Source organism: Paracoccus sp. MBLB3053 (assembly GCF_031822435.1).
Taxonomy (GTDB): Bacteria; Pseudomonadota; Alphaproteobacteria; order Rhodobacterales; family Rhodobacteraceae; genus Paracoccus; species Paracoccus aurantius.
Genome location: NZ_JAVQLW010000001.1, coordinates 1,723,262 through 1,780,018, shown reverse-complemented (window position 1 = coordinate 1,780,018; position 56,757 = coordinate 1,723,262). Strand labels below are relative to the sequence as shown.

General features: G+C 62.0%; 50 protein-coding genes, 2 tRNA genes and 3 pseudogenes (2 of these 55 only partly in view). 25 read left to right on the top strand and 30 right to left on the bottom strand.

What is annotated here, in order from left to right; translation table 11 throughout:
* Nucleotides 1-50 carry the end of a carboxylating nicotinate-nucleotide diphosphorylase gene (gene nadC / locus RGQ15_RS08960; protein ID WP_311159868.1) on the top strand. The gene continues 802 nt to the left of window position 1, outside the view, so only the last 50 of its 852 coding nucleotides appear in the window; its start codon lies beyond the left edge, outside the window; it ends in the stop codon at nucleotides 48-50.
* Nucleotides 51-78: 28 nt separating this feature from the next.
* Here the strand turns inward: nadC and RGQ15_RS08955 are convergent, their stop codons facing one another.
* The 7 genes from RGQ15_RS08955 to RGQ15_RS08925 form a co-directional block, all read right to left on the bottom strand.
* Nucleotides 79-711 carry an aminotransferase class IV family protein gene (locus RGQ15_RS08955; RefSeq protein WP_311159867.1) on the bottom strand — a complete coding sequence of 211 codons (633 nt, stop codon included), beginning with the start codon at nucleotides 709-711 and terminating at the stop codon, nucleotides 79-81.
* Nucleotides 675-1,811, bottom strand: a complete 1,137-nt coding sequence (locus RGQ15_RS08950) for an aminodeoxychorismate synthase component I (RefSeq protein ID WP_311159866.1) — start codon at nucleotides 1,809-1,811, stop codon at nucleotides 675-677. The genes RGQ15_RS08955 and RGQ15_RS08950 overlap by 37 nt, the downstream gene beginning before the upstream one ends.
* A 147-nt stretch (nucleotides 1,812-1,958) precedes the next feature.
* The gene (locus RGQ15_RS08945) at nucleotides 1,959-2,381 is read right to left on the bottom strand and encodes a MarR family winged helix-turn-helix transcriptional regulator (RefSeq protein ID WP_311159865.1); all 423 of its coding nucleotides are present in this window, start codon (nucleotides 2,379-2,381) and stop codon (nucleotides 1,959-1,961) included.
* 146 nt (nucleotides 2,382-2,527) lie between these two features.
* Nucleotides 2,528-3,265, bottom strand: coding sequence for a phosphatase PAP2 family protein (locus tag RGQ15_RS08940; protein ID WP_311159864.1), 738 nt, complete (start codon nucleotides 3,263-3,265; stop codon nucleotides 2,528-2,530).
* Complete coding sequence (locus RGQ15_RS08935; protein WP_311159863.1) at nucleotides 3,262-4,773, bottom strand: glycosyltransferase family 39 protein; 1,512 nt, start codon at nucleotides 4,771-4,773, stop codon at nucleotides 3,262-3,264. The genes RGQ15_RS08940 and RGQ15_RS08935 overlap by 4 nt, the downstream gene beginning before the upstream one ends.
* Complete coding sequence (locus RGQ15_RS08930) at nucleotides 4,739-5,056, bottom strand: lipid-A-disaccharide synthase N-terminal domain-containing protein (RefSeq protein ID WP_311159862.1); 318 nt, start codon at nucleotides 5,054-5,056, stop codon at nucleotides 4,739-4,741. The genes RGQ15_RS08935 and RGQ15_RS08930 overlap by 35 nt, the downstream gene beginning before the upstream one ends.
* A 14-nt stretch (nucleotides 5,057-5,070) precedes the next feature.
* Nucleotides 5,071-5,913: a glycosyltransferase family 2 protein gene (locus RGQ15_RS08925; RefSeq protein WP_311159861.1), complete on the bottom strand. Its 843-nt coding sequence runs from the start codon at nucleotides 5,911-5,913 to the stop codon at nucleotides 5,071-5,073.
* Between the two features lie 307 nt (nucleotides 5,914-6,220).
* On the opposite strand from RGQ15_RS08925, the gene RGQ15_RS08920 reads away from it, so the two are divergent.
* Nucleotides 6,221-8,002 (top strand): SLC13 family permease, encoded by a 1,782-nt coding sequence (locus RGQ15_RS08920; protein ID WP_311159860.1) that lies wholly within the window; start codon nucleotides 6,221-6,223, stop codon nucleotides 8,000-8,002.
* Between the two features lie 116 nt (nucleotides 8,003-8,118).
* The gene (locus RGQ15_RS08915; protein WP_311159859.1) at nucleotides 8,119-8,388 is read left to right on the top strand and encodes a glycine zipper 2TM domain-containing protein; all 270 of its coding nucleotides are present in this window, start codon (nucleotides 8,119-8,121) and stop codon (nucleotides 8,386-8,388) included.
* A gap of 490 nt (nucleotides 8,389-8,878) precedes the next feature.
* Here RGQ15_RS08915 and RGQ15_RS08910 read toward each other — a convergent pair whose 3' ends face one another.
* Nucleotides 8,879-9,403, bottom strand: a complete 525-nt coding sequence (locus tag RGQ15_RS08910) for a hypothetical protein (protein ID WP_311159858.1) — start codon at nucleotides 9,401-9,403, stop codon at nucleotides 8,879-8,881.
* The gene (locus RGQ15_RS08905; protein ID WP_311159857.1) at nucleotides 9,400-9,846 is read right to left on the bottom strand and encodes a helix-turn-helix transcriptional regulator; all 447 of its coding nucleotides are present in this window, start codon (nucleotides 9,844-9,846) and stop codon (nucleotides 9,400-9,402) included. Before RGQ15_RS08905 ends, RGQ15_RS08910 begins: the two co-directional genes overlap by 4 nt.
* An 811-nt stretch (nucleotides 9,847-10,657) precedes the next feature.
* Here RGQ15_RS08905 and RGQ15_RS08900 point away from each other — a divergent pair.
* The 4 genes from RGQ15_RS08900 to RGQ15_RS08885 all read left to right on the top strand — a co-directional run bounded on the left by RGQ15_RS08900 (nucleotide 10,658) and on the right by RGQ15_RS08885 (nucleotide 17,948).
* Nucleotides 10,658-12,583: a hypothetical protein gene (locus tag RGQ15_RS08900; RefSeq protein ID WP_311159856.1), complete on the top strand. Its 1,926-nt coding sequence runs from the start codon at nucleotides 10,658-10,660 to the stop codon at nucleotides 12,581-12,583.
* A 168-nt stretch (nucleotides 12,584-12,751) separates the two neighbouring features.
* Entirely contained in the window at nucleotides 12,752-14,689 is a 1,938-nt protein-coding gene (locus RGQ15_RS08895) for a hypothetical protein (protein WP_311159855.1), read from the top strand.
* Nucleotides 14,686-16,620, top strand: coding sequence for a type I secretion system permease/ATPase (locus RGQ15_RS08890; protein ID WP_311159854.1), 1,935 nt, complete (start codon nucleotides 14,686-14,688; stop codon nucleotides 16,618-16,620). Before RGQ15_RS08895 ends, RGQ15_RS08890 begins: the two co-directional genes overlap by 4 nt.
* Entirely contained in the window at nucleotides 16,617-17,948 is a 1,332-nt protein-coding gene (locus RGQ15_RS08885) for an HlyD family type I secretion periplasmic adaptor subunit (RefSeq protein ID WP_311159852.1), read from the top strand. Before RGQ15_RS08890 ends, RGQ15_RS08885 begins: the two co-directional genes overlap by 4 nt.
* Before the next feature lie 86 nt (nucleotides 17,949-18,034).
* Here the strand turns inward: RGQ15_RS08885 and RGQ15_RS22380 are convergent.
* The 7 genes and pseudogenes from RGQ15_RS22380 to phaC all read right to left on the bottom strand — a co-directional run.
* Nucleotides 18,035-18,343 (bottom strand): annotated as a pseudogene (locus tag RGQ15_RS22380) (hypothetical protein); the annotation flags it as partial.
* Nucleotides 18,344-18,630: 287 nt separating this feature from the next.
* Nucleotides 18,631-19,740, bottom strand: a complete 1,110-nt coding sequence (locus tag RGQ15_RS08880) for a DNA cytosine methyltransferase (protein ID WP_311159851.1) — start codon at nucleotides 19,738-19,740, stop codon at nucleotides 18,631-18,633.
* Between the two features lie 79 nt (nucleotides 19,741-19,819).
* Nucleotides 19,820-20,002: a type II toxin-antitoxin system Phd/YefM family antitoxin gene (locus RGQ15_RS08875; RefSeq protein WP_263390395.1), complete on the bottom strand. Its 183-nt coding sequence runs from the start codon at nucleotides 20,000-20,002 to the stop codon at nucleotides 19,820-19,822.
* A gap of 392 nt (nucleotides 20,003-20,394) precedes the next feature.
* Nucleotides 20,395-20,484: transfer RNA gene (locus RGQ15_RS08870), tRNA-Ser, on the bottom strand.
* A gap of 42 nt (nucleotides 20,485-20,526) precedes the next feature.
* Nucleotides 20,527-21,117: a polyhydroxyalkanoate synthesis repressor PhaR gene (gene phaR, locus RGQ15_RS08865; RefSeq protein ID WP_311159850.1), complete on the bottom strand. Its 591-nt coding sequence runs from the start codon at nucleotides 21,115-21,117 to the stop codon at nucleotides 20,527-20,529.
* Nucleotides 21,118-21,283: 166 nt separating this feature from the next.
* On the bottom strand, nucleotides 21,284-21,742 hold the full coding sequence (locus tag RGQ15_RS08860; protein WP_311159849.1) for a phasin family protein: 459 nt from the start codon (nucleotides 21,740-21,742) through the stop codon (nucleotides 21,284-21,286).
* 116 nt (nucleotides 21,743-21,858) lie between these two features.
* A complete protein-coding gene (gene phaC, locus RGQ15_RS08855) occupies nucleotides 21,859-23,715 on the bottom strand; it encodes a class I poly(R)-hydroxyalkanoic acid synthase (protein ID WP_409201335.1) in 1,857 nt (618 codons plus the stop codon).
* Between the two features lie 561 nt (nucleotides 23,716-24,276).
* On the opposite strand from phaC, the gene phaZ reads away from it, so the two are divergent.
* A complete protein-coding gene (gene phaZ / locus RGQ15_RS08850) occupies nucleotides 24,277-25,623 on the top strand; it encodes a polyhydroxyalkanoate depolymerase (protein ID WP_311159847.1) in 1,347 nt (448 codons plus the stop codon).
* Nucleotides 25,624-25,676: 53 nt separating this feature from the next.
* Here the strand turns inward: phaZ and RGQ15_RS08845 are convergent, their stop codons facing one another.
* Complete coding sequence (locus tag RGQ15_RS08845) at nucleotides 25,677-26,420, bottom strand: alpha/beta fold hydrolase (RefSeq protein ID WP_311159846.1); 744 nt, start codon at nucleotides 26,418-26,420, stop codon at nucleotides 25,677-25,679.
* A gap of 165 nt (nucleotides 26,421-26,585) precedes the next feature.
* Between RGQ15_RS08845 and thrS the strand changes: the two genes are divergently transcribed.
* From thrS to RGQ15_RS08825, 4 genes are all read left to right on the top strand, one after another.
* Nucleotides 26,586-28,532, top strand: coding sequence for a threonine--tRNA ligase (gene thrS / locus RGQ15_RS08840; RefSeq protein WP_311159845.1), 1,947 nt, complete (start codon nucleotides 26,586-26,588; stop codon nucleotides 28,530-28,532).
* 234 nt (nucleotides 28,533-28,766) lie between these two features.
* A complete protein-coding gene (locus tag RGQ15_RS08835) occupies nucleotides 28,767-28,973 on the top strand; it encodes a cold-shock protein (protein WP_154491196.1) in 207 nt (68 codons plus the stop codon).
* A 129-nt stretch (nucleotides 28,974-29,102) separates the two neighbouring features.
* Nucleotides 29,103-29,975, top strand: a complete 873-nt coding sequence (locus tag RGQ15_RS08830) for an AMP-binding protein (RefSeq protein WP_311159844.1) — start codon at nucleotides 29,103-29,105, stop codon at nucleotides 29,973-29,975.
* A gap of 157 nt (nucleotides 29,976-30,132) precedes the next feature.
* On the top strand, nucleotides 30,133-30,771 hold the full coding sequence (locus RGQ15_RS08825; protein ID WP_311159843.1) for a DsbA family oxidoreductase: 639 nt from the start codon (nucleotides 30,133-30,135) through the stop codon (nucleotides 30,769-30,771).
* A gap of 132 nt (nucleotides 30,772-30,903) precedes the next feature.
* Here the strand turns inward: RGQ15_RS08825 and RGQ15_RS08820 are convergent.
* Nucleotides 30,904-30,987: transfer RNA gene (locus tag RGQ15_RS08820), tRNA-Tyr, on the bottom strand.
* A 165-nt stretch (nucleotides 30,988-31,152) separates the two neighbouring features.
* On the opposite strand from RGQ15_RS08820, the gene rlmB reads away from it, so the two are divergent.
* The 3 genes from rlmB to RGQ15_RS08805 all read left to right on the top strand — a co-directional run bounded on the left by rlmB (nucleotide 31,153) and on the right by RGQ15_RS08805 (nucleotide 33,108).
* Nucleotides 31,153-31,950: a 23S rRNA (guanosine(2251)-2'-O)-methyltransferase RlmB gene (rlmB, locus tag RGQ15_RS08815; protein WP_311159842.1), complete on the top strand. Its 798-nt coding sequence runs from the start codon at nucleotides 31,153-31,155 to the stop codon at nucleotides 31,948-31,950.
* A gap of 66 nt (nucleotides 31,951-32,016) precedes the next feature.
* The gene (locus RGQ15_RS08810) at nucleotides 32,017-32,472 is read left to right on the top strand and encodes a YHS domain-containing (seleno)protein (protein ID WP_311159841.1); all 456 of its coding nucleotides are present in this window, start codon (nucleotides 32,017-32,019) and stop codon (nucleotides 32,470-32,472) included.
* A 183-nt stretch (nucleotides 32,473-32,655) separates the two neighbouring features.
* Complete coding sequence (locus tag RGQ15_RS08805) at nucleotides 32,656-33,108, top strand: CoA-binding protein (protein ID WP_311159840.1); 453 nt, start codon at nucleotides 32,656-32,658, stop codon at nucleotides 33,106-33,108.
* Nucleotides 33,109-33,186: 78 nt separating this feature from the next.
* Here the strand turns inward: RGQ15_RS08805 and RGQ15_RS08800 are convergent, their stop codons facing one another.
* Nucleotides 33,187-34,206 (bottom strand): ribose-phosphate pyrophosphokinase, encoded by a 1,020-nt coding sequence (locus RGQ15_RS08800; RefSeq protein WP_311159839.1) that lies wholly within the window; start codon nucleotides 34,204-34,206, stop codon nucleotides 33,187-33,189.
* Between the two features lie 104 nt (nucleotides 34,207-34,310).
* Here RGQ15_RS08800 and RGQ15_RS08795 point away from each other — a divergent pair, with 104 nt between their 5' ends.
* Nucleotides 34,311-34,910 (top strand): 2-hydroxychromene-2-carboxylate isomerase, encoded by a 600-nt coding sequence (locus tag RGQ15_RS08795; protein ID WP_311159838.1) that lies wholly within the window; start codon nucleotides 34,311-34,313, stop codon nucleotides 34,908-34,910.
* A gap of 5 nt (nucleotides 34,911-34,915) precedes the next feature.
* Nucleotides 34,916-35,677, top strand: coding sequence for an alpha/beta fold hydrolase (locus tag RGQ15_RS08790; protein WP_311159837.1), 762 nt, complete (start codon nucleotides 34,916-34,918; stop codon nucleotides 35,675-35,677).
* 4 nt (nucleotides 35,678-35,681) lie between these two features.
* On the opposite strand, the gene RGQ15_RS08785 is transcribed toward RGQ15_RS08790, so the two are convergent.
* The 7 genes from RGQ15_RS08785 to RGQ15_RS08755 form a co-directional block, all read right to left on the bottom strand.
* Complete coding sequence (locus tag RGQ15_RS08785) at nucleotides 35,682-36,002, bottom strand: H-type lectin domain-containing protein (protein WP_311159836.1); 321 nt, start codon at nucleotides 36,000-36,002, stop codon at nucleotides 35,682-35,684.
* A 124-nt stretch (nucleotides 36,003-36,126) separates the two neighbouring features.
* Nucleotides 36,127-36,573 (bottom strand): F0F1 ATP synthase subunit epsilon, encoded by a 447-nt coding sequence (locus RGQ15_RS08780; protein WP_311159835.1) that lies wholly within the window; start codon nucleotides 36,571-36,573, stop codon nucleotides 36,127-36,129.
* Between the two features lie 9 nt (nucleotides 36,574-36,582).
* Nucleotides 36,583-38,007, bottom strand: coding sequence for a F0F1 ATP synthase subunit beta (gene atpD, locus RGQ15_RS08775; protein ID WP_311159834.1), 1,425 nt, complete (start codon nucleotides 38,005-38,007; stop codon nucleotides 36,583-36,585).
* A 17-nt stretch (nucleotides 38,008-38,024) separates the two neighbouring features.
* Nucleotides 38,025-38,900 (bottom strand): F0F1 ATP synthase subunit gamma, encoded by an 876-nt coding sequence (locus tag RGQ15_RS08770; protein ID WP_311159833.1) that lies wholly within the window; start codon nucleotides 38,898-38,900, stop codon nucleotides 38,025-38,027.
* Nucleotides 38,901-38,911: 11 nt separating this feature from the next.
* A complete protein-coding gene (gene atpA, locus RGQ15_RS08765) occupies nucleotides 38,912-40,447 on the bottom strand; it encodes a F0F1 ATP synthase subunit alpha (protein WP_311159832.1) in 1,536 nt (511 codons plus the stop codon).
* Entirely contained in the window at nucleotides 40,447-41,013 is a 567-nt protein-coding gene (locus RGQ15_RS08760) for a F0F1 ATP synthase subunit delta (protein WP_311159831.1), read from the bottom strand. The genes atpA and RGQ15_RS08760 overlap by 1 nt, the downstream gene beginning before the upstream one ends.
* A 294-nt stretch (nucleotides 41,014-41,307) precedes the next feature.
* A complete protein-coding gene (locus RGQ15_RS08755; RefSeq protein ID WP_311159830.1) occupies nucleotides 41,308-42,108 on the bottom strand; it encodes a class I SAM-dependent methyltransferase in 801 nt (266 codons plus the stop codon).
* 51 nt (nucleotides 42,109-42,159) lie between these two features.
* Between RGQ15_RS08755 and gloB the strand changes: the two genes are divergently transcribed.
* Nucleotides 42,160-42,906 carry a hydroxyacylglutathione hydrolase gene (gloB, locus tag RGQ15_RS08750; protein ID WP_311159829.1) on the top strand — a complete coding sequence of 249 codons (747 nt, stop codon included), beginning with the start codon at nucleotides 42,160-42,162 and terminating at the stop codon, nucleotides 42,904-42,906.
* A 259-nt stretch (nucleotides 42,907-43,165) separates the two neighbouring features.
* Nucleotides 43,166-45,487 (top strand): ATP-dependent Clp protease ATP-binding subunit ClpA, encoded by a 2,322-nt coding sequence (gene clpA / locus RGQ15_RS08745; protein ID WP_311159828.1) that lies wholly within the window; start codon nucleotides 43,166-43,168, stop codon nucleotides 45,485-45,487.
* A 66-nt stretch (nucleotides 45,488-45,553) separates the two neighbouring features.
* Here clpA and mfd read toward each other — a convergent pair whose 3' ends face one another.
* Nucleotides 45,554-49,009: a transcription-repair coupling factor gene (gene mfd / locus RGQ15_RS08740; protein ID WP_311159827.1), complete on the bottom strand. Its 3,456-nt coding sequence runs from the start codon at nucleotides 49,007-49,009 to the stop codon at nucleotides 45,554-45,556.
* Nucleotides 49,010-49,054: 45 nt separating this feature from the next.
* Nucleotides 49,055-49,624 (bottom strand): hypothetical protein, encoded by a 570-nt coding sequence (locus RGQ15_RS08735; protein WP_311159826.1) that lies wholly within the window; start codon nucleotides 49,622-49,624, stop codon nucleotides 49,055-49,057.
* A 171-nt stretch (nucleotides 49,625-49,795) separates the two neighbouring features.
* On the opposite strand from RGQ15_RS08735, the gene hemB reads away from it, so the two are divergent.
* Together hemB and RGQ15_RS08725 are read left to right on the top strand one after the other, a co-directional pair.
* Nucleotides 49,796-50,794: a porphobilinogen synthase gene (hemB, locus tag RGQ15_RS08730; protein WP_311159825.1), complete on the top strand. Its 999-nt coding sequence runs from the start codon at nucleotides 49,796-49,798 to the stop codon at nucleotides 50,792-50,794.
* A 69-nt stretch (nucleotides 50,795-50,863) separates the two neighbouring features.
* Nucleotides 50,864-51,436 (top strand): lipid-binding SYLF domain-containing protein, encoded by a 573-nt coding sequence (locus RGQ15_RS08725; RefSeq protein WP_311159824.1) that lies wholly within the window; start codon nucleotides 50,864-50,866, stop codon nucleotides 51,434-51,436.
* A gap of 68 nt (nucleotides 51,437-51,504) precedes the next feature.
* Here the strand turns inward: RGQ15_RS08725 and RGQ15_RS08720 are convergent, their stop codons facing one another.
* Nucleotides 51,505-52,149 (bottom strand): lytic transglycosylase domain-containing protein, encoded by a 645-nt coding sequence (locus RGQ15_RS08720; protein ID WP_311159823.1) that lies wholly within the window; start codon nucleotides 52,147-52,149, stop codon nucleotides 51,505-51,507.
* Nucleotides 52,150-52,381: 232 nt separating this feature from the next.
* Between RGQ15_RS08720 and ssb the strand changes: the two genes are divergently transcribed.
* On the top strand, nucleotides 52,382-52,909 hold the full coding sequence (gene ssb, locus RGQ15_RS08715) for a single-stranded DNA-binding protein (protein ID WP_311159822.1): 528 nt from the start codon (nucleotides 52,382-52,384) through the stop codon (nucleotides 52,907-52,909).
* 528 nt (nucleotides 52,910-53,437) lie between these two features.
* A pseudogene (locus tag RGQ15_RS08710) lies at nucleotides 53,438-53,899 on the top strand (site-specific integrase); the annotation flags it as partial.
* A gap of 289 nt (nucleotides 53,900-54,188) precedes the next feature.
* Here the strand turns inward: RGQ15_RS08710 and RGQ15_RS08705 are convergent.
* Nucleotides 54,189-54,360: pseudogene (locus RGQ15_RS08705) on the bottom strand (integrase core domain-containing protein); the annotation flags it as partial.
* A 378-nt stretch (nucleotides 54,361-54,738) separates the two neighbouring features.
* Here RGQ15_RS08705 and RGQ15_RS08700 point away from each other — a divergent pair.
* Entirely contained in the window at nucleotides 54,739-55,359 is a 621-nt protein-coding gene (locus tag RGQ15_RS08700; protein ID WP_311159821.1) for an ImuA family protein, read from the top strand.
* Nucleotides 55,277-56,757, top strand: the 5' portion of a protein-coding gene (locus tag RGQ15_RS08695) for a Y-family DNA polymerase (RefSeq protein WP_311159820.1). 31 nt of this gene lie beyond the right edge of the window; 1,481 of the gene's 1,512 nt are visible here — the first part of the coding sequence; the start codon lies at nucleotides 55,277-55,279; the stop codon falls past the right edge of the window. The genes RGQ15_RS08700 and RGQ15_RS08695 overlap by 83 nt, the downstream gene beginning before the upstream one ends.

Below are 56,757 nucleotides of genomic sequence, written 5' to 3'. Positions count from 1 at the left end.
GTGCGCTCACCCATTCGGCGGGAACGCTGGACCTCGGGCTCGACTTCTGAGCCAGGCGGGGTCCGGAAGCCCCAGCGCTTAGTCCGCCATTTCGGCCGGGATCAGTCCTCGCAGCGAATTCCCGACCCAAAGCCGGGCGCTTGCCAGTTCTGCCGCTGCAAATGGGCGCTCGATGCAGCCACCCGTTGCGAGCAATTCCTCGCGCAGCACGCCGGGCAAAAGGCCCGAGCGCAGCGGTGGTGTGCGCAGCCCCTCTCCCAGATCGTAGAAGATATTCGTGATCGTCCCTTCGCAGACCTCGTCGCGCTCATTCAAAAAGATGAGTTCCTCGATCGTCGCGGGCAATTCGTCGCGGCTCCGATCATAAAGGTGCCTGCGGCTGGACTTTACCGATAGCCAGGGATCGGACGATTCAAGCCGTACTCTGGCCAGGGCAAGCCGCCAGACCGGCCGCACCGGCGCCAACACCCCCGCCGTCACCCCGATTTCACCCTTGGCGTCCAGTGTCAGCCGCATCCGCGCCGGGCCCTGCGGCACGGCATTGTCAAGCGCGGCTTCGGCCGCCGCCAGTTCGCAATGCCAGCCCAGCGCCCGAGCCGAACGCGAAAGCCGTGCAAGATGGCGGGGTAACCGAACCAAGCTCTCGGCGTCCCACAGCAGCGTTTCGATCAGCTTCAGCCCCGGCTCAGATCCGCGAAGCGCGCCTTCCATAGCGCCTCCTCCCATTCTCCGGCGGCGGTGGAATCCTGCACAACTCCGCCGCCCACATTCATCAGCACCCGACCTTCGGGAAACAGCCGCAAGGTCCGGATCGCGACATTGAACGAGGCGCTGCCATCGGGCGCCATCCATCCCATTGACCCGCAATAGATGCCGCGTGCAAAGGGCTCGAGCTCGGCGATGATCTGCATGGCACGGATTTTTGGCGCACCGGTCACCGATCCGCAGGGAAACAGCGCCTGCATCAGCCGATCGAGCCGCGCGGGGCCATCCAGCCGACCGACCACGCGCGAGATCATCTGGTGCACGGTCTGCAAGGTATCGACGCGAAACAGTTCGGGCACGCGGACCGATCCGACTTCGGAAATGCGGGAAATGTCGTTGCGCAGAAGATCGACGATCATCAGGTTTTCGGCGCGGTTCTTTTCGCTTTCGCGCAGTTCCCTGGCGACCGCCTGGTCGCGTTCGGGATCGGGATCGCGGGGCGCCGTGCCCTTCATCGGACGGGTTTCGATCACCCCTTCCGCGTCAAGCTGGAAGAACAGTTCGGGCGAACGCGAAATGATGACCGGCCCGACACCGAGATCTGCAAAGGCGCCGTGTCCGACCGGCTGCCTTTGCCTCAGCGCCGCATAGAGCCCCGCACCGGTGCCAGCCGTCAATCGCGCCCCAAGCGGAAAGGTCAGGTTCACCTGATAACAGTCGCCCTGGCCGATATAGTCTGCGAGCCGCCGGAAACTCTTGCCGTAGCCCGCCTCGTCCAGCAGCGGGGCGAATGGCGATAGCCGCACCCCCTCGGCCTCTCCTTGCGCGGCGCGCAGGAACTCGTCGGGGGATTCCGGCCCATCGTGGATGCCGAAGACCAACAGCGGTTCATCTTGCGACAGGCGCAAGAGCGGTTTCAACCGAGCTTCCAGGGCCATCCCGGCTTCGTAACCGATCCAGCCGGCAACCCAGGCCCCGCGCTGGCGTTCCGCCTCGACCGTTTGCAGCGCGGGCAGAACTTCCTCCGGCGTCCAGGCGGTCACCTGACGCGAGGCATTGCGAAACAGCGCCGCATGCCCTCCGGGCCCGTCTTCGAAAACGATCATGCCACCCCTGACCTTTGCAGATATCACGAACGCCCCGCTGATGCCCGAGCAGCGACCGGCTGTCCAGCCAATCCGGGTCGCGCTGCATGACTGCGGCGCTGGCGGATCACGTCGAGCCGGAAGGCGGCGTCGGTTTGCAGATATTCGTCAGGAGGACTTGCTGGCCAGAAGATGGCTCAGCATCTCTTGCAGCTTGGCGACGTCCTTCGCCTCGAACTCGGCGCTAAGCTGATCCTCGTAGCGGCCCATCCGCCCGTTCGTTTCTTCGAGCAGCGCCTTGCCCTTATCCGAGGCGAGGATGACAACGACACGGCGATCCCTGGGATTGGGGATGCGGTAGACAAGCGCTTCGGCCACCATCCTGTCGATAAGCTTCGTCACGCTGGGGGCAGGCATTCCCATGCCCTCGCATATGCCGCCCATCGTCAGGCCGTCAGGATTGCCCCGCAGCAGCGACAGGACGCGCCATTGATCAACTGGCAGCCCGTCACCGGACAGTTGGCTGACCATCTGGCGGTTAAGCGCCATCAGCATGTGAACAAGACCGTCATCTTGAGTTCTGGCAGGCATTTCGCACATCGAATTATTTCGTCTGGAAATATAATAATTCCAATCTTGAAACGAGCAATTCGAAACCGACAGGAACAAGAGACCGGAAACAGAACTGTCCTGATTGATCTGAGCCGAATGCGGCAGGCATGCGCCTCAAAGGCCGCTCAGGTTGCTGGACGCATCCGAGCCAAGGACCATTTCGTTCCCTCGACACCGGGCCGCCTATCGCCCAGCAACAGCACCGGATAGAGGACGAGTGCGACCCCGCCGGAAATCAGGGTCGAGAAGATGACATCGCTGAGAAAGTGCCGCCCCAAAGCCAGCCTCAGCATGGATATCACCACGACCGACAGGCAGGCTGCGACCACGGCCCAGCCTCGTCCCAGTTTTGATAGCCGTTGCCAAAGCAGAACGACGACGCAGATGGAAACGCTTGCGACCAGACCGACATCGCCCGAGGTGAACGAACAGTTCCGCACGCATTGATCGGAGATCACCCAGGCGGGGGTAAAATGCGCGCCGCCGCCGAACTCGATCACATCGACGGGCCGCGCCCGCCCAAGATTGCTTTTCAATATCAGGTTGACGACGAGCCCCGGGGCGAGCAGCAGGTTAAGCGCAATGAACCCCCAGCACCGCAATGCCGCACCCTTCAGGCCGGGCCGGCGCCAGGCAAGAAGCGTGGCGACAAGGGCGGCAAAGGCGAACAGCTCCATCCCCAGACGCAGGCCATCGTTGAGATGCTTCAGCACTCTTGGAGCGATCGCGACGTGCTGTGCCGCGTCGATCAGCAGTCTCGAGACTGCCAGATCAAGCCCGGGATGATAGGCAAAGACCAGCAGCGCGGTGAGAACCGAAAGAAGATAGGCGGCCAGCAGGCGATGATAGACGAGATCGGTCATGACCCGCCCTCTTCCGCCGCCAGACATCCCCAACCTGCCAACGGGATCAGAACAACCGTGCTGCCTTGGCCAAATCCCGCGTCGAGATGCATCCGGTCAAGGATCGCGGCATCGCGACAACCATGCAGACGCTCTTCGCGAAGAACGAGCAGCGCTTTCTCGCCTCTCCGAAGTTCCTGCGCCTCGAACGGATGGGACAGCTGCCAATGGTTCGCCGGCGCGAATTTCGGGGGCACCGCCCGCACCTCATAGCCCCTGGGCGTGCCGAACCATGTCAGATCAGCCAGGATGTCGCGATCGGCCGCGACAAGGATGCGTGCGCCCACCCGGTCCGCCCCGTTCAGGACCCAGTCCGCAAGTGGCTCGTGCCCCAGATAGCGCGCCATCGCCAATCTGCCATCCAGCAGGCGCAGCCCGGTGGCAGCGACCTTCGCCAGGGGCAGGGCCAGAGAAATCGCCAGCCCGAAGGTCAGGGATACCAGCCAGAGCCTTGGCCTGTCAGCGAGCAGGCCTGCGGCAAGGATCGATCCGGGCACAATGTAAAGCACCGCCCAATTCGCCAGCGCCTTTCCGGCAAGCGCCTGGCACAGGACGATAAGGAGGGACGCGGCGGCAAGCATGGTCAGGGCAATGGTATCGCTGCCCCGCGTCGCACGGGACATCGCCAGAAGACAGGCGGGAAACAGGACCGGACCGATGACCATCAGCTGGTCAAGAATGAACTTCGCGGCTACGCCGTAGGACGGATGACCGCCCTCGATGCCGGATGAGCGGGCAAGATGGTGGAACGTGACGAAGCCATGCGATGCCAACCAGCCCAGATGCGGCAAAAGGACAATGATGGTCACCGTCACGGCCGTCAGCAGATCGCGGCCACGAATGCGCCAATTCGACGAAACCACGGCGGCGCCGATCATGCCGACGATGGCATAGGCCATCGCGTATTTCGCAAGAAGCCCGATGCCGACGGCGGCGCCCAACCCCACGGCCAGCCAGAAACCGGGGCGGCGATCCAGACGCGCGCGCCCCAGCTCATGCTGTGCGATCAGCGCAAGCGCCGAGGCGAGCAGAAGCGGTGTATCCGTCGTCATCAGCGCCGATCCCAGCGCCACGGCCGGCGCGGTCAGATAGGCAAGCGCGGCCATCGCCGCAATGCGCTGATCGACAATCCTGCGCGCCAGTGACAGGATCGCCAAGGCGGTTGCCGCGTGAATGATCGCGGCGGGCAGACGGACGGCCCAGACCGAATGGCCGAAAAGTTCGGTCGAGGCCCGGATGATCCATCCGATCAGCGGGGGCTTTGAATAGGCCCCAAAGGACGATTCCTGCCCCCAGGCCCAATATTGCGCTTCATCGGTAGAAAGCTCGGTCAGGTCGAGATAGCCAAGCGCCATTCGGTAAAGCGTCAGGGCACAGATCAGCGTGAATGTGACCCGTAGGCCCCGTTCCTCGGCCAAGGCGGCACCCTGCGCGTCAGCCCTGATAGGCACGTCCGTTGCGTTCTGCATGAATGAGCCAGAGATTGCGGATATAGATCACCAGGCCCATCGATTGGCCCAGAATGAAGACGGGGTCCCGGCGCCAGAGCGCATAGCTGAACAGCACGGCCCCGCCGCCAAGCGAGAAGTACCAGAAGGCGACAGGAATGACCGAACGCTTCTGCCGCTCGGAAACGATCCACTGGACGAGAAACCTCGCGGTGAAAAGCAACTGCCCCGCCAGCCCGACAAGGACCCAGATGAACTCGGTCCAACTTTCGACATGAAGTGCGGACCAGACGATTTCCCGCATTTTGGCCTCCCCTTCTATTGCGCTCGACCGGATTGTCCCGAGCCGCCCAAGGCATGATCGTTGACGACAATTTCGCGCGGGATCGTTCGCTTGCGCCGCCGGATCAGCCAGGCCACGCCCAGCAGATCCCAGATACCGACAAAAGCCCGCCTGAGATTTCCGTATTTCGATCGCCCGTGGCGACGGGCCGCATGCGTCACGTCGACCAGTTCGATGCGCCAGCCGTCGCGCGCAAAAAGTGCCGGAAGATAGCGGTGCTGGTGATCGAAATAGGGCAAGGCCAGATAGGCATCCTGTCTGAAAGCCTTGAGCCCGCATCCGGTGTCGCGCGTTCCGTCGCGCAGCACCGTCATCCGCAACACGTTCGCGAAACGAGAGGCCAGACGTTTGGAAAGACTGTCCTTGCGACCGACCCTCTGCCCGGCCACGAGCCCCAATGCCGGGTCGCTCGCCGGTGCAAGGAAGGGCGCGAGCAGGCTGGCGAGATGGGCCGGCGGGTTCTGGCCATCCCCGTCGAGCGTCGCGACAAGGTTCGCGCGCGCCGCCCGCACCCCGGAATGGATCGCGGCCGATTGCCCTGCCGGGTCGTCGTGACAGATCAGGCGCATCCCCGGAAAGGCTGTGACGAGGGAAATGCAGACCTCCCGCGTGCCATCCTTCGATGCATCGTCGACAAGCAGGATCTCATAGGGGCAAAGCGGCTCGAGGACCTGCCGTATCTCCTCGACAAGTGGAACGATGTTTTCCGCCTCGTCCCGCAGCGGCACGACAATCGAAACTCGCGGCCGCACAGGTCTGGACCCGCCAGCATTCCGGGTCGGGGATTTGAGCGGGTCAGAGGCGGTGTGCTTGTTCATGGGTTGCTCCACCCGGTTTGGCTACCGTTTCCGCGTAAGCATCATTTTACACTTTGATTGCCATTTTGCGACAAGACATCCCCAAGCCTGGGGCGGCAATTTCGGCTGAAGCGTCGCGCAACCTGACACCTGTGCTGCCGCCGCCGCCTTCCGCGTTGATCCAAGATTGCTTCGTCTCGGCCTGTGTCGGCCTTTCACGCTTCACGCGGCCGTGACCTTTCAAGACGGACGCAGACCATTGTGCTATGCTCAGCGCCCTGCTTCCATCAGGCGTCAACCCATCGCCACAGCAGGAGCGTCTCGGACCATGATCGACCTCATTGGGGCGAATGAACCCTATCTGGCGCTCGCTATCCTGGCGCTTCTGTTCATCGCCTTCGCGATCGAGGCATATCCCCCAGAAGTCACTGCCGCCGGAGCGGCGGCGCTGTTCATCATCTTTGGACTGACGCCGCAGGACAAGGTGATGGATGTCTTCGCCAATTCGGCCCCGATCACCATCGGAGCAATGTTCGTCGTTTCCGGCGCGCTGGTGCGAACGGGCGTTCTTGATGCGATCGCCAAGGCCATCATCGCGCATGCGCGCCGCCGTCCGGTCATGGCCGTGCTGACATTTCTGGCGGCGACGGTGGCGGGGTCTGCCTTCATGAACAACACGCCGGTGGTGCTGGTGCTGATCCCGGTCGTGATCCGCCTTGCCGACAGCCTTGATCTCGCGCCGACACGGCTGTTGATCCCGCTTTCCTACATGGCGATCCTAGGCGGCACCTGCACCTTGATCGGCACCTCGACCAACCTCCTTGTCGATGGGATCGCCACCGAGAACGGATTGCAGCCGTTCTCGATATTCGAGATCGCACCGGTCGGTTTGATCACTGCCATGGTGGGCGGTGCGGCACTTCTGGTGCTCGGCCGCTGGCTTCTGCCTGACCGTGCCGCCGGAGCCGATGCGACCGGAAGCGAGGAAAACGACTTTCTGTCCGAGATCACGATCCTTGGCAACTACCCCGCCGTCGACGGGCCCCTGGACAAGGCGCCCGATTTCCGGCGCGAGGGGGTTCGGGTGACCGGGCTGCGGCGCGGCGGCACGATCCTTCGCGACCTGGACGGGCAAAGATTGCAAACGGGGGATGTCCTGATAGTGGTCACAAAAACCTCGGAATTGCTGACGCTGGCCGAACAGAAGGGCCTGCGCGTCGGAATGCGGCGGCGGGTGGACCCCGCCCCCGACGCCGAGGTCAGGGTGGCCGAGGCCATCGTCACGCCCAACCGTTCCAATGTGGGGCGTCGCATCTCGGACTTGTCCCTGGGGCGCAATGCCGGTGTCAGGGTCCTGGGCGTATTCCGGCATGGTCACGTCGCCGGGGCCGATCTGTCGAGCGTGCGGCTGCGCCCCGCAGACCGGCTGTTGCTTGAGGCCACATCGGACGGTTTCCGGGCGCTGGGGGAAACGGGCGACGTCGTGTCGATTACCGAGCCGGGCGGACGCGCCTATCGGCGCAAGCAGGCACCGATTGCGCTGATCGCGCTCTTGGGAATCGTCGGGCTGGCCGCCCTGGGCGTCATGCCGATCGGCATTCTCGCACTGATCGCGGTCGCCGCGATCCTGATCCTGCGCTGCATCGACAGTGACGAGGCCTGGCAGTCCATCGACGGTTCGATCCTCGTTCTCATCTTCGCCATGCTGATCATCGGTGGAGGGCTCGAGAATACCGGCGCGGTTGCCCTGATCGTCGAGGCACTGACCCCCCTTCTCATGGACCTGCCCCCGATTGCGATGTTGCTGGCCGTCTATGCCATTGCTTCAATCCTGACCGAGATCGTCACGAACAACGCCGTCGCAGTGGTCTTCACCCCGATCGTCATCGCCCTTTCAGGGCAGCTGGGGCTCGACGCGCGGCCATTCGTGGTCGCGGTAATGGTGGCGGCCAGCGCCAGTTTCGCAACACCGATCGGATACCAGACGAACACGCTGGTCTATCTGGCGGGGAACTACCGTTTCATCGACTTCCTGAAGATCGGAATCCCCATGAACATCATCGCGGGAATTACCTCGTCCGTCGCGATCAGCCTGTTCTTTCCAATGTAACGTGTTCAGCGCCGAGCAGAGCGCAAAAATATCGCCCATAACACACCGGAACCATTTCGGCGGCCCGACGGTTTGGAAAGGTGAAACTAGCACGAAGATTTACTCGAGGAGACGAGATGATGATCAAAGTGGCGGGTCTCACTGTTTTCATGCTGGCGAGCATCGGCATGGTATCGGGATGTTCAGACAATCAGGGCGTCAACGCCGGGACCGGGGCGCTGCTTGGCGCGGCTGCCGGAAGCCAGGTCGGCAAGGGCAGCGGCAGGACGGCGGCGACGCTCGCCGGCGCGGCCATCGGCGCGCAAGTCGGTGCCAACCAGCCCACGACACGCATGTGCACCTATCGCAACACCCAGACGGGCCAGACCTATCAGGCCGCCTGCTAAGAAAGCGCCGAACGCCTAGGCGCTGCGAGGCCCCCGAGGACGTAGCGCCCATGTGTATCGCGCCAATCGCTGCGTGAATGCGACCACATTTGGATAGAATGTGGTCGCGCTTCTCCTGCATCCGGTGCAACTTCGTGGTGCCGGGGACCCTGACGGTCCATCGTTTTCGCGACAGAAGCCGTAGCAGCTCGATCTGTGCCAGAGAAAGGTTCCGGGCATTTCGCGACCTGCCACAGCCCAGCGAAGGCTTGGTTTTTCTCCATCGCATTGACGCGGTCGCGCAATGGGCAAGTGCCGCCCCATTTCTTCATTGAGCCATGAGCCATAAACCTCTGCCGTATCAAGGATAATTTACGCCCAGATTAATGGCCCGACGCAACAACGTAATATCCTTGGTTCAGCTCGAGGACGGCCCCAACGTCTCGGCCATCGCGCCGCGCTTGCACATTTTCAACGACATTTCCCCGATCGAGCTTAAAGGCCATCCCCGTCACTCGATGGAATATCCGTGTTTCTTCAGAAAGCGCCAGATGCTGCGATTGAGTGTCGAGAGCGTATCCAGATCCTGATCCAGCTTGCCGATTTCGTCTGCGTCGAGCATCTGGCGACGGCCCATGTGAATGCGGTCGCGGCGGTCGGCGATCCGCATCAGGATGGTCGAGATCGAACCGTTCTCGTCAAACGACCATATGCTGTGGTTATAGCGATTGCGAACAGCCGACAGGCGTCCGAAGCGGGCCATCAGCTCCAGCAGCTCCTGTTGCTCGGCCCCCGAAGGACGGCGCAGCTTGGCCAACCGTTCGATAAGCTCGATGCGGCCGCGGGTCGAACTGACCGACAGGAAAACCACGACGGCGGCATCCTTGGGCATCTCGGCCAGCCCCGCAAGGAGATGCACGAGCAAGCTTTCCGTATTGCTCCACGCGTAATTCAATCGCCCGACGCGCAGCAAGACGGCATCGAGGCCGCCTTCGGTCGCGGACTGCTGTCCGGTCGAGACGGGGCCTTTGGTCACCGGTACATCTCGCGGTATCGCAACGCTGCCTCAGTCCGGTTGCGCGCGCCCAGCCGGGCGCTGCCGTTGTGCAGGTGCAGTTTGACGGTATGGATCGAGAGCCCCAGCGTTTCGGCGATCAACTTGTTCGATTGGCCATCAGCGACAAGCCGCAGCACGTCCATCTGGCGCCGTGTCAGGCTGCCATCCCCCGCCAGAGGAGAATGGTCTTCTGCCTTGATCGTGGAGATCACCTCGGGGCAGACGTAATTCCCACCGTGGGCGATAAGCCTGACGACGGAAAGCCATACATCCAGACGGACGTTCAAGGGAAAAAGGCTGGCCCGGGATGATCGGAACAGCGGATCGGCATGCGATGCGATCCCGAATTCCCATGTGGTGAAGGCCAGCCCGAGAGACAGGTCGGCCACGCCCTTGATAAATTCGCGATCATCCGTGCTCAATCCGCGCAGCGTCGGTTCATCAAGCACCAATGCGCGGGGTGAACCTTGTGATGCCCCAACCATGCGCCGGAATTTGGCAAAGCTGTCGAAGAGCACGGACGTGATGCCGCCAAGCTCCTGACTTGTCGCCGCGATCAGACTGTCCGAGAAATTACAGTGATTTCCAACAAAAACAACTTCGGCAGCGATCTGACTTGTTTCCGATGCTTTTGAATTCGAATCATTAACATGAGACACCATTTTACGCTTCCTTCCTGCGCTGCGGAAAAACGCTGGAAATTTGTCAAGTTAATTTATTTTCCAAGGCGGATTACCTCGCACGAGAGTGTTTGAATGTATCATAGCTAAGCACTGATTCCAAAATCTTAGGCAAATCATAGCCCAATAAGACAGCTAAGCTTTCGCACAGGTTATCCATCGATCGCATATAACCAATCGAATTAACCCCATGGACAAAGGCTGCCCCATCCGGGACCGGAATGGCTCTAGCCTTACTGCCCTTTGGTAACCGGTCGACGGAGCGCTGGACTAGCCTGTTCGTCCGGCTAGGCCCGGTGGGTTCGTGCGGCCTATCTTCATCTCGTCGGAATACACAGGGTTGCGGGCCCTCCGACACGCCGGACGTCGTTCGAGGTGGAGGGGCGACGACGCCGGTTCTTCGGCATTGCGATGACGGTCGTGCCGTCATGACGGTGAGCAAGGGCTCAACGATCCAAGTTGCTTTGTCATTTCATTCTTCACCTGAAACCGGGCGGCATGCGCGTTTGCGAATGCATTGACCGTCCCCGCCCGTCGCTAGGGAGTGAGTACAATGGCTGACAGCCGGAACATCAACCTCTTTGCCTGGCCACTCGACAGCCAGAGCCAGGATCAAGATCAGGACCAGGGTCAGGCCCAGGGCGAATTGCAAGGCCAGGCCCAGTTGAACCTTCAGGGCCAAGGTCAGGATCAAGGCCAGGGTCAAGACCAGGGACAGGGACAAGGCCAAGGACAGGGCCAGGATCAGTCCCAGAGCAATTCGAATGACAATTCGAACAGCAACAGCTCTGAAACCGAGGCATATAATGCCGCTGGCAATCTTGCCGGGAATGCTGCGCTGAATGGCGCCGCGAACGGCGCGGTCAATGGCGCAGCGAACTACGGCTCGAATTCGGGTTCGAATGAGGCCGACAATGCTGCAGCAAATGCGGCGTCGAACCGGGCCGGAAACGCGGCATCGAATGACGCCAGCAACGCCGCGGAAAATTCATCGTCGAATGCCAACGACTCGATGAACAATGCGTATAACTCGGCGATGAACAAGGTTTCGACGGATGTCGACACCAATGTCTCCACGACCGTCGATGTCGATCTGGGCATTGATGGATGGATGCCGACGGACAATGACTTTGCCGATATCGACCTGAACAACGGCTCGATGGGTGATGTCTTCATCACTCGTGATGGCGAGATCAGCGTCGGCACGCATGACATCCGGATGGAAAGCTTCCTGAACGGTGCGCTGGGTGGTGACGGCAACGACAACGCCTTTGTCACGCCGCAATCCTCGTATCTTGAAGATCAGGACCAGCTTTACAATCCGACTGTGACGAACGGTGCGGCCTTCAATCAGAATGGCAGCGCGACTGGCGGAACGGCCACGGCCGATGACGGCATCGACGCTGGCAGTACCGGCGGCTTCGGCGGCGGTGTGATTGCCGCAGGTGGCGAAGGTGACTCGGATTCCCATGGCGGTGACGCGCTCGCCTTCGGCGGCCTCTCCCATGGCGCAGAAGGCGGCGGCGCAGCCGCGCTTGGCGGTATCGGCGTTGGTGGTTCCGCCCTGGGCGTCGGCCTTGGTGCCGGTCAGGGCGGTGACGCCTCGGGCGGTGACGCCGGTGCGATCGCAGCCGGATTGGGCGGCGGTGCCAGCGGTGACGCCACGGGCGGCGGCGCCAATACCGGTGCCGGTGCGCTTGGCGCCGGACTGGGTGCTGGCGGCGAAGGCAGCGACGGCGGAGATGGCGGCGACAGCGGTGACGGCGGTGATGGTGGCGACGGCGGAGCCGGCGGAGCTGGCGGTCCCGCACTTGGCGGCATCGGTGTCGGACTAGGCCTGCTTGGTCTCGGCCTGGGCGGTGGCCCGACCGGTGGTGACGGCGGCAATGGCGGCGATGGCGCTGACGGCGGCAATAGCGGCGGCGGCGGCGATGCCGGGAATGGCGGTGACGGGGGCGCAGGGCTTGGGCTTGGTGCCGCCATGGCCGGTGCCATGGGCACTGCGGGCGACGCAATGTCTGGTGACGCGGCCGGATATGGCCTTGGCGCGGCTTATGCAGGCGCTGGTGCTGGCGGTGCTTCGACCGGAATGGGTGCCGGCATGGGTGGCGCGACAGCCGGTGACGGCATGGGCGGCAGCAACGGCTTTACCCGTGGTGGCGATGGCGGCTCGGCCAATTCGCATGGCGGATGGGCCCGCGCAGGTGACAGCACCAATGACGCCAGCGGCAATGGTGGCGATGTCAGCGACATCATGACCGGCGCCGGGGGTTATGCGACGGCGGGCGTCTGGGGCTCGAACAATGGCGATGACGGCTTCGTCACGGGCACCTCGAGCGCATCGGCCGATGCAATCCTGGACACCACTGCCTTCAACCAGAGCATCGTGATGGGTGCAAACATTCTGGGCAACACCGTCGACATGACTGTGGTCGGCGGCGACCTGAACTCGACTGTGGTGGGTGACGATGATCTCTGAATTCGCCTGACCTCGAACGTGTCCTGCGCGGGGGCGACCTCGCGCAGGAACTTGTAATGATGGCCTGTCCCGGCCGGCACGGGGCATGCGGTTTCCGGAAGGTCTGCTGACATGCTGACGATCCACGCGACAGATGAAGCAATCTGGCATTTTATTGGGCTATTTCACATGACTGACGAGGTCAGCCGGTTGCGGATCGACTATCAGGAATTCGATCCCCGGCAGACCAGATACGACACTGGCGAGATCAGCTCGCAGGACAGTGATCCGAAATACCCCTTCGAACTCCCCGATTCAGATCCGGGTCTGGCCTACCGGTCACAGGGCCGATCAATGGGCGAAGTTCATCAAGACGCCGACTATGTTTTTCTGGACCCGGGCCGGGGTCCGCTTCCCCGCGCGTCATATTCCACTGGCCCGCGGGGGAACGAGGCCGAGACAGGGCCGAACGATCAGGGTCTCTTCGCGCCATCCGTCGATTTCACGCCCGAGGTGACGCCTGTCGTGCCCGTTTCAAACCCGGGTGTACCTCTGCTCGGCGGACAGCCAGGCCCGTGGGACTGGGATTGGACCCTGCCCCCGCCCGGATCGGTGGCGACCTATATCGTGCAGCAATCGATCCTTCATGACGGCGACCTGTTGCTGCCCGCGCCGGGGGTGCTTCCACCCGAATTCGACGGCAAGCTGGGTGATCTTTACGTTCAGGCAAGCCAGCTTGGCGTGACCCTCGACCTCGCCCTGCCACAGAACGAAGACGCATTCCTTGAGATGGCACGAGCCTTCGCCCGTTCCCATCCGCCGGAGAACCAACCCGATGGGGCCGAAGTTTCGACCTTTCAAGGCGCAGCCGTCAAAGGGCAGATCCTGAACGGTCAGGCCGTCGAGGTGGCCCCGCAACTCGAAAAGCTTCTGCCGGCCTATCGCGCCGAGATCCTGGCAGATGAAGGCCATGACAATGCAGCGCAGCACGAACTGGTCGTCGGAAACAACATGCTGTTGAACGAAGCCCATATCAACACGGCATGGATTGCTGCTCCCGTGCTTTATGCGTCACAGGGCATCTACAGCTACGGGGTCGTGAGCCAGGTCAATGTCTGGAGCGATATTGATCATATCGCTGGCCCCAATCCGGTGCAGGCTGCGACGAATGCCGTGAATTACGCCTCCTTCAGCAGCCTTTCGAATCCTGCTCCCCATCTGGTGGCAGGCGCTGGCGATGCGCCGCAATACTGGGTCACGGCGACCCTGGAGGGCAGTCTCGTCAGCTTCAACTGGATCGATCAGTACAATCTCATCAGCGACGACGACATCACGAGCGTGACGTTCCACGCCAACGAAACCCTCATGCTGATCGGCGAGAACGGAGCGCTGAACAGCGTGTCACTGGCTGAACTCGGGTATCAGTTCGACCTCATCATCATTGATGGCTACATCATCAATCTCAATTCGATCCAGCAGACGAACATCCTGCTGGATGACGACAACATCGTTCTGCAGGCGAAAAGCGGGGAAATCAGCAGCAGCGACAACCTGCTGATGAACAGCGCCACGATCACCACCATCGGCGAAACAAGCTTTGCCGGAACGAATGCCGGGATCGCGAGCGTGATCGACAGTTCACCAGACGGTCAGTTCGTTCTGCCGCCCGAGGTTCTTGCCGATCCGAATTTCGCCGGTCTGCAGGTCGTGCGGGTTCTGCACATCCAGGGCGATCTGGTTTCGGTCAATGTGATCCGGCAGACCAACGTGCTGGGCGATTCCGATCAGGTGGATGCCATGGCCGCCGATCTGCTGGATTCGGATGGCGACATCCGTGTCGTGGCGGGCTCGAACGTCCTGGCGAACACGGCCAGCATCACCGAATACGGGGTCGACGCGACCCTCTACTCCAGTGGCGAATACTACACTGATGCGTTGCTCCACCAGGCCGAACTGGTGTCCGAGCCGCTGAACTTGACGACGGAGGGCGCCCCCGTTCTTGCCAGCGAGGCCGTCCTTTTCCTGGCGGAGGGGATGATCGGCGATCATGACGCGGACAGGACCACTCCGGTCCATCATGATGATGCAGCGGTTCCCAGCGACATCATGGAAACGGTTCTCGCATGACACAGGACAGGATCGGCGAAAAGGCCGCCGGGCTGCGGCACGGCTTGAACGAGACGCAACACCCCCCTCGCGCCCGTCAGGCCATGGGAACCGGCCCGACCATCGACCGGCAGGCCGGCCGTCTGCCCGACATTCCGGAACGCGGCTCCGGGACTGCCTTTCACAAGCGTGTGGCCGAACCTGACATCTCCGGCGCGCTCTCGGCCAGCCTGAACAAGATCCGGATCAACATTCTGGGGGTGTTGTTGTTCAGCGCCGTGACCAACATGCTGGTCCTGGCAATCCCGATCTATCTGTTCCAGATCTCGGACAGGGTGCTGACCAGCCGTTCGACGGACACGCTGATCATGCTCACGGTGTTGATCGTCGCCGCGGTCGTCTTGCAGGTGATCTTCGACGGCATTCGGCGCGGCATGTTGCTGCGCAGCTCGGTGGACCTTTCCGCCCGGCTGGGTGCGCCGATCCTTGCCGCTGCCGCACGGGCGTCATTGCAGAGCAATGGCCAGGAATATCAGACGCTGGGAGACCTGCAGACCCTGCGAAACTTCCTCGTTTCGGGAACACTGCTGTCGATGCTGGACCTGCCCTTCGTGCCGCTTTTCGTACTTGCGATCTTTCTGGTCCATCCGCATCTCGGCATGATCGTGATGGCGACCGCACTGCTTTTGATGGTGATCGCGCTGATCAACCAGCGTTTCACCCATGGCCCCTTTGCCGAGGCGAACCGCAATCTCAGCCGCGCGAACCTGCATCTCGACTCGATGGCGCGGAATTCCCAGATCATCAACGCGCTCGCGATGATCCCCGAGGCGGTCACGATCTGGAGCAGGGACGCGGCAGGCTCGATGAGCGCTCAGGTCACGGCTCAGGATCGCAACATCTTTTTCGCTTCCACCTCTCGCGGGGTGCGCCTGCTGACCCAGGTCGGATTGCTCGGATGGGGCGCCAACCTGGCGCTGCACGGCGAAATCACCGGGGGCATGGTGATTGCCGCCTCGATCATCGCGGGCCGGGCGCTGGCCCCGATCGAGGGGGCGATCGAAGGCTGGAACAATGTCTCTCTTTCGCGTTCGGCCCTTGGCCGTATCTCGGGTCTGCTGAAATCCTCGCCGCTGAACCACCAGCGCCTGCAACTGCCGCGACCCGAGGGTCGGCTGGATGTCGAGCGGTTGCTTTACGTCCCCATTGGCACCAAGCGCGTCGTGTTGAACTCGATCACCTTTTCGCTTTTGCCCGGCGTGTCCCTTGCGATCGTGGGCAAGTCCAGCGCAGGCAAGACCACGTTGGGCAAGATGCTCGTCGGCTCGATCCTGCCGACCTCGGGCAGCGTCCGGCTCGACCTCATGGACCTGCGCAACTGGGACCAGCGCCAGCTTGGTCAGTCGATCGGCTACCTGCCCCAGGACGTTCAGCTTTTTCCCGGCACGATCAAGGCCAATATCGCGCGCATGCGGCCGGATGCCCGCGACGAGGATATCTATCAGGCAGCCGTCCTGGCCGATGTGCATGACATGATCGCCAAGCTTCCCGAAGGATACGAGACCGTCGTCGCGGCCGACGGCTCCCCCCTTTCTGGCGGGCAGAAGCAGCGGATCGGATTGGCGCGGGCATTCTTCGGGTCGCCGCGTCTGGTCGTGCTGGACGAACCCAACTCGAACCTGGACAATGCCGGGGACCAGGCGCTGTCACGGGCAATGGCATTGGCCAAGCGCGATCGCATCACCATGATCGTGATCACGCAGAAATACGCTCTGCTCCGCGATGTGGACAATATCATGCTGCTCGCGGACGGCCAGATCGCCATGTTCGGGGCCCGCGATCAGATGCTGGAAAAACTGATCAAGCAGCGCAAGGCCGAAGACGCATATCCCCCTGCGCCGCAATCTCAAACCGGCCCTGCACCGCCCGGAAGTCCGAAAGGTGGACCATGACCAGGCAAGGGGATCACGACCCGCTTTATGCAAATGTGCCGCGCTCGGTGCGGCTGCACATGACGGTGGGGCTGGCACTGATGATCCTCGCTTTCGGCGGGTTCGGCACCTGGGCCTTTCGCGCACCGCTTGCCGCTGCGGTCATGGCTCCGGGCAGCTTTGTCGCGACCGGGCGCAACAAGATCGTACAGCACCTCGAAGGCGGGATCATCCACGAGATCATGATCGGCGAGGGAGACAGCGTGGTCGCGGGGCAGGTCCTGATCCGGCTCGATGGCACCGCCGCGCTTGCGAACCAGCGGGAACTGGAACTGCGCCGTGCCCGGCTCGAGGCGATCAGTGCAAGGCTTCGCGCTGAATATGAAGATGCCGAGCGACCGGCCTTTTCCGGCTATCTGCAGGCAAGACAGGATGATCCGAGCTTTTCGGCCATCATGAACGAACAGCTGACCGCCTTCCGGGCCGCGCGCACCAAGCTGGAGGGAGAGATCGTGGTGCAGGAAAGCAGCATCGCTGCGGGGCGCGCGCGCATTTCGGGCTTCAACGGCCAACTGGTGGCCCTGGGTACCCAGCTGCAGCTGCTCCAGGATGACCATGAGGCACGCAGCCAGCTTTACGAGCGTGGTCTAGTCCGGCGCAGCGAAGTGAACAGCCTCGCCCGTGCCATTGCGGATGCAGAAGGCCAGATCGAGCGACTGAATGCCGACATTTCCGAAACCAGAGAAGCAATCCGCAAGGCCGAACGCGAAATCGCCCATACCCGCAACCAGCATCGCCAGGCCGCCCTCGATGAAAATCAGGCGATCGAGGCCGATCTCGACAGTGTGAGGGAGCAGTCGATGAAGGCCCAGGATGTATTGACCCGCTCCGAGATCGTCTCTCCGGTCGCCGGGACGATCGTGCGCATGCATTACCATACCACCGGGGGGGTAATCGAAGCCGGCAAGCCCATTCTGGAGATCTTGCCCCAGGACGCACCCCTCGTCATTGAATCACAGGTCTCGCGCGCGGATATCGACGATGTCGAGATCGGCCAGCATGCCGCGGTCCGGCTGACATCGCTCAATCAGCGCACGACGCCGGTCCTGCAGGGCGAGCTGGTCTATATCTCGGCAGACGCGCTGACGACTGAGACCGATGGCATCAAGCACGAGATCTATCTGACGCGAGTGGCCCTGCCCCCTGCCGAATTGGAGCGCGTCCATGGACTGCACGTCACGCCCGGCATGCCGGCTGAAGTGATGATCGAGACCCGCTCGAGGACCTTCGCGGAATATCTGATCAAGCCGATCGAGGACAGCCTGTCGCGCGCATTCCGCGAAAACTAGGCCTGGACCGCGGCTGACCAGTCGCCGCCCAAGAGCTTGGTCACGTTATCGGGAACCGTTTGACTTTCATAGGGTTCCGTTGGCATTCACCATACACTTCTTGCAGCTCCTTTATCGCCGTGCCAGCAGAAATGAGCTCTGCCGCCCCCCTTTTCGGCCTCGCCGATCCCTTTCGCTAGAGTGGGTCGAACGGACTGCGATGGAAATCCCTCTAGACATCTTCTCAGCAGCGAGCGTGACCGGCCGCACCATTCAATAGCCGCTGTGACTGCGTTTGTTTGCTCTTGCCAACTCTCGCTGAAGAATGCCGCAAAGGTCATTTTTCGATGGTCTGATATCTCATCGCCACAATGAAGGCATGACACGAGCTGGTCTTTTTTGTGGCAGTGGTGGCCTTCAGCTAGCCAGCACCACTGGCGTCGCGCACGCGTTCACCTGTCTCTGTGGCTTTGTCCTTGTACCCTTTTCCGACGTTTTTTGCCTAGCCCACAGCGCGGCATCGACCAGGGGCACACGTCGCGCTGACGCTGCGGTCTTCAGCCACCTTTCAGCGTGTCGCTTGATCACAATGTGCGGGACATCGCAATCGACCTCAACGTCCGGCTTCCTCAGCCCGATGACCTTGGCCAGCCTTGCCCGCGAGTCCGAGAGCAGGGCAAGCTCGACCTGCCGGATCGCAGTCTCAGTTACAGGGCCAATCTGCTTCAGGTAGCGCTCGACCGTTGCCGCGCCATCGCTCTTGCGGCCCTTGCCCGGGTCGATCATATCCGAGGCGCGCCTCATCGTTCATCCGGACGCCCTTGCGGCATTCCAGGAGTATCCGGGCAAACCTTTGGCGAACTTCATCTCGATGGCGCGCTAGCCGCATGCTGTTAGGAGTGCCCGAGGCGCCCTGACGCATGAGCTCTTGGTAGGTCGTCATAGCTGAGCGGGGAGTAGCCTCAAAAAAACCACGCGGCGATTGGGCATCTGTGCAGGAAACCATTGGGCGATCTCCAATCTCCAAGTCGGAGATCGCATCTGCGGCAGAGATGACCTCGCCTATCCCGAACTCCCGCAGCTGCTGACACCTTGCTTCTTCTAGCAAAGCAAAGACGCGATCAATGCCACCAGCAAGAAATGGCGAAAGATCTTTTCGTATGCCGATGGCGATAAGCCTGGAACGCTTCTGCGGCACTCCGAAGCGGGACGCGTCCACGAGTTCGGCTTTCACCACATAGCCGGCAGTATCGAGACTAGCAGCCAACTTCTCGTAAAAGGATTGCTTTCGCGGCGAGCGCCCCGATTGCAGGTCAACCACTGCTCCACTCTTGTGGGCCACCTGCATGCCTGGCACGTTTTCAAGGACCAGCACGTTCGGGTGCAGGGCTTCAACAGCTTCAACATACTTGTTGAAGAGTAGGTTCCGGGGATCGTCCTCTATTCTCCGTCCAGCGAAGCTGAATCCCTGACAGGGGGGACCACCGGCTAGAACCTCGACCTCACCGCTCAGTTGCTCGAGTTGTTCCTTATGCTCTCCGAGGACCTCGTCAATACCCCACGCCCGTTGGTCCAACCATGACGGCCACATGAAGCGGTAAGCTTCTGGCGAGTCATCTCCAATGAAATTGGTCGAGAACGTCTCAAATGCCATCTCGTCGCGCTCAATTGCAAAGAGGCCACGCATCCCCGCCAGGGAAAGCCCGAGGGAAAGCCCTCCACAGCCAGAAAACAGATCCACAAATTTTCGCGCCTGCTTGACCTCATCATACTCGCCTGCCCCGCTGCCGGGGGGGGTCGCCCAGCTGCCCATCCCCCGCCGAGCCCCCAAGCCCGGTCAGGTCAGCCGGCAATCCATCCTTTTGTGCCTGCTTGACCACTACTTCTTACCCTCAACTTTCCCGCTGCTTGACAGTCGCTGCGTCACTCAGCGTCGTCAGCCGTTCGAACTCTTCCACGGCCACGACCACCACAACCGGGCGGCCGTGTTTCTCGATCACCACCGGTTCGGCTCGTGCGGTGTCGATGAGCAGGCCGAACTGATGCTTCGCGTCCCGTGCGGACATGGCCTTCATGGCAGTGCTCCCTGCTTTGGGTCACAATGAACAAAAGAGTCCGATATCACAATCAGGAAGTCGCGGGATCGACGACCATTTCTGCGAAAGACAAAGGATACCTTGATGCGCCAAGTATTGGTGAACGGGCGTTGGATCTCAGGAGCTTTTGGTGAACGCCACTGACATCGAAGTGCATAGCGGCGACGCTCAATTTCTGACGTCTTTCCAGTACCTTGAAGAAAACTCACCAAAACGGCGCAGGCAACAGGTCCGGAGAATATCGGCCCTGAGAGACCGCTTCCGGGCCTCCCGGCGCCAGGGCCAGTGCTCAGCCCCTCCCGCACAACCCTCGAAAACAACGAGAAAATCCGGCCGCAGCCGGATCGGGAGAACGCTTTCGCGGGGGCAAGTGGCGGACAGTGAGGGATTCGAACCCTCGAGACGGTTCCCCGCCTACACACTTTCCAGGCGTGCGCCTTCGACCACTCGGCCAACTGTCCGTGGACGTCCGTCTAACGTGATCGTCCGACCTGCGCAAGCGGTTACAGCTTGGAAATTCGCTTCTGCAATTCAGCCAATTGGCGTCTGATCTCTTCCATATCCTCGCTTCCCGACGACTTGCGGGCTGCGGCAGGTTTGTCTGGATCGCTCGTCTCATCATCGTCGGGCTCGCCGGGACCGGTCGTCGACCAACCCGCCGTCAGCGCCTTGAGAAATAGCTGCTGTTGGCGTTGCAATGTATCGAAACCCGGCATGGACGACATCGGATTGGGGAATGTCGACATGTTCTCCATGATCTTCGACTGACCTTCGCGAAGCATCTCGAAACTGGCGGCCAGGAACTGCGGCACGACCGATTGGGCCTGTGTCGTGTAGCTGCGGACCAGATCGGTCAGAACGTCGATCGGCAGGACATTTTCACCCCGCCCCTCATGTTCGGCGATGATCTGCAACAGATATTGCCGCGTCAGATCATCTCCGGTCTTCAGGTCGACAATCTTGAGCTGACGGCCGTTGCGGATGAGCTGCGCGATATCCTCCAGCGTCACATAGTCGCTGGTTTCCGTATTGTAGAGCCGCCGACTTGCGTAACGCTTGATCAATAGTGGCGACGTGCTGTCAACCTCGGCCATGGCTCCTCCGGCAATGCATTTGCAGCATGATGGAAAATCAAGCGCGGAAATGCAAAGAAAATCACCGGGCTCGGAAAGCCACGCTGCGCCGCAGCGTAGTTCTCATGACGGAAAAGGGGCGGTCACCCGCCCCAACCGTTTCTGCGAAATCCGGATCCGGGTCGGATCAGGACTTGGCGGTCGCAGCTGCAGTGGCTTTCTTGACCGCCGCCTGCGTCTCGCGCGTCGCGGTTTCGGCAACTTTCTGCGTCTCGGCCGCGATGTCCTTGCCAGCCGTCAGCATCAGGTCGACCGTGTCCATCTGGACCTTCTTGGCCACTTCGGCAAAGGCGGCCATGTGCTCAGCCGCCATTTCGGTCGCGGCGGTCGCAAAATCGCTCATGGCCTTGGCATATTCAGCCGGGTCGTCCTTGGAGCTGGCAAGTTCGCCCATGCGCGAGATGGTGTCCTTGGCCCATTGCGCGGAAATTTCGGTCGAGCGCTCGGCCGCAGCCAGAGCCACTTTGGCCATCTTCTCGCCCAGCGCGGTCTGTGACTTGAACGCGTCCTGGAAGGACGAGGTGTCGACCGGGAATTTCGCCATCATCTCTTGCATGGTCTTGGTGAAGTCAGGGGTCTTGGCCATTTCCGTCTCCTTGGGTGGCGCGCGGATTTGAAGCGCCGGTTACCTTCCACGACTTTCAATATAAATGCTGCACTGCAGCATTTCAATAGTTTTCGCCGCAGCGCAGCGAAAACCTCTCAAGACGTTTCATGGACATAGGTCCCCGGCGCGGGTCCAAGGCCGGCCCCGGGATCACGCGTGGCGATCATGCGCCCGGAATGTCTGGACAGCCACTTCTCCCATGTGGGCCACCAGCTCCCCTCATGGAAATCTGCCGCATCGCGCCATGCATCGAAGCCCTTCTGGAACCCTGCGGCGGACGTGTAATGACCATATTTCATCTTTCCGGGGGGGTTGATGATCCCGGCGATATGGCCCGACTGGGAAAGGATGAAAGTCTTGTCCTGCGACCCCATCATCGAAACGCCGCGCCAACTGTCCTTGGCGGGCGCGATGTGGTCAGCCTCACAGGCGATGGCACAGAGCGGAACGGTCACATCGCGTACGTTCAGGATCTGATCGAAGACCTTGAATCCTTCACCGACGAATGCGTTCTTCTGGCAGAGCCCACGAAGGTATTCGATTGCCATCCGACCCGGAAGGTTCGTGCCGTCTCCGTTCCAGAACAGCAGATCGAAGGCCGGCGGCGCCTCGCCCAACATATAGCTGCGGATCGCCGGGGCCCAGACAAGGTCATTCGCACGAAGGAAGCTGAAGGTCCTTGTCATCAACTGCGAACTGAGCACCCCGGTGCGCGAGGCCTCGGCCTCGATCCCCGAAACGAAATCCTCCTGGAGAAAGGCGGTGAACTCACCCTGATCGGAAAAATCTGTCAGGGTCGTGAAGAACGTCGCCGATTTGACCCGCTCGTCTCCCCGCTGCTTCAACAAGGACAGCGTCAGCGCCAGCGTCGTTCCCGCAATGCAATAGCCGATGACGTTCAACCTGGGCTGGTCCGAAAGATCAAGAACCCGGTCCATCGCATCCAGATAGGCCGAGACGTAATCTTCCATCCCCGTATCGCCATAGCTCGTGTCGGGGTTTTTCCAGGCTACGACGAACAACGTATAGCCCTGATCGACGATCCACTTGATGAGGCTGTTCTGAGGCTTGAGGTCGAGGATGTAGAACTTGTTGATCCACGGAGGAAAGATGACCAGCGGAGTTTCATGCACCTGCTGGGTCGTTGGTTTGTACTGGATAAGTTCGAACAGCGGCGTGCGGGCAACCACGGTGCCCGCGGTGGTGCCGATATCCTCGCCCACCTGAAACGCCTCGCGATCGGCGAGCGAGACGATCATCTCGCCACCATGCCGTTCGACGTCACGAACGAGGTTCTCGAGACCCCGGACAAGGCTTTCACCCTCGGTTTCGACCGCTTTCTCCAATGCGTCGGGATTGGTCGCGAGAAAGTTCGTCGGCGCCATCATGTCGATCATCTGGCGCGTGAACCACTCGATCCGCCTTCGGTCGGTCATATCGTGGACACCAAGGTCCTGAGCCGCCTTGGACATCGCTTCCGCATTGATCTGGTACTGGCGCTTGATGAAATTGAAATACGGGTGACTTTCCCAGAGCGGATTGGAAAAGCGCCGATCTCTCGGTCGGTCATCCGGCGGCGCGCGGAAGGTGCCCCGCGCAAGAGCTGCCTGTGCTTCGGCGAAATGACGAAGGGTTTCCCCCCAGTAATGGACCTGCTGGCTCAACACTTTTTCGGGCTGCTCCGAGAGCAGCTTCAGCCATCCGCTTGCTGCGGTGGTGAACAGATCGGGACCCGGTGCCTCGACGCCCGGATTTTTCGGCTCGCGCATGGCCAGCGCATTGATCAGCCTCTGGGTCAGGGTCTCGATGCGTTCGATATTGGCGACGAGCTGTTCAGGAAGGCGACTGCCAGGCCCCACCGCCGCCTCGATAAAAGCGGCAGTTGAGTGTTCGGGAGCGTTTCCGGCTTCCGCCGGTGCGATGTCGGGCTGCTTTCCGGTCTCGGAAACCATATCCGCGGAACCGACCTTCTCTTTCCCGCGGGAAGTCGGAGCCTTCGGCTTGCGGTGTGTCGTGGTTCGGGTATCGGCGCGCGCTGCGGTTCGAGCACGGCCCGGGCCTCTCTTCGTGGCTTTCGTACCGGCCGATGTGCTGGCAGACTTCGCCACCGCCGCCTGCGCGGGCGCGGACCGCTCGACCGGAGCGTCCGTCTTTTTTGTCGCCCCTCGGGTCGCGGCTTGTTCCATGGCGACTTCGGGGTTCTGTTTTGCAGCCTCCCGCTTCGTCCGCGATGTCACTGCCTTTGCACCGGCTGGCTTGGCGGCCGCCTTGACCGAGCTGGCATTGGGCTTGTCAGCTCCGGCCTGGTCCGATGCCTGGGCTCGTCCACCCTTTGCACCCGGACGACTGCCCGATTTTGCCGCAGCGTCCTTTCCCGAGGGGTTGGCCGGCTTACCGTCCTTGTCCGCCATAATTGACAATCCTCCCTGAGCGTAAAATCATTATGCCTGTCCCGAAACGCAGGTAAAGCCGTGTCCTGCTCGGCCTGCCTCAATCAGATACAGGTTCACAGGATGGCGAGTTACAAGGGTGTTAAGGGTATCATTTCCTACGATGCGATGGAGACGATCCGAAACACGAACGAATGGCTGGGCGCCACCGCACGCGCCATGGGATCCTATCCGGCCTTCGCGCTCATCCCCCACCCCGCTTTCAAGCTGATGTCGGCATGGGGCCGAGTGACCGAGCGGAGCTTTTCGCGCATGGTCATCAAACCTGACTGGGAAATCCCGCCCATCGTCTCGGAAGACGGTCAGGATCACATCGTCTATGTCGAGCCTGTCCTGAAACGTGATTTCGGTGACCTCGTCCATTTCCGCGTGGCTCGTCGCCCGCCCCTGCCCCGCAAAGTTCTTCTCGTGGCGCCGATGTCGGGACATTACGCGACCTTGCTGCGCACCACTGTCACTTCACTGCTGCCCGATTGCGACGTCTATGTGACAGATTGGCACAACGCGCGCGACATTCCCGTCAGCGCCGGCAAGTTCGACATCGAGGATTACACGCAGTATCTCGTCGACTTCATTCGCCACCTGGGCCCTGACACGAACGTGATCGCGGTCTGCCAGCCGGCCCCTCTCGCCCTCGCGGCAACGGCCGTGCTTGCAGAAGAAGAACCCCAAGCGCAACCTCGTTCGCTGATCCTGATCGGCGGCCCGATAGACCCCGACGCGGCGGCGACCGAAGTGACCGATTTCGGCAATCGGATGACCATGGGCGAACTCGACTTCATGCTGATCCAGCAGGTCGGCTTCAAATACCGCGGCGCCGGGCGAATGGTCTATCCCGGTCTTGCGCAGCTTACATCCTTCATCGCGATGAACGCCGATACCCATGCACGCGCTTTCCTGAACCAGGTTTTCGCCGAAGCCCGCGGCGAGGCATCGGAAGGCGACAAGCACAATACCTTCTATGACGAATACCTGGCGGTCATGGACATGACGGCCGAGTTTTATCTGTCGACCGTCGAACGCATCTTCAAGACCCGCGAGATCGCCCGAAATTCGTTCACCGTGAACGGCAAGCCTGTGGACCTGACCAAGATCACAAGCGTGGCGGTGATGACGGTCGAAGGGGCCAATGATGATATCTCGGCTCCGGGCCAATGTGTCGCGGCGCTCGAGCTTTGCTCGGGGGTTCCCGACAGTCGCAAGCAGCAGCACCTCGAGCCGGGTGCCGGCCATTACGGCATCTTTGCGGGCAAGAGCTGGCGGCTGAACATCCGGCCGCTGGTCCTTGATTTCATCGACGAACAGATCTCCTCGCCCACGAAACCGGCCAAGCGCCGCAGAGGAGGACCGAGCCCGGTCGATTGCGGTCGGTCGATCTCGAGCGATGAGGACGGCAAGATCGCGGTCTGAGCCCCCTGGCAGGCACGCGGAGCTGGGCCGGACAATCCCGGCCCAGAGCGGTTTCAAATGCGGGCAAGAACCTCGGCGACTGACGCGCCGATCAATTCCATGCATTCATCCGTCGAAAACCGGTGGTCGGCACCCTTGACCAGGGTCAGTCGCATATCCGTGCCCGTCGCATGCGCCAGCAAGGCCGAGGCCCATTCCAGCGGAACGTCGTTATCGGCCGTGCCCTGCAGGAAGCGTGTCGGGAATGGCAGATCAAGCGGCCGGGACATGACCAGATGGTTGCGCCCATCCTCGATCAGCTTGCGGGTAATGACATAGGGGTCGCCATATTCGCTGGGCAAGGCCAACTGCCCTTCACGCATGATCGTCTCTCGCTGCTCTTCGGACAATTCCGGCCAGAACCCCTGCTCGGTGAAATCAGGCGCGGCGGCGATCGTAATCAGCCCTGCGACCCGTTCAGGCATGTCACGCGCCAGCAGCAGCCCGATCCAGCCCCCCATGCTTGAGCCGACAAGAACCTGCGGCCCTTCCGTCAGCGCGGCGATGGCAGACCGTGCATCGATCAGCCAATCGCCAATGCACCCGTCTTCGAAGCGGCACGACGATTCGCCATGGCCGGAATAGTCGAAACGCAGATAGGGACGCCCCTGCCTGCGCGCCCAGTCCTCAAGCCAGATCGCCTTGGTGCCCTGCATGTCCGACTTGAAGCCGCCCAGGAAGACGATCCCGGGCCCCTCGCCCGGTATTCGGCTATAGGCGATCTTCCGACCCTGTGTCGTTTCCAGAAATTCCGTCATCATCCGATCCCAAATTGGTCAGTCAGAAGGCCGCAATTGCGGCAGGACCAAAGCCCCCGCCCCTTCCCTAACCGGATTGACAAGCTGTCTCAATCCGTCCAAACCCGCGCGACATAACCCGCAACCGGGCGTTCCGTGGGCGCCAAACCGACGAGGAGGACGAGCATGTCCCAGATCTCCCTCACATTCCCCGATGGCAATTCGCGCGACTATCCCGCCGGCATCACCGCCGCCGAAGTCGCAGCCTCCATCGCCCCCAGCCTTGCCAAGAATGCGATCTCGGCCAATCTCGACGGCCAGCATGTCGACCTGCAATGGCCGATCGATCGATCGGGCAAGATCTCGATCAACACGATGAAGGACAGCGCGCCCGCGCTGGAACTGATCCGTCACGATCTGGCCCATATCATGGCCCGCGCGGTGCAAGAGATCTGGCCCGACGTCAAAGTCACCATCGGCCCGGTCCGCGATCAGGGCTGGTTCTATGACTTCGACCGCGCCGAGGCGTTTACCCCCGAAGACCTTGGCCAGATCGAGGCCAAGATGAAGCAGATCATCGCCGCCCGCGAGCCGGTCCGCACCGAGGTTTGGGACCGCGCCCGTGCCATCGCCCATTACGAGGCAGCAGGCGAGCCCTTCAAGGTCGAGCTGATCAACCGCATCCCCGAAGGTGAGGATCTGCGGATGTATTGGCATGGCGATTGGCAGGATCTCTGCCGAGGCCCGCACCTGCAGACAACCGGCCAGGTTCCGGCCGATGCGTTCAAGCTGACCCATGTAGCCGGCGCCTATTGGCTGGGCGATGCCTCGCGCCCGATGCTGCAGCGCATCTATGGCGTCGCCTTCCGCAATCGCGACGACCTCAAGGCCCACATGACCATGCTCGAAGAGGCCGCCAAGCGCGACCACCGCAAGCTGGGCAAGGAAATGGAACTCTTCCACTTCCAGGAAGAAGCGCCGGGCATGGTGTTCTGGCACCCGAATGGCTGGACCGTCTATCGCGAGCTTGAAGCCTATATGCGCCGCCGCCTGATCCGCGCGGATTACAAGGAAATCAAGACGCCCCAAGTCGTCGACCGCATCCTGTGGGAGAAGTCGGGCCATTGGGAAGCGTACCGCGAGAACATGTTCATCGTCGAAGTGGACGAGGAAGGCGCGAAGGAAAAGCGCATCAACGCGCTGAAGCCGATGAACTGCCCCTGCCACGTCCAGGTCTATAACCAGGGCCTCAAATCCTATCGCGACCTGCCCTTGCGCCTTGCGGAATTCGGCTCGTGCCACCGCTACGAATCCTCGGGTTCGATGCACGGGCTGATGCGCGTGCGCGGCTTCGTCCAGGACGATGCGCATATCTTCTGCACCGAAGACCAGATCCAGCAGGAATGCGCGGGCTTCATCGAGCTTCTTTCCTCGGTCTACAAGGATCTCGGCTTCGAGAAGTTCGACATCAAGCTGTCGACCCGCCCCGATGTCCGTGTTGGCTCGGACGAGATCTGGGACAAGGCCGAGGCAGCGCTAGCCGGCGCGATCGAGCATCTTGGCCTGCCCTATGAGGTCAATCCTGGCGACGGCGCCTTCTATGGCCCGAAGCTCGACTTCAAGCTGACCGACGCGATTGGCCGGGAATGGCAATGCGGCACCTTCCAATGCGACTTCAACCTGCCGGACCGTCTGGGCGCGGAATTCGTCGCGGAGGATGGCCACAAGCACATGCCCGTCATGCTGCATCGCGCCGTCTTGGGCAGCTTTGAGCGCTTCATCGGCATTCTCATCGAGAACTATGCGGGCAAGATGCCGCTCTGGCTCGCGCCGCGCCAGATCGTCGTGGCCTCGATCGTCTCGGGGGCGGACGATTACGTTCACGACGTCGTGAAGGCGCTTCGTGCCGTGGGCCTGAGAGCCGAGGCCGACACAAGGAACGAAAAGATCAACTATAAGGTGCGCGAGCACTCGGTCGGCAAGGTTCCCGTCATCATGGCGATCGGCATGAAAGAGGTCGAAGATGGCAGTGTTTCGATACGCAGGCTTGACAAACAGGGCAGCAACAGTCTGAAGCTTGACGAGGCTATTCAACAGCTTCTGGCTGAAGCCACGCCACCCGACCAACGCTGACAAAATCGTCATTTGATCAGCAATAAATTGCTCATCACGCCGAGGGCTCTGGTTTCAGACCAGGGCGTTCGGCGCATTATTGCTTGCCTTTTTTAACGAATCGTTCATCCTCTCGAACGCGTGAGCACTACTTTCTACCGCTCCTCCTTTAACGGGGCAGCCGGAATATACGAGTAAGGGCTGCACGGCCCGGCGCAATTACGCACCGGGATGTTTTGAAGGAGAGACGGTATTATGGCTACCGGCACTGTGAAATGGTTCAATGCCACCAAAGGCTACGGCTTCATCGCACCCGATGATGGCGGCAAGGACGTGTTCGTCCACATCTCGGCCGTGGAACGCGCAGGTCTGACCGGCCTGAACGACAATCAGAAGATCAGCTATGAACTGCAGTCCGGCCGCGACGGTCGCAGCTCGGCCGCAGATCTGAAACTGCTCTGATCCAGCAGAAAACGGAATTCCAGGTGGCCCGCATCGCGGGCCGCTTTCATTTGAGGCGGCACCCGCTTTCCCTTTCCACTTTCGAACGAAATCCCTATCTCGACCAAACTTGGACAAGAGGGAATTCGGATGAACCTGGCCGAGCACATATTGAACCCGGGTCTGGCGACGCCCGACAAGCTGGCCATGTCGGTTGTAGGATTAAGCCGGGCAGACCGTTGGTCGAATGCGCGGCTGCGTCAGGCGGTGCTGCAGACCGCAAACGGATTTCAGATGATGGGGCTGAAGGCCGGCGCGCAAGTGCTGCTGCACCTGCCTCCTGGTCCGGCCGCTCCGATCGTCCTGCTTGGCGCAATTGCTGCGGGGCTTGTTCCGGCCATCGACCTTCGTGCAACCGAACGGGTTGGCGGCCCCATGGCCGACATTGCACCGTCGCTGATCGTCGCCGAGAAGCTGGCAGTCGCTTGCGGGCAGGACGTCCCGCAGGCTTCGCCCCAGCAGCTTCTGGACGCGGGCGAACCGGCAGGTTTTGATTTCATCCAACGCGATCCCGATCAGCCGGCCTACCTGGCCACGAATGGGGTCGGCTGCTCGCACCGCGTGGCACTCGCAGCGCTGCAGTTTCTGGTGAAGGCACATGACCTGTGTGCCCAAGATCGCTTCCTTCAGGTCGGGGGCTGGGATGAGCTCTCTCAGCTGGAAATCGGCTTGCTCGCGCCTTTGCTTGCCGGCGGCTCTGTTCTGATCCCGTCGGCAGGCGTCGAGCCCTACCAGATCCCCCTGCTGGGTTCGCGCCACGGAGGCACGATCCTTTGCGGCCGAGCTTCCGCGTTGCAGGGCCTGATCGGGCCGCACTGGAGATCTTGGAACGGATTGCGGCTTGGGCTTGCCACCAGCCGGCCGGACGGGGAAGAGTTGCAAAATTCCTGGCAGCAGCATACAGGAACCGATCTGCGTGGCCCTTCCGAGCGTGACAACGAACCTGCGGTCCTGCCGGATTAACACCATCACATCCGCATCAGCGGTCCAAGTATCAAGGACCACACGCTTTTCGCGGCCGAATCCGGGGTGAATTGGCCCGCGCCTTCTGGCAAGGGTCGAACAGAATTGCGGGGCCCATATTCCGTCCCGTTCGAAGATCAAACCGCAAGGAATGCCGATGACCGCACAAGTCCGTCTGGATATCTTTGCCGACCCGGTCTGCCCCTGGTGCATGATCGGCAAGGCCGAACTTGATCGCGCGCTGGAAAGCCGCCCGAACCACCCTTTTGCCATCACCTGGCAGCCATTTCGGCTGGACCCGCAAATGCCTCAGGCGGGCATGGACTACGTCGCCTATATGAAGATGAAGTTCAACGACGAGAAAGGCATCATCGCAGCGATGAAGCCCGTCATGGAGGCATCCGAGCGGCTCGGCCTCTGGATCAACCCCTCGCTGATCGAGCGCGTCCCGAATACGCTCAACGCGCATCGCCTGCTGCACTGGGCGGGGCTTGAAGGCAACCAAACCCCTGTCATGTCCGGACTGATGCGCGCCTATTGGCGCGAGGGCAAGAATATTTCCAACCCCGATGTCCTGGTCGCGATCGGGGAAACTGCCGGCATGGATGGCCAGATGATCCGCCGCCTTCTGGCGACGACCGAAGACCGGGACGAGATCGCCATGCGCGAAATCCATGCCCGCCAGCGCGGTATCAGTTCGGCACCGACATTCGTTGTCGGCGACACGCATGTCGTCACTGGCGCCCAGCCCGCCACGCTATGGATGCAGGTGATCGACGAACTTTCGGGGATATGACGCGCACCCGTTCGGGGGGCACAGCCAATGTGCCCCCTCAGGAAAACCACTCGAAAAGCGCGCATATGGAACGACTTAACCGCTTCCGCGGCAGCCTCACCACTTAGATGAAATGCAGATAAATTGGGAAAGTGGTGGGCGACCCTGGAATCGAACCAGGCATGGGTCTCCCCGGCGGAGTTACAGTCCGCTGCCGCACCTTGCAGCACGTCGCCCGCCGATCGCTTTCGGCGTGGGGCGGTGATTACCGGGAGCCGACGGGGGCGTCAAGCGGTGAAACGAGGAAAAATCGCACAAACTTCGCAATCCGGCTTCACCCACGGGAATGGTTGCATTTCACTGTGAATTCTGCGCAACCCAGAGCTAAAGCAAGGACGCGTCATGGCCGAGAAACCGCAGAAATCCAAGAAGCCCACATGGGTCATCGACAAGGAACGCGCGAAGCGTGCAGCCGCGGCCGAAACCGTCTGGCTGTTCGGATTGCATGCGGTGCGAGATGCCCTTGGCAACCCGGAGCGGGAGAAGCTGCGCCTGGTTGTCACCCAAAACGCCCTGGACCGTCTGGGCGGCCTGCCCGACGGCATCGAGCCTGAAATCACGGACGCGCGGACCTTTGACAAGGCAGTTCCCCTTCCCCCGGAAAGCGTCCACCAGGGAGCCGCGCTTGAGGTGAAGCCGCTGAAATGGGCGAAGCTTGCGGATCTTGCGCTGTCGGGCCCAGGAAAGCCCCTGATCGTTGCACTGGACCGTGTGACCGACCCGCATAATGTGGGCGCGATCCTGCGCTCGGCCGAAGTGTTCGGCGCGCGGGCGGTTATCGCGCCGTCTCGCCATAGCGCACCCGAAACCGGAGCACTGGCGAAGACCGCCTCGGGTGCGCTGGAACGGCAGCCCTATCTGCGCGTCGGAAACCTTGCCGATGCGCTCATCGAGTTGAAGGAGATGGGCTATACCATTCTAGGCCTCGATGGGACCGGCGAAGAACAACTGCCCGACGTTCTGGAAAGCCTGCCAGGGCGGGCGATCTGCATTGTCCTCGGCGCCGAAGGGCCGGGCATGCGCGAGCGTACGCGCGAAACTTGCGACCGCATCCTGCGCATTCCATTTGCCGCGGATTTCGGATCGCTCAATGTCTCGAACGCAGCCGCCATCGCCCTCTATGCGGCTTCACGGAGTTGAGCGTCAGGATCACATCGCGGATAGATTCTGCCTGCCGGAGTTGAGATTCGCATTGCGATTTGCCAGATGCAGGGACGTATCCCCGCTTCGTTGACCGCTCTGCCCCTGATGATTCGCGCTATTCCCCTCCTTGGCATGTTTCTATTCGCGCCGCTTCCCGGCCTGGCTCAGGATTGGGCGCTCGATGGGATCGATCCGATTTCCTATGGTCAGGAAGGTACGGCCGTGCCGGGGCGGCCCGACATCGTGACCATGTGGCGCGGCAAGGCCTGGCATTTCGCAACCGAAGAGAACCGCAATGTCTTCGAGGCCAATCCCCGCGCCTTTGCTCCCGGACTGGGCGGACTTTGCGTCGTTGCCCTGTCCGAGGGACGTTCGGAGCCTGGAAATCCACGTTTTTTTGCCGTGATTGGACAGCGTACCTACCTGCTGCGATCCGAATCTGCGCGCCAGAAACTCTTGGCCGATCCACAGCATGTCCTGATGCAAGCAAAGGCGGTCTGGGCGCGGCTGAATCCTTGATCCTCACTTTTTTGTGAGCGGGGTGGAACTATTCGGCCACAGTGCGCATTTATTTAGTGAACATGGGCACGGAACGCTCATGTTCAGATCACTGTCCCTCGTTCCGCGACTTGCGCCCGGCCAGAACTCTGGACCGGGCGCTTTTTCCATGCCACTTTAGATTGAGATCTGGGGGAGGATCACATGCATTTCGCCATATTGAGGGACACCGGGACTTCGCCGGTGGACGACGAGATCGCACATATCGTCCGGCGGACAAGATGCGTCGCGATGGTTGGTCTTTCTTTGAACGAGCTGCGTCCCGCCTGGGGCGTCGCGCGCTTTCTGAAGTCTCAGGGAATCCGGGTTATTCCGGTCAATCCGGGTCATGCCGGAGATCAGATCCTTGACGAAAGGGTCTATCCGGCGCTTTCGGCTATTCCCGAGGGTCTCCGGGTGGACATGGTCGACATTTTCCGGCGGGCAGAAGCCATTCCGGAGATCGTGGACGAGGCGATCGCCCATCTGCCTCATCTGCAAACGATCTGGATGCAATTGGGCATCAGCCACGCGGTCGCCGCGGCCAAGGCACGAGCCTTTGGTCTGAACGTCATCGAGAACCGTTGCCCGAAGATCGAGTTCCCGCGGTTTCTCTGACATGAAAAGGCCCCCGACGCCGCGCGGCGCCCGGGGCCTTTTCGGAACGCGGATGGGCCACGCTCCAAACCTTTACGCTCAGTAGGTGGTATAGAGACCTTCGTAGATCGGCCCCAGCGAGTTCACTTCGAACAGCGAGCTGACCGAAGTGCCGTTCCAGATATTCAGGATCGCCTGGGCAAACATCGGTGCGGTCGGGACGATACGGATGTTGCTCGCCGCTTTCACCTCGTCCGTCGGTTCGATCGAATCGGTGATGACCAGCGACTTCATGACCGATTTCTGCACCCGCTCGACGGCCGGACCTGAGAGCACTCCGTGGGTGATATAGGCATGCACTTCAACGGCGCCATGCTCGGTCAGGACCTGTGCCGCCTTGCACAGCGTTCCGGCAGTGTCGCAGATGTCGTCGACGATGATGCAGGTCTTGCCTGTGACATCCCCGATCACGGTCATCTCGGCGATCTCGCCGGGTTTCTCACGGCGCTTGTCGACGATGGCCAACGGCGCCCCGATGCGTTGTGCAAGCTCACGTGCGCGTGCCACACCGCCGACGTCGGGCGAAATCACCATAAGATCCGACATCTGGTCCTTGAAATGGTGCTGGATGTCCAGCGCGAACACCGGCGAGGCATAGAGGTTGTCGACCGGGATGTCGAAGAAACCCTGGATCTGCGCGGCATGCAGGTCCAGCGTCAGAACCCGGTCCACGCCTGCTTCGGTCAGCAGGTTCGCCACCAGCTTGGCGCTGATCGGCGTGCGCGCCTTGGCGCGGCGATCTTGGCGGGCATAGCCGAAATAGGGGATGACGGCGGTGATGCGCGAGGCCGACGACCGCTTAAGCGCGTCGGTCATGATCAGCAATTCCATCAGGTTGTCGTTCGCGGGGTTCGACGTCGACTGGATGATGAACATGTCTTCGCCGCGGACGTTCTCATAGACCTCGACGAAGATTTCCTGGTCATTGAAACGTTCGACGCGGGCTTCGATCGGGGCGACATTCATCCCACGATGCATCGACATGCGGCGGGCAATCGCGTTGGCCAGGGGCCGGTTCGCATTGCCCGCAATCAGCTTGGGTTCGGTCATGGCCGGCATGGCTTGCTCCGTCTGTCTGGATTGGCTGTAATGGTGCTGGATTCGCAAGATTGCACACCGCTTATCACCGGGTTAGCGTGCCCGCAAACCCCGGAGGCCCCCATATGGCGCATATCGACTATTACTTTGGGACACAAAGCCCATGGACCTATCTTGCCGGCGCTCGCCTTGAAGAAATCGCCAGCAGGCACGGCGCCGAAATCACCTACAAGCCGCTCGACCTGCTGCAGCTTTTCGATCGCACGGGCGGCATCCGTCCGGCGAACCGACATGCCTCGCGGATGGAATACAGGATGCAGGAACTCATCCGCTGGTCGGATTTCCTCAAGATGCCCATCAACGTGAAACCGGCCTTCTGGCCGGTCAATCCCGCGCCTTCCTCCTATGCCATCATCGCCGCGCAAAAGGCCGGCGGCGGGGACCTTGCGGGGCTGGTCCAGCGCTTTGTCCGCGCTGTCTGGGCCGAAGAAAAGAATATTGCGGATGACGAGGTGATCCGCGCCACGCTTGCCGATGCCGGGTTCGACCCGGGGCTGGCCGATAGCGGCCTGTTCGTCGGTGCGCAGGTTTACGAACGCAATCTTGAAGAGGCGGTCGAGGCCGGAGCTTTCGGCGCGCCCTTCTACATTGTCCACGAAAGCGGCGAGCGTTTCTGGGGCCAGGACCGGCTGGACTTCCTCGACAGGCACCTTGCACAGCTGTGAACGGAATGAACATCAGACATTGGCCGGGCAATCCCGAACGCCCGGCCCTGGCACTGCATTGCATGATGGGCAATGCAAGCTATTGGGGCCCAATCGCACGCGAACTTGGCGATCTTGTCGAGATCACGGCCCCGGACCTGCCGGGACATGGAAAAAGCCGTGATTGGGAAGGTGTGCCTCCCGATTTCCACACCACGGCAACGCGCGAGGTTGCGCCGTTGATCCAGCGGCCGCTCGACCTGATCGGCCACAGCATCGGGGCGACCATCGCGCTGCGAATCGCGGTTGCTGCGCCTGAGGCAGTGCGCAGCCTGACCTTGATCGAGCCCGTGCTTTTTGCCGCCGCGCCAGACCCCGAAAATGAAGCTTTCTTGCACGAAATCAGGTCACTGGTCGAAAATTCGGAAAGCGAGAAGGCGACGAGCCGATTTCTCTCCGTATGGGGTGGGATCGACTGGGAGTCCCAGTCCCCAGCGACGCGGGATCGACTGATCGGACAAATCAAGATGGTCGTCTCGGGGAATGACACTCTCATTGATGACAGCGCTCAGATCCTTCGGAACGGAGGGCTTGAATCGATCGACGCTCCGGTTCTGCTGATCATGGGAGAAGATTCGCCACCGGCGATTCCCGCGATTGCAGAGGCGCTATCCGCACGACTCGCGGATGTCGGGCGCGCCAGTATTCCCGGCGCGGGGCACATGTTGCCGATTACTCATCCCGAACAGACTGCGGATCTGATACGGCTCAATATCGAGCGCGCATAGCATCTCAGTCGACGTTGAAATCGTCCAAGTGCCGAACCGGGCCGATGGCCATCCAGGTCACGCGGACCCGCGCAACCTGGGTGTCGCCCCAGGTCCGAAATTCGATCTTGAACCCATCTCGCGTGACATCGGCCGCCCGCAGGTCGGCCCGTTGATTTGCCGAGACGCCAATATCCCACATTCCCATCGACAAATGCACCACCGGCGGTTCGACGAACGGCTCGTCGAAGGGGACAAGGCGGGTCTCCAGCCTCGGCCCTTCGCCCGACCACATCGGCCCTCCTTCCTCGAAGGCCGAGAACATGAGCATCGAGCCGCTGGTCACGCCAACAGCATGAAAATCGAAACGCTGCTAAATCCCTCCCTGCAGTCGCGGTGCTGGCTGCCGGATGTATTAAAGCCCCGGTCTTACCGGGGCTTCAAACGCTTTTCAGACTTTGACGCTCGGATCAGTGCGGAAAATTCGACTGGTTCGGGTCAAGACCGATATGTGTGCCAAGCGCTTCCATGTCCGCAAGCAGCTTGACGGCTGCCGCGACAACCTCTTCACCCACCGAATGACGCTCTTGCGCGGTCTTAACCTGACGTTGGGCCTGAGCCATCATGTCGTTGAAGATCGCCTGCGTCATCTCGGCGCGCGGGTGGCCGCGCTCGGCAAGAAGCGTGACGGATTCGCCATTGATCTCGGCGAAACCGCCGGTCACTGCGAATTCCGTTTCCGATCCGTCAGCCTTGACCACGGTCACGAGACCCGGCCGCAGGTTGACGATGGCCGGCGCATGGCCGGGCATCGCCGTCAGGTCGCCTTCGGCGCCGGGCAGGCGCACCTCGCGCACGGGAACGGAAACGAGGTTCCGCTCCGGCGAGACGAGGTCGAACTGCATCGTGTCGGCCATGTCGCCCCCTTACGCCGCGTCGGCAGCGAGACGCTGTGCCTTGGCTTTCACATCCTCGATGCCGCCGACCATGTAGAAGGCTGCTTCCGGCAGGTGGTCGTATTCGCCGTTGACGACAGCCTTGAACGACTTGATCGTGTCTTCCAGCGGAACCTGGACACCGTCCGAACCGGTGAAGACCTTCGCCACGTCGAAGGGCTGCGACAGGAAGCGCTGGATCTTCCGGGCGCGGGCCACGGTCAGCTTGTCCTCTTCCGACAGTTCGTCCATGCCGAGAATGGCGATGATGTCCTGAAGCGACTTGTACTTCTGCAGGATACCCTGGACCGAACGCGCGGTGTTGTAATGCTCGTCGCCGACGATTGCCGGGTCGAGGATACGCGAGTTCGAGTCGAGCGGGTCAACGGCCGGGTAGATGCCCAGTTCCGAAATCGCACGCGACAGAACGGTCGTTGCGTCGAGGTGGGCGAAGGTCGTTGCCGGAGCCGGGTCGGTCAAGTCGTCGGCCGGAACGTAGACGGCCTGGATCGAGGTGATCGAGCCGTTCTTGGTCGAGGTGATGCGTTCCTGCATCGCGCCCATGTCGGTCGCCAGCGTCGGCTGGTAACCCACGGCCGACGGGATACGACCCAGCAGCGCCGACACTTCCGAACCAGCCTGGGTGAAGCGGAAGATGTTGTCGACGAAGAACAGAACGTCGGTGCCGGTGGCATCGCGGAACTGCTCGGCCAGGGTCAGACCGGTCAGCGCGACGCGCATACGGGCTCCCGGAGGTTCGTTCATCTGGCCGTAGACCAGGGCCACCTGCGATTCCGACAGGTTGTCCGGCTTGATGACGCCCGATTCAACCATCTCGTGGTAAAGGTCGTTGCCTTCACGGGTCCGTTCACCAACGCCCGCGAACACCGAGTAACCCGAGTGCACTTTCGCGATGTTGTTGATCAGTTCCATGATCAGAACGGTCTTGCCGACGCCCGCGCCGCCGAACAGGCCGATCTTGCCGCCCTTGGAATAGGGGGCCAGCAGGTCGATGACCTTGATGCCGGTGACGAGGATCTCGGACGAGGTCGCCTGCTGGGCGAAGTCCGGAGCCGGCTGGTGGATCGCACGCTTGTCCGAAGCAGCCAGCGGCTCGCCTTCGTCGACGGGCTCGCCGACGACGTTCAGGATGCGGCCCAGCGTCACGTCGCCCACCGGAACGGTGATCGGCGCGCCGGTGTCGGTGACCGGAAGACCACGGACCAGACCTTCGGTCGCGTCCATGGCGATGGTGCGGACGGTGTTTTCGCCCAGGTGCTGGGCAACTTCCAAGACCAGACGCTTGCCGTTGTTCTCGGTTTCAAGAGCGTTCAGAATCGCGGGAAGTTGACCGTCGAACTGTACGTCCACGACGGCGCCGATCACCTGCGTGATTTTACCTTTGGCCTCTGCCATGTGTTTACCTCTACGTGTCAGAGCGCCTCGGCGCCCGAGATGATTTCAATCAGTTCCTTGGTGATCGCAGCCTGACGCGAGCGGTTGTACTCAGTGGTCAGGCGGTCGATCATGTCGCCCGCGTTGCGCGTCGCGTTGTCCATGGCGGTCATCCGCGCGCCCTGCTCCGAGGCCGCGTTTTCCAGAAGAGCCGCAAAGACCTGGGTCGCCACCGAACGGGGCAGCAGGTCATTCAGGATCGCGCTTTCATCCGGCTCGTAGTCATAAAGCGACGAAGCACCGGCTTCGCTCGTCTCTTCGACGACGGCGGGGATGATCTGCCGGGCAGTCGGAACCTGGCTGATGACGGATTCGAACCGGTTGTAGAACAGCGTGGCCACGTCGAAATGGCCACCCTCGAACCGCTCGAGGATCTCGTCGGCGATGCTGCGCGCATTGTCGTAGCCAATGCGTTTCACTTCGCTCAGATCGACGTGATGGACGAAAAGTCCGCCGAAATCACGCTTGAGCTGTTCGCGGCCTTTCTTGCCCACGGTCAGGATGGTCACCTCTTTGCCCTGGGCGCGAAGTTCGGCCAGGCGCAGGCGGGCCAGCTTGACGATGGACGAGTTGAACCCGCCCGCAAGCCCGCGCTCCGAGGTCAGCACCACCAGCAGGTGCCGGCGATCATCGCCGGTCCCTGCCAGAAGGCGCGGTGCCGCGTCCGAGCCGGCCGCAGCAGCGGTCAGCCCGGCCATGACGGTGGCCATCCGGTCGGCATAGGGCCGCGCGGCCTCCGCCGCTTCCTGCGCACGGCGCAGTTTCGCGGCGGCGACCATCTGCATCGCCTTGGTGATCTTGCGCGTATTCTTAACGCTGCCGATCCGGTTCTTTAGATCCTTGAGGCTGGGCATCTATCCCTCCCTCAGGCGTAGGTCTTGGCGTAGCCGTCCAGCGCTGCCTTGATCGCATCTTCCAGCTCGCCCGCAACTTTGCGGTCGTTCCGGGTCATGTCGTCAAGCAGATCGGCCTTCTGGTTGCGCAGGAACTGCAGCAGGCCCGCTTCCCATTTCGTCACCTCGTTGACGGGGACGCTGTCCAGGTAGCCCTTGGTGCCGGCATAGATGACGATGACGATCTCGGCATTCGTCAGCGGCGAGTATTGCGGCTGCTTCATCAGCTCGGTCAGGCGCGCACCACGGTTCAGCAGCTTCTGCGTCGCGGCATCGAGGTCCGAGCCGAACTGAGCGAAGGCGGCCATTTCGCGATACTGCGCCAGTTCCAGCTTGACCGGACCGGCGACCGATTTCATCGCCTTGGTCTGGGCGGCCGAACCAACGCGCGACACCGACAGACCGGTGTTCACGGCCGGGCGGATGCCCTGGAAGAACAGGTCGGTTTCAAGGAAGATCTGACCGTCGGTGATCGAGATCACGTTGGTCGGGATATAGGCCGAAACGTCGCCCGCCTGGGTTTCGATGATCGGCAGAGCGGTCAGCGAGCCAGCGCCGTTTTCCTCGTTCAGCTTGGCCGAACGCTCGAGCAGGCGCGAATGCAGGTAGAACACGTCGCCCGGATAGGCTTCGCGTCCCGGCGGACGGCGCAGCAGCAGCGACATCTGGCGGTAGGCGACGGCTTGCTTGGACAGGTCATCATAGATGATCAGGGCGTCCATGCCGTTGTCGCGGAAGTATTCCCCGATCGCGGTCGCCGAATAGGGTGCCAGGTATTGCATCGGAGCCGGGTCCGAAGCGGTCGCGGCGACGACGGTGGTGTAGGCCATGGCGCCGGTTTCTTCGAGCTTCTTCACCAGCTGGGCGACGGTCGAGCGCTTCTGACCCACGGCGACGTAGATGCAGTGCAGCGTCTTCATGCCGTCGGCTTCACGGCCGTTGTAGTTCGCCTGGTTCAGGATGGTGTCCAGAGCAATCGCGGTCTTGCCGGTCTGACGGTCACCGATGATCAGCTCGCGCTGGCCACGGCCGACCGGGATCATGGCGTCAACCGATTTCAGGCCGGTCGCCATCGGTTCGTGAACCGACTTGCGCGGCATGATGCCCGGAGCCTTGACGTCGGCCACGCGACGCTCGGACGCGTTGATCGGCCCCTTGCCGTCGATCGGGTTGCCGAGGGCGTCGACGACGCGGCCCAGCAGTTCCTTGCCGGCCGGAACTTCCACGATGGCGCCGGTGCGCTTGACGGTGTCGCCTTCCTTGATCGAACGGTCGTCGCCAAAGATCACGACGCCGACGTTGTCGGTTTCAAGGTTCAGCACCATGCCGCGGATGCCGCCCGGGAATTCGACCATCTCGCCGGCCTGAACCTTGTCCAGGCCATAGACGCGGGCGATACCATCACCGACGGACAGAACCTGTCCGACTTCGGCCACCTCGGCGTCCTGACCGAAATTCTTGATCTGATCCTTGAGGATGGCCGAAATTTCGGCTGCCTGGATTCCCATTATCCGACCTCTTTCATAGCATTCTGGAGGGAGGCGAGCTTCGAGCGGATCGAGCTGTCGATCATCTGCGAGCCCAGTTTAACGATCATGCCGCCGATAAGGGTCTCATCGACGCGCGCATTCAGTTTGATTTTCTTGCCCGACTTGCTGGCCAGCGTGTCGGCCAGACGGGTCTTTTGTTCTTCGGTCAGCTCCTGGGCGCTGACCACGTCCGCGGTCATCTCACCACGGGCGTCGGCGATCATGCCGCGCAGCTTGGCGATGAACTGGGGCAGCGTGAACAGCCGGCGGTTCTTCGCCAGCAGGCGCAGGGTGTTGCTGAGTTCGTCCGAGAACCCCATGCGCGCGGCCAGCGCACCAATGGCGGCCTCCTGCGCATTGCGGTCGTAAAGCGGCGAGACAGTCAGATCGCGAAGATCTTCGCTTTCGTCATGGGCAGCGGCCAGCTCGTCGATTTGCGTGGACAGGGCGTCAAGACCCCCCGAATCCTTCACCAGATCGAAAAGGGCCTGTGCATATCGCCCGGCGATATCAGCGGAAATCGAAGCGGAATTGGCCACGGTCATCCTTCCGGTTTGCGCAAGCTCCGCTGGCGGGCCTGGCTTTTTGGGAAGGCAGGTCGGTCACGGAGCGCGGGTCAAAGGGGTCCTCAGGCCGTGCCCGGCCAGAAGCTTCCCGAAAATCTGCCGCGTCTCTAGCAGGTGATCTGTCATGCCGCAACCGCATTGAACACGGAAATGAGAGCCGCCGTTCCGTCAAAACCGGACTGTGGCAAGGAACCGACTGTTGTTGGCGCTAACGACCGTCGCCCGGGCTAGAATCCAGCCTCGATGCCGTACGAATTTCCGGCGCCGAACCACTCAGATGTCATCGGTCGAGCGATGCGTGACGCCTTCTCGCGCCGTGTTGCGTCCGTTGGCCGGCTTGGGGCGCGCGATGCCTTCGAGCAGGTCAAGCGGGCTTGGAACGCTGACCTTCCTCAGCCGACCGACCGGCATGGGGACCTGCTTGCTGAATTCGGTCAGGACCACGCCCGCGACAAGGACCTGGCTGATCTTCTGCCCGCCCTGTTCCCACATCTGGGCGCTGCGCAACCAGAAGCGGCGATCGGACGGAGGAATGTAAAGCGCGGCCCCCGTGGCTTCGCTCACGAAGCCCGCACTGCGAGCCAACCCCTCGAGCTGCCCGGCGGTATAGCTGCGACCGGTTCCAAAGGGCGTGGCATCCGATCTGGCCCAGAGCCCCGCGCGGTTGGCCGCCATCACCAGCATTCGGCCGCCCGGACCAAGGACCCGCCACGCCTCTGCCAGCATTTCCTGGGGTCGTTCGGCCGTCTCAAGCGCGTGCAGCAGGATCAGGCGGTCGACGCTGCCGGTATCCAGCGGCCAAGCGGTTTCGTCGCAAAGCACGGCGCAATTGGGCAGTCCCGGCGGCCAGGCCATCACCCCCTGCCCTGCAGGCATGAGACTGGTCACCCGCCTTGCGCGGGCAAGGTAGGGACGCTGCAATGGGGCCGCGAAGCCATAGCCCACCACGGACATGCCGGCTGAGCTCTCGGGCGGCCAGATCTTCGTCAGGCGATCGCGCAGGATGCGCTGGACCACCCGGCCAAGCGCCCGGTTGTAGTAAAACTTTCGCAGCTCCATCACGTCCTGATGCATTGCGCCTCTCGCCTTGCCGCGCCAGACTGCGGCAAAGTGAAGGAATTGCCAATGCCGCTGAAACTCGTCGCCATTCGATGCCTCACGGACAATTATGCCTGGCTCGTGCATGGCAACGGCCAGACGGCCTTGTTCGATGCGCCCGAGGCCGCACCCATCCTTGCAGAGCTCGCGGCGCGCGGCTGGACGCTGGACCTGATCGCGCTGACCCATCACCACGCGGACCATATTCAGGGTGTTTCTGAGCTGGTCGCCGCGACGGGCGCGAAGGTCATGGGAAATTCCGACGATGCGGCGCGGCTGCCGGCACTTGATTTCCCGGTCCGTCCGGGCGAGACGACCGACATCTGCGGAGAGCCCGCCGAGGTCATCGACGTCTCCGGCCATACGATCGGCCATGTGGCATTCCATTTGCCGCTTTCGAAAATGGCCTTCACCGGCGACAGCCTCATGTCGCTAGGTTGCGGCCGGCTCTTTGAAGGATCGCCGGCGATGATGTGGGAAAGCCTGGTCCGACTCGATGCCCTGCCGGGCGACACGCTGATCTGTTCCGGTCATGACTATTGCCGCGGGAATGCCGCCTTCGCGCTGACGATCGATCCTGAAAATGATGCATTGCGGCAACGGCTCGATGACACGGCCAGCGGCAGGCTGCCCTGCGCCCCGGCCAGCCTCGATAACGAACGCGCGACCAACCCTTTTCTGCGGGTGGGCGCATTGCGGAATGGGCTAGGAATGGAGGGTGCGACCGATGTCGATGTTTTTGCACGAATTCGCGGGATGAAGGACAAATTCTGAGTGGTTTCTGCAACGCAGCAAGGATTTTCTGGCCCGCGACGGTGTATTTCAGGCCTCTGGCCACAGACCTGACGGATGCTTGAAAACCCGGCATCCGAATATCACATCTATTAGAACCGTCAGGATTTCGGCTGGAAGATTACGAAAAACCGCTTGAATTGCGCGAGATTCCACCAAATTCTTAAATGTATCGTGACAGTCTGGTCAGGTGGACCGCCTCGGTGGCCCATACCGCCAGCCGACTGACAGGAGCTGAACCGTGCCGTCCTTTTCGAACACGCTGGAACAGGCAATCCATTCCGCGCTGGCCCTCGCCAACGAGCACCGGCATGAACTCGCTACGCTTGAACATCTGTTGCTGGCGCTGACGGATGAACCCGACGCCGTCAAGGTGATGCGGGCCTGCAATGTCGATCTGGACGAACTTCGCCGGATGCTTGTGGAATTCATCGAGGATGATCTTTCGACGCTGATTACGGATGTCGAAGGTTCGGAGGCCGTTCCAACCGCCGCCTTCCAGCGCGTGATTCAGCGCGCGGCGATCCATGTTCAGTCATCGGGTCGAACCGAAGTGACCGGCGCCAACGTTCTCGTGGCTATCTTTGCCGAGCGGGAATCGAACGCCGCCTTTTTCCTGCAAGAACTCGACATGACGCGCTATGATGCGGTGAACTTCATCGCACATGGCGTCGCCAAGAACCCTTCTTTCTCGGAAAGCCGCCCCGTGCAGGGCGCCGAGCAGCCGAGCGAGCAGGCCCAGGCAGAACAGCCCGCCTCGAAGGAGGAATCGGCCCTGTCGAAATATTGTGTCGACCTGAACCGCAAGGCTGCGAAGGGCGATGTGGACCCGCTGATCGGTCGCGCCGACGAAGTCGAGCGCTGCATCCAGGTGCTCTGCCGTCGCCGCAAGAACAACCCGCTGCTGGTCGGCGATCCCGGCGTCGGCAAGACCGCCATCGCCGAGGGGCTCGCGCTCAAGATCACGCGTGGCGAAACGCCCGACGTGCTGGCTGGCTCGACCATCTTCTCGCTCGACATGGGCGCGCTGCTGGCGGGCACCCGCTATCGCGGCGATTTCGAGGAACGCCTGAAGGCCGTCGTCAAGGAACTCGAGGACCATCCCGACGCGATCCTCTTCATCGACGAGATCCATACCGTGATCGGCGCGGGCGCGACCTCGGGCGGGGCGATGGATGCTTCAAACCTGCTGAAACCGGCGCTGTCGGGCGGCAAACTGCGCTGCATGGGCTCGACGACCTACAAGGAGTTCCGCCAGCATTTCGAAAAGGACCGTGCGCTTTCCCGTCGTTTCCAGAAGATCGACGTGAACGAGCCGACCGTGCCCGACACGATCAAGATCCTGATGGGACTGAAGCCCAGTTTCGAAAAGCACCACGACCTGCGCTACACCAATGACGCGATCAAGACCGCGGTCGAGCTGTCGGCTCGCTATATCCATGACCGCAAGCTGCCCGACAAGGCGATCGACGTGATCGACGAGGCCGGGGCCGCCCAGCATCTTGTGTCAGAAAGCAAGCGCCGCAAGACGATCGGCCCGAAAGAGATCGAGGCCGTGGTGGCCAAGATCGCCCGCATCCCCCCGAAAAACGTCTCCAAGGACGATGCGGCGGTGCTGAAGGATCTGGAAGCCACGCTGAAGCGGCTGGTCTTCGGCCAGGACGCGGCGATCGAGGCGCTGTCCTCCTCGATCAAGCTGGCGCGCGCCGGTTTGCGCGAGCCGGAAAAACCCATCGGCAACTACCTCTTCGCGGGTCCGACGGGTGTCGGCAAGACCGAGGTCGCAAAGCAGCTCGCATCGACCCTTGGCGTCGAACTTCTGCGCTTCGACATGTCCGAATACATGGAGAAACACGCCGTCAGCCGCCTGATCGGCGCGCCTCCGGGCTATGTCGGCTTCGACCAGGGCGGGCTCCTGACCGATGGCGTGGACCAGCATCCGCATTGCGTGCTGCTGCTCGACGAGATCGAGAAGGCGCATCCCGATGTCTACAACATCCTCTTGCAGGTGATGGATAACGGCAAGCTGACCGACCATAACGGCCGCCAAGTCGATTTCCGCAATGTGATCCTGATCATGACCTCGAATGCAGGGGCGGCTGACCAGGCCAAGGCCGCCTTCGGCTTTGGTCGTGAACGCCGCGAGGGTGAGGATACAGCCGCCATCGAGCGGACCTTCACGCCCGAGTTCCGCAACCGCCTGGATGCGGTGATCAGCTTCGCACCGCTGTCGCGCGATATCATCGTTCAGGTCGTCGAGAAGTTCGTCCTGCAACTGGAAGCGCAGTTGATCGATCGCGGTGTCCATATCGAACTGACCGACGAGGCCGCGCATTGGCTGGCGGAAAAGGGTTACGACGACAAGATGGGTGCACGTCCGCTGGGCCGCGTAATCCAGGAAACCATCAAGAAGCCGTTGGCTGAAGAGCTGCTTTTCGGTCGCCTGACCAAGGGCGGCGTGGTCCGCGTCAGGATCGATGACGACAAGCCCGTCTTCGACATCACCGGCCCCGACGCGCCGCGCATCAGCAATTCGAAGCCGCCGCTGCTGACGGCCGACTGATCGAACTCCTTACAATGCAAACGGGCGGCCCAACGGCCGCCCGATTTCATTTCCGCAGATCCGGCATCAGCCCTTGGCCTTGCCTTCCTTGATCTTGGCTGCCAGGTCCTTGGCTATGGCGAAAGCCCCCTTGATGCGGTCTGCATCGCTGGGCCAGTCGCGCAGCACGACGATCTTGTTGTCGGTGACCTTGGCCTGCCCTTTCTGGTCATGAATAAACTCGACCAGACCTGCAGGATTGGGGAATTTGTCGCCGTGGAATTGCACGGTCGCGCCCTTGGGCCCAGCATCCAGCTTCGAGATATTCGCCCGTTTCGCCATCGCCTTGATGCGGATGACCAGCAGAAGCGTATTCACCTCACGCGGCAGCGGGCCGAAGCGGTCGATCAATTCGGCGGCGAAGCCTTCGAGTTCCACCTTGGTCGTCAGTTCCGCCAGCCGCCTGTATAGCCCCAACCGAACGTCCAGATCGGGGATATAGCTTTCCGGGATCGTCACCGGAACGCCGAGATTCAATTGCGGTGCCCATTCATCCTCGGGCGTGCCTTCGATCTCGCCGGATTTCAGCTTGGCAATCGTTTCCTCCAGCATCTGCTGGTAAAGCTCGAAGCCGACCTCCTTGATATGGCCGGATTGCTCTTCGCCGAGCAGGTTCCCCGCGCCGCGCAGGTCCAGGTCCTGCGAGGCAAGATTGAAGCCCGCGCCCAGGCTGTCGATGGCGCCGAGGAACTTCAGCCGCCGCATCGCCTGAGGGGTCAGCGGTACGCGCGGCTTGGTCGTCAGGTAGCAATAGGCCCGCGTCTTCGACCGGCCTACCCTCCCCCGAATCTGGTAAAGCTGCGACAGACCGAACATGTCGGCGCGCCAGACCACCATCGTATTCGCCGTCGGGATGTCGAGACCCGATTCCACGATGGTCGTCGCCAGAAGCACATCCGCGCCTCGGTCATAGAAGGCGTTCATGCGCTGGTCGAGATCGCCCGCCGCGAGCTGGCCATGGGCGACGATAGTGCTGACCTCGGGGACATGCTCCTTCAGCCAATCCTCGATCTCGGGCAGGTCGGTCAGGCGCGGCACAACGAAGAAGCTCTGCCCACCACGATATTTCTCGCGCAGCAGGGCCTCGCGGATGGTGACGCTGTCGAATTCGCTGACATAGGTGCGGATCGCGAGGCGGTCGACCGGCGGCGTGCCGATGATCGAGAGGTCCCTGACCCCGGTCAGCGAAAGTTGCAGGGTACGCGGGATCGGCGTCGCGGTCAGGGTCAGGACGTGGATGTCGCTGCGCAGCTCCTTCAGGCGCTCCTTGTGGGCGACGCCAAAATGCTGTTCCTCATCGACGATCAGCAACCCGAGATTTTTGAAGCGCACCTGCTTGGCCAGCACCGAATGGGTGCCGACGACGATGTCCACCGTGCCCTCGGAAAGGCCCTTGCGGGTCTCGGTCGCATCCTTGGCCGAGACGAAGCGCGAAAGCGGGCGGACATTGATCGCGGTGCCGCGGAAGCGCTCGGCAAAGGTGCGGAAATGCTGCCGCGCCAGCAGCGTCGTCGGCGCGACCACCGCGACCTGCCGCCCCTGCGAGGCGGCGATGAAGGCCGCGCGCATCGCGACCTCGGTCTTGCCGAAGCCGACATCGCCGACGATCAGCCGGTCCATCGGACGACCCGCCGCCAGATCGTCGGTCACATCGACAATGGCCGAGGCCTGGTCTTCGGTTTCGGCATAGGGGAATCGGGCCGCGAAGCTTTCGATCTCGTGATGCTCGGGTTCCAGCACCGGGGCGGGACGCAGCAGGCGTTCGGCCGCGACCCGCATCAGCTTGTCGGCGATCAGCTTGATGCGTTCTTTCAGCCTGGCCTTGCGGGCCTGCCAGGCGCCGCCGCCCAGCTTGTCGAGCATGCCTTCTTCGTGCCCGTAGCGGCTGAGCAACTCGATGTTCTCGACAGGCAGATACAAGCGGTCGCCGCCCGCATATTCCAGCGCCACGCAATCATGCGGGACCTTCAGCGCCATCACGGTTTCCAGCCCGGTATAGCGCCCGATGCCGTGTTCGACATGAACGACGAGATCGCCCGGAGACAGGGTCTGGGTGTCGCGCAGGAAATTCTCGGCCTTGCGGCGCTTCTTCGCGCCCCGGATCAGCCGGTCACCCAGCACGTCCTGTTCCGAGATGACAGCCAGCGGCCCTGTTGCCTGACCGTCAGCAACGAACCCTTCGTCCAGCGGCCAGACCGCAAGGCCGATCGAACCCGGCTGGCCCGGCAGATCGCGCATGTCTGCGACGGGCTTGGCGCCCTGAATGCCTTCATCCGCGATCAATCCGGCAAGACGCTCGCGCGCACCTTCCGAAAAGCTTGCAATCACCACCCGGCGCGAGGCTTGAAGATGTCGAATATGATCAGCCAGTGCCTTGAACAGGTTTCCCTTTTCTGCCTGCCTCTCGGGCGCGAAATTGCGCCCGACCCGACCGCCCGCGTCCAGTACGCCAGGACCTGGCGGCTGGGGCAGGACCGAAAGCCTCAGCATCCGGTGCGGGGCAAGCCATGCCTTCCAGTCGACCTCATCGGGAAACATCTCGGCAGGCGGCACGGGGCGATAGACGCTGTCCGTACCCCCCTTGCGCTTGAGTGCCTCGCGACGCGCGTCGAATTGCTCGCCGATGGTGTGCCAGCGCGCATCCCTCACCTGATCCAGATGATCGTCGGCAACCACGGTCGCCTCGGGCAGATAGGCGAAAAGGCTGTCCATGCGTTCATGGAACCAGGGCAGCCAATGCTCCATCCCCGCCATCTTGCGGCCGGCGCTGATCCCTTCGTAAAGGGGATCATTCGCCCCACCGCCATATTCAACCCGGTAATTCTGGCGAAAGCGGGTAATCGCAGCCTCGTCCAGAATGACCTCGGACATGGGGGCAAGCTCGACCCTGTCCAGTTTCTCGGTGGACCGCTGCGTCTCGGGATCGAAGCGGCGGGCGCTTTCCAGCACATCGCCAAACATGTCGAGCCTGATCGGCCCGCCCTCTCCCGGCGGATAGATGTCGATGATACCGCCACGGACCGCGAAATCCCCCGGCTCGGTCACCGTTGGCGATTGCGAAAAGCCCATGCGCGCCAGAAAGTCCCTGAGCGCGCCTTCGTCCAGGCGGCTGCCGACGGCGGCCGAAAAGCTGGCGTCGCGCAGCGCCTCGCGCGGTGGGACCCGCTGCATGGCGGCACCGAGCGTCGTCAGCAGCACGAAGGGGCCTCTGATCGCACCATGGGCGAGCGCGGTCAGCACGGCCATGCGCGCCGCCATCACCCCCGGCGCGGGCGACACCCGGTCATAGGGCGTCGTATCCCAGGCAGGAAATTCCAGCACAACGGCGGCGGGCGAGAAAAAGGCCAGAGCAGCCCGCATCGCGGCCATGCGGCGGTCGTCGCGGGCAATGTGGATGACAGGCTGGCCGCGCGACAATTCGCGCGCGATCAGCGCGGCGTCGAGGCCTTCGGGTGCCCCGGAAAGGATCAGGTGATCGGACATGGGGAACGAGGTAAAGCGGTACGGGATCTTGTCAAGATAACCTCGCTAGAAGCCGAAAGGATGGGTCATCATCCAGATCGCGCCACGATAGGCCGTCACCGCCACTGCGAGGATCGAAACGGCAGTGATCATGCCGCGCTGTCGGCGCATCAATCGTGCCGCGGCGTAGGCTGCACTGTTCACCCCGATCTCGCCACGTTCGGCCGCCTGCAGGATGGTTTCGACACGACGCGCAAGTCGCGCCTCAAGGATGAAAAGGACGAAAAACGGCACCGTCAGCAGGACAAGTGCCTGCGCCATTTCCAGCCCGTAAGCAAAACCCAGAAGCGAAAGCACGGTCACGATGAAGGCCGAAATACCCATGAGAATCGTCGCCTCGTGCGAGGCGATCCGCCATCGCGGCAGGGTCAAGGACAGCCAGTCCAGCAGCAACAGCGCGGCAGGGTGATCCTCGTCCAGTCCGGGCTTTCGTGGAACCTGTGACAGGATGTCTGCCGGAACGCCCAGAATCCTGCGGCCGGCCATGATCCAGGCCAGCGTCAGAAGCAACCAAAACCAGATCGAGCCGAAGGATCGGCTGTCGAGGATGGTCAAGATACCTTGGGTCAATGGCAAGTCGGTCTCCGGGGCACGGCGTCAGGGAACCTAGCGGCGCGACGGGAAAAGGAAAACCACGTTCTCGTGCCCTTTGGCCGCGGGGGTTGCGCCGCTGCAACTGAGGGTGCAGGGTCTGGTCAAATTTCGCGCGCGCCCGATCCTTCGCGCGGCCAAAGAGGAAGGTCCGCAATGTCCCCGAATCCGATCGTAGCCCCTTTTCCGGCCACCCGGCTACGTCGCCTGCGCCGCACGCCCGCATTGCGCGCCCTTGCGACCGAAACGAACCTGACCCGCGGCAACCTGATCTGGCCGATTTTCGTGACCGAAGTCGAAGGTGGTGCGGGCGAGATCCCCTCGATGCCCGGCGTCGAAAGACTGACGCTCGACGGCGCCAGGCGCGCAGCCGAAACCGCGATGCGGCTGGGCATCCCCGCGATCTGCATCTTTCCCCATTCCGATCCCGATTTGAAAACCGAGGATTGCGAACGCGCCTGGAACCCCGAGAACATCGGCAACCGGGCGATCCGTGCCATCAAGGAGGTTGCCCCCGATCTCGCCGTCATGACCGATATCGCGTTGGACCCGTATAACGCGAATGGCCATGACGGTCTGGTGCGCAACGGGGTCATCGTCAACGACGAGACGGTCGAGGCGCTTTGTCGCATGGCGCTGGCGCAGGCTGAAGCCGGCGCCGACATTCTTGGCCCTTCCGACATGATGGACGGCCGCATCGGCGCGCTGCGCCAATCGCTCGAATCGAACGGCTACAAGGACGTGGCGATCCTGTCCTATGCCGCGAAATACGCGAGCGGATTCTACGGCCCATTCCGCGATGCGGTCGGAGCCTCGGGCAGGCTCGTGGGCGACAAGAAGACCTACCAGATCAACCCGGCGAACCGCGAAGAGGCCATACGCTGTGTCGCCCGCGATCTGGCGGAAGGGGCGGACATGGTCATGGTCAAGCCCGGCATGCCCTATCTGGACATCTGCCGCATGGTCCGCGATCAGTTCGCGGTCCCGACCTATGCCTATCAGGTCAGCGGCGAATACGCCATGCTGGAGGGGGCGATCCGCAATGGCTGGCTGTCGCGCGACGTGGTGCTGGAAAGCCTGCTTGCCTTCCGCCGGGCGGGCTGCGATGGCATCCTGACCTATTACGCGCCGCAGGTTGCCGAACTACTGGCGTGACGGGGCGAAAGGCCCTATCATCCCGGTCCAACGGGCGGGCCAACCGCCGATCAGAGGGATGAGGGAAAGATGAAATCGCCCAATGGTTTGAGCAGGCGCGGTCTGCTTCTGGGGATGACGGCCTTCGGATTGGCGGCGTGCAACAACGCGGTCGGCCAGAACGCCTCGGCGCGGCTTGACGCGCGCGTGGATGCGACGCGCAACTATCTGCTGCAAACCTATCCCGGTGTGTCGGGCATGGTGCAGAACGCCAAGGGCGTTCTCTACATGCCTCTGATGACCGAAGCCGGCTTCGGCGTCGGCGGCGCCTATGGTCAGGGCGCGCTGCGCATCAACAATGTCACGGTGGATTACTATTCGGCGACGCAGGCCAGCGTCGGCTTCCAGATCGGCGCGCAGCAATATGCCCATGTGCTGATCTTCCAGACCGACGCGGCGCTTTCCGATTTCCGCCGCGCCAATGGCTGGGTGGCCGAGGCCGACGCCTATTACGCGCTGCCGACGCGCGGTCTTTCGCTGGGCACCGATACGATCACCGCGCAGCAACCCGTCGTTGCGATGGTCTTTGGCCAATCCGGACTGATGGCAGGTGCCGCCATCGCAGGCACCAAATACAACCGCGTGATCCCGTCGACCTTCTAGGCCGGGCAGATAGGGAACAGATAAGGGCCGCGCATCTGTCGCGGCCTTTTCATTGCCGAAGCAAAGGCTCAGCTTCCGTGGATGATGCGGACGTAGTTCTTTGTCTCGCGATAAGGTGGCACGCCACCATATTTGGCAACGGCACCCGGTCCGGCATTATAAGCCGCAAGCGCAAGCCGCCAGCTTCCGAACGTGTTGTACATCATTCGCAGGTATCGCGCCCCGCCTTCCAGATTCTGCTTGGGGTCGTTCGGGTTGATCCCCAGCTTCGCGGCCGTGCCGGGCATCAACTGGGCAAGCCCCTGCGCCCCCTTGTGCGAGCGCGCCGACGGGTTCCATCCGGATTCCTGCTGGACAAGACGCAAGAACAGGTCCTCGGGCACGCCATGCTTGCGGGCCATGGCCCGGGCATGGGGCAGGTATTCGCTGCGGCGGCTGCCCTTGTAGGCCGGGATGGCCGTGGGCAGCGCGATATCCACCACGCTTTTCGTCGATACCCCGCTTGGTCGCAGCCGGGCGGATTGCTGGTATTGTCCCGCCAGGCGGCTATCCATCAACCTGGTCTGACGCTCGAACTGGGCGATACGCGATTTGCCGCTTTTCTGTAGCCGCAGCCCATCGGCCGAGGCCGGCAATGCGATCGAACAGCTCAGAGCCAGCGCCAATGTGGCATGCCCCAATTGACGCAGCCGGGCGCGTGCAGGTGAAACCATTTCTCGTCCCTCATGCCGACAGTTCTTTTTTGTGCGTCACTATAGCCCAAAGGGCGGCAAATGCTGCAAGCCTGTTTCCGCTCCTGCCCGATCACTTTGTTGATCGGCGAAATGCCGCCGAATCCGTGGCCTTCGGGTCACATGAAGCGCAATGGCCAAGCCCCTTGCCGCCACCGGGCAAGAAGCGTTAGACCATCCGGAACGAGACACGCAAAGACAAAGGACCGTTTGCATGGCAGGCAGCGTCAACAAGGTGATCCTGATCGGCAATCTGGGTCAAGACCCCGAGATCCGCACCTTCCCCAGCGGAGGCAAGGTCGCCAACCTGCGCATCGCCACCTCGGAAACCTGGAAGGACCGGAATTCGGGGGAACGCCGCGAGCGCACCGAATGGCATACCGTGGCGATCTATTCCGAGCCGCTGGTGCGCGTTGCCGAGCAGTTCCTGAAAAAGGGCTCCAAGGTCTATGTCGAAGGCCAGTTGGAAACCCGCAAGTGGCAGGACCAAAACGGCAACGACCGCTATTCGACCGAGGTGGCTCTGCGCCCCTTCCGCAGCGAACTGACCATGCTTGATGGCCGCGGCAGCTCGGGTGGCGGACGTGACGAAAGCTATGGTGGCGGCGGTTATGAAGGCGGCTCGTCAGGTGGCGGCTATTCCGGCGGCGGCTCGGGTTCGGGCGGCGGTTACGGCGGTGGTGGCCGGGGCGGGCAATCCTCGGGCGGACGGCCGGATTTCGACGACGAAATCCCGTTCTAGGGCGTAGACCTCCAGATCGGAAGTTTGACAGGAAAAATTCCCTTACCCTCAGAGGGGTAAGGGGCTGCTATCGAACAAAAGGTAAGGCAACCAGTTCGATATCGGGCATGCCAGCACAACAGCGGAAGTTTCGACGCGTTTCGATACATCTCCGACCTGAAGGGGAGCGTTTGCCGCTCCTCCTCGAAGCAGATGGTTGCCCTGCCCACTGCCCGACCTGCCTCCTCTTGAACCGTCGAGGAAACGAGGCCGCCTGGGGGACTATGGAGGTCGTCGCCAACGACCTTCTGCTTCTGAGCCACATACGGCTTTTCCGGATTTCGAAAACCGGATGGAAGATGGGCAATCCCTGACTACCGCCGAGATTCAGTCGATTGCTCAACTCTGCTGCGTTTCACTTTCCAGCCTTTGCCAGCTCAACGAGGTGAAAGTCACCAAAGCCAGATTCGATCAGGCGTTTGCTCAACAGCACACAAAGTGTGCGGTTTTGTCGAGCATCAAGAACTTGCAAGGGTCATCGAGATCATCATGACTGGAGACCCCTCGGAGACTTGGGTCAAAGATGAAATACGGAGCCGAAATCGGGCGATTGCGACTACTTTGGCCCTTGTCGGACTGCGCGACCGCGAACTCAGGCAACTGAACCTAAATGACGTCAATACCAACCAAGGAAAGTTAACTGCTGCTCGTCGTTCAGACGACATCGAGGAACCGCGGCTTAAGGAACAGAATGCCAAGACCTACGATCGGATCGTGCGTCGCCTTTATATCGTTTCCGAAAGAATAGAAGAATACCTATACAACCACCATTCCGATGCTGCGGAGTTGACCGGCTCGAACTTTTTGTTCTTAAGCCATGGCCCTGTCTCGCGTGGGCAACCCATCTCCAAGGAAGTGGTCTACGATGCGGTTAAGCAACTGGGACATCATTTGAATGTTCCCGGCCTGCATCCTCATTCGCTGAGATCAGCATGGATTGAGAACCTCGCAGATCGGGCTATGGGAACAACATTTCCTTCGGTCAATTGGATCGATTCGCTAACTGGAGGATCAGCCGCAGCGATTTTCAATCGCTTTCGCGGCTCGTCTAATGGTCAGAATTTACTGAATATCATCGAAGCCGAACATATTGCACTATGTGTGTCCGAAAGGCCGACGGGGAACTTGCCTGTCCCACATGCAGTATACATTCGACCTTTGGGAAAGATTACGAGCTTCGGGCCTGACCGCCCCGCTGGCCTGCCCCAATGGGGTGGTCCGGTTTCAATCTTGGTGCATGCTAAGCCGGCCACTGCAGGACCTCGGGGGCCGGAGGCCTGTAGCCCAGCGAGGAATGCGGGCGTTTCGTGTTGTCGTGGCGCCGCCAGGTCTCGATGACAGCCTTCGCCTCGGCGAGCGTGTAGAAGATCTCGCCATTGAGCAAAGCTGGCGTTGAAGCTTTCGCAATAACCCGTCGTCGGGAAAACAGTCCCCCGGACTGTTTTCTGATCCTCCTCCATCCCAAGATGAGCCCAGTCCGATCGACCCGCTTCACGTTCACGGCCCGCCTCCCCAAGCAGCACAGCGACGCGCCATAGCGGCCATATCCGCTGGCAAGCGCGATGATGTCGGCAGTCACCAATAGCAAAACTTAGGGAAGCCGAGCGCCGAAGCAGCCATACGAAGCCGTGGTCATGGAGGCCGAACTGGCAACCCTTTCACCCAAGCGGGCGTGAATTGACGAATCGCTTTTGTCGGAATAGGAACAAATCAGGAACATAAAAGCCTGATCCATGACCGCAAACCCTTTTCCCTCCGGGGTCGCGCCTCTCGGGCGGGCGTCAGCCCCATTGGCACCGCAGCCTTCGGGCTGGCAGGCGCCGGTCCTGTCCGAAGCCTTTGGCACTCGCCCCCTCGACGGGGCTGCAGCCGGATTCGTCCGGGCTGCCCTGCCGCGTGGACATGTGCTCTGGGCCCAGGACAGGCTCAGCCGGATCGAGTTCGGCGCCCCCTTCCTTCCCGGCATGGGCCGGATTCTGCTGCGACTGGACCTGATGCGGGCAAGCGACGTGCTGAGCGCGCTCGAGGACGGGCTGCAAAGCCATGCCCTTGCCGCGGTGATTGGCGAAATCCATGGCGCGCCGCCTGCGCTCAGCTTCACTGCCAGCCGCAGGCTTGCCCTGCGCGCCGAAGCGGCGGGCATCCCCTGCTGGCTGATTCGCCACGCCGCCCCCGCCAAGGGAACAAGTGCTGCACGCATGCGCTGGCGCCTGACAGCCCTGCCCTCGGTCCCCGATCCCGACGACCCGCAGGCACCGGGCGATCCACGCTGGCGTGCCGAACTCTTCCGCGCCCGAGGCGCGCCCCCATCGCTTTGGGAGGCGCGTCATGATCGAACGGCGGATCGTCTCGATTTCCTTGCCCCATCTCGCAATCGAGAGCTGGCAGCGCCGAAACGTCGGTTGGCCTGAGGATAGGCCACTGGTTCTGGCCACAGCCGGTCCGCATGGTCCGATCGTGCATGACATGAACCGCTCGGCGCGCCTTTCCGGCATATCAAAAGGTGCAAGGATTGTTGATACAAAAGCCGTTCATCCCGCATTGAACGTCGCAGATGCGGATCACATGGACGATTCGAAAACCCTGCTTCGCCTTGTCCATTGGTCATGTCGCTGGGCCCCATGGAGCGCGCCCGACGGGCCGGACGGGCTTTTGATCGACACGACGGGAGCGGACCACCTTTTCGGCGGCGAAGTCGCGATGCTCAAGGGAATGCAGGCGCTTTTCGCCCGTGCCGGTTTCAGCGTGCGCCTGGCCATCGCCCCGACCCGAGGCGCGGCTTGGGGGTTGGCCCGCCTGGGCCCTGAACGCGCGATCTGCGGGTCCGAGATCCTGCCCTGCCTCGCCCCCTTGCCCGTGGCTGCATTGCGACTTGATCCGCAGACAGTGCTTTTGCTGCGGAGATTGGGGCTCAAGACCATTGCCGATCTGGCCGCCATCCCGCGGCTTGCACTGATGCGCCGCTTTGGCCGCGCAAACCTCGCCGAAAACCCCTTGACCCGGCTTGATCAGATGCTAGGCCGCCTGCCCGAGCCGCTGGATGCGCCGGAACCTCCGCCCCGCTTCCTTGCGGAACGCCGGTTGGCCGAAGCGGTGATGGACCCGAGCGACTGGCTGCCCGGCCTGATGCGCGATCTTTGCGCCCTGCTTGCCGGGCAGGATCAGGGCTGCCGCCGGGTGCGGCTGTCGCTTTTCCGCGTCGATGGCGAGCGGCGTGAAGTCAGCGTCACGACCGCCAGCCCAACCCGCGATGCCGATCACTTGCTGCGGCTTTTTGCCGGCAGGCTCGACAATGTCGATCCGGGCTTCGGCCTTGATCTGCTGCGCCTTGTCGCGGAGGCGGTGGAGCCCTTGGCAGCGGCTCAGCCCGGCCTGGATGGCGAGGGCGTCGAAGGGCTGGAACTGGCCCGGCTGGTGGATCGCCTGACCGCGCGCTTCGGCACGGGCGCGATCAGTCGGCCGCTGCCGCGCGAAAGCCATCTGCCCGAGCGCGCCGAGACCCCCGGCGCGCCGCTGACGGATACGCCCGCCCTGCCTGCCCGTGCCGACCGCCCGTTGCGCCTGTTGACCCCGCCCGAGGAAATCCGCGTGATCTATGCCATCCCCGAAGGGCCGCCCGCCCTGTTCATCTGGCGCCGCCAGACCCTGCGGGTGGCCCGCCATGCCGGGCCCGAGCGCATTGCCCCCGAATGGTGGCGCGATCGTTCGGGGACGCGGCTGCGCGACTATTTCCGGATCGAGGACCCGACCGGCCTGCGCCTGTGGATCTATCGCGAGGGGCTGGCCCATGACGGCCGTGGCGGCACGCC

Bases quoted from the DNA above. Each gene is read 5' to 3' on its own strand.
- phaR (WP_311159850.1), bottom strand. From the start codon at position 21,117: ATGGCCGAGGTTGACAGCACGTCGCCACTATTGATCAAGCGTTACGCA.
- RGQ15_RS08770 (WP_311159833.1), bottom strand. From the start codon at position 38,900: ATGCCCAGCCTCAAGGATCTAAAGAACCGGATCGGCAGCGTTAAGAAT.
- rlmB (WP_311159842.1), top strand. From the start codon at position 31,153: ATGGCCGAGAAACCGCAGAAATCCAAGAAGCCCACATGGGTCATCGAC.
- RGQ15_RS08760 (WP_311159831.1), bottom strand. From the start codon at position 41,013: ATGACCGTGGCCAATTCCGCTTCGATTTCCGCTGATATCGCCGGGCGA.
- RGQ15_RS08955 (WP_311159867.1), bottom strand. From the start codon at position 711: ATGGAAGGCGCGCTTCGCGGATCTGAGCCGGGGCTGAAGCTGATCGAA.
- ssb (WP_311159822.1), top strand. From the start codon at position 52,382: ATGGCAGGCAGCGTCAACAAGGTGATCCTGATCGGCAATCTGGGTCAA.
- RGQ15_RS08890 (WP_311159854.1), top strand. From the start codon at position 14,686: ATGACACAGGACAGGATCGGCGAAAAGGCCGCCGGGCTGCGGCACGGC.
- atpD (WP_311159834.1), bottom strand. From the start codon at position 38,007: ATGGCAGAGGCCAAAGGTAAAATCACGCAGGTGATCGGCGCCGTCGTG.
- RGQ15_RS08900 (WP_311159856.1), top strand. From the start codon at position 10,658: ATGGCTGACAGCCGGAACATCAACCTCTTTGCCTGGCCACTCGACAGC.
- RGQ15_RS08720 (WP_311159823.1), bottom strand. From the start codon at position 52,149: ATGGTTTCACCTGCACGCGCCCGGCTGCGTCAATTGGGGCATGCCACA.
- RGQ15_RS08800 (WP_311159839.1), bottom strand. From the start codon at position 34,206: ATGCCGGCCATGACCGAACCCAAGCTGATTGCGGGCAATGCGAACCGG.
- RGQ15_RS08895 (WP_311159855.1), top strand. From the start codon at position 12,752: ATGACTGACGAGGTCAGCCGGTTGCGGATCGACTATCAGGAATTCGAT.
- RGQ15_RS08885 (WP_311159852.1), top strand. From the start codon at position 16,617: ATGACCAGGCAAGGGGATCACGACCCGCTTTATGCAAATGTGCCGCGC.
- RGQ15_RS08845 (WP_311159846.1), bottom strand. From the start codon at position 26,420: ATGACGGAATTTCTGGAAACGACACAGGGTCGGAAGATCGCCTATAGC.
- RGQ15_RS08925 (WP_311159861.1), bottom strand. From the start codon at position 5,913: ATGAACAAGCACACCGCCTCTGACCCGCTCAAATCCCCGACCCGGAAT.
- RGQ15_RS08795 (WP_311159838.1), top strand. From the start codon at position 34,311: ATGGCGCATATCGACTATTACTTTGGGACACAAAGCCCATGGACCTAT.
- atpA (WP_311159832.1), bottom strand. From the start codon at position 40,447: ATGGGAATCCAGGCAGCCGAAATTTCGGCCATCCTCAAGGATCAGATC.
- RGQ15_RS08945 (WP_311159865.1), bottom strand. From the start codon at position 2,381: ATGCCTGCCAGAACTCAAGATGACGGTCTTGTTCACATGCTGATGGCG.
- RGQ15_RS08920 (WP_311159860.1), top strand. From the start codon at position 6,221: ATGATCGACCTCATTGGGGCGAATGAACCCTATCTGGCGCTCGCTATC.
- RGQ15_RS08930 (WP_311159862.1), bottom strand. From the start codon at position 5,056: ATGCGGGAAATCGTCTGGTCCGCACTTCATGTCGAAAGTTGGACCGAG.
- RGQ15_RS08755 (WP_311159830.1), bottom strand. From the start codon at position 42,108: ATGCATCAGGACGTGATGGAGCTGCGAAAGTTTTACTACAACCGGGCG.
- gloB (WP_311159829.1), top strand. From the start codon at position 42,160: ATGCCGCTGAAACTCGTCGCCATTCGATGCCTCACGGACAATTATGCC.
- hemB (WP_311159825.1), top strand. From the start codon at position 49,796: ATGTCCCCGAATCCGATCGTAGCCCCTTTTCCGGCCACCCGGCTACGT.
- phaC (WP_409201335.1), bottom strand. From the start codon at position 23,715: ATGGTTTCCGAGACCGGAAAGCAGCCCGACATCGCACCGGCGGAAGCC.
- RGQ15_RS08790 (WP_311159837.1), top strand. From the start codon at position 34,916: ATGAACATCAGACATTGGCCGGGCAATCCCGAACGCCCGGCCCTGGCA.
- RGQ15_RS08875 (WP_263390395.1), bottom strand. From the start codon at position 20,002: ATGAAGGCCATGTCCGCACGGGACGCGAAGCATCAGTTCGGCCTGCTC.
- RGQ15_RS08860 (WP_311159849.1), bottom strand. From the start codon at position 21,742: ATGGCCAAGACCCCTGACTTCACCAAGACCATGCAAGAGATGATGGCG.
- thrS (WP_311159845.1), top strand. From the start codon at position 26,586: ATGTCCCAGATCTCCCTCACATTCCCCGATGGCAATTCGCGCGACTAT.
- RGQ15_RS08835 (WP_154491196.1), top strand. From the start codon at position 28,767: ATGGCTACCGGCACTGTGAAATGGTTCAATGCCACCAAAGGCTACGGC.
- RGQ15_RS08780 (WP_311159835.1), bottom strand. From the start codon at position 36,573: ATGGCCGACACGATGCAGTTCGACCTCGTCTCGCCGGAGCGGAACCTC.
- RGQ15_RS08825 (WP_311159843.1), top strand. From the start codon at position 30,133: ATGACCGCACAAGTCCGTCTGGATATCTTTGCCGACCCGGTCTGCCCC.
- RGQ15_RS08915 (WP_311159859.1), top strand. From the start codon at position 8,119: ATGATGATCAAAGTGGCGGGTCTCACTGTTTTCATGCTGGCGAGCATC.
- RGQ15_RS08880 (WP_311159851.1), bottom strand. From the start codon at position 19,740: ATGGGCAGCTGGGCGACCCCCCCCGGCAGCGGGGCAGGCGAGTATGAT.
- RGQ15_RS08935 (WP_311159863.1), bottom strand. From the start codon at position 4,773: ATGCAGAACGCAACGGACGTGCCTATCAGGGCTGACGCGCAGGGTGCC.
- phaZ (WP_311159847.1), top strand. From the start codon at position 24,277: ATGGCGAGTTACAAGGGTGTTAAGGGTATCATTTCCTACGATGCGATG.
- RGQ15_RS08830 (WP_311159844.1), top strand. From the start codon at position 29,103: ATGAACCTGGCCGAGCACATATTGAACCCGGGTCTGGCGACGCCCGAC.
- RGQ15_RS08805 (WP_311159840.1), top strand. From the start codon at position 32,656: ATGCATTTCGCCATATTGAGGGACACCGGGACTTCGCCGGTGGACGAC.
- RGQ15_RS08940 (WP_311159864.1), bottom strand. From the start codon at position 3,265: ATGACCGATCTCGTCTATCATCGCCTGCTGGCCGCCTATCTTCTTTCG.
- RGQ15_RS08810 (WP_311159841.1), top strand. From the start codon at position 32,017: ATGCAGGGACGTATCCCCGCTTCGTTGACCGCTCTGCCCCTGATGATT.
- mfd (WP_311159827.1), bottom strand. From the start codon at position 49,009: ATGTCCGATCACCTGATCCTTTCCGGGGCACCCGAAGGCCTCGACGCC.
- RGQ15_RS08950 (WP_311159866.1), bottom strand. From the start codon at position 1,811: ATGATCGTTTTCGAAGACGGGCCCGGAGGGCATGCGGCGCTGTTTCGC.
- RGQ15_RS08725 (WP_311159824.1), top strand. From the start codon at position 50,864: ATGAAATCGCCCAATGGTTTGAGCAGGCGCGGTCTGCTTCTGGGGATG.